General features: G+C 40.6%; 61 protein-coding genes, 1 other RNA gene and 1 other annotated feature (1 of these 63 only partly in view). Of the genes, 5 read left to right on the top strand and 57 right to left on the bottom strand.

Features of this window, described 5'->3' with window-relative positions:
* The 23 genes from era to gpr all read right to left on the bottom strand — a co-directional run.
* Positions 1–451, bottom strand: partial view of a GTPase Era gene (gene era, locus M9R32_RS02520; RefSeq protein ID WP_269925177.1) — the 5' portion only. It extends 464 nt beyond the left edge of the window; only the first 451 of its 915 coding nucleotides appear in the window; the start codon lies at positions 449–451; its stop codon lies beyond the left edge, outside the window.
* A complete protein-coding gene (locus M9R32_RS02525) occupies positions 435–845 on the bottom strand; it encodes a cytidine deaminase (protein ID WP_269925178.1) in 411 nt (136 codons plus the stop codon). Before M9R32_RS02525 ends, era begins: the two co-directional genes overlap by 17 nt.
* A gap of 12 nt (positions 846–857) precedes the next feature.
* Complete coding sequence (locus M9R32_RS02530; RefSeq protein WP_269925179.1) at positions 858–1,223, bottom strand: diacylglycerol kinase family protein; 366 nt, start codon at positions 1,221–1,223, stop codon at positions 858–860.
* On the bottom strand, positions 1,220–1,693 hold the full coding sequence (gene ybeY / locus M9R32_RS02535; RefSeq protein WP_269925180.1) for an rRNA maturation RNase YbeY: 474 nt from the start codon (positions 1,691–1,693) through the stop codon (positions 1,220–1,222). The genes M9R32_RS02530 and ybeY overlap by 4 nt, the downstream gene beginning before the upstream one ends.
* A 12-nt stretch (positions 1,694–1,705) precedes the next feature.
* The gene (locus M9R32_RS02540) at positions 1,706–3,790 is read right to left on the bottom strand and encodes an HD family phosphohydrolase (protein ID WP_272508264.1); all 2,085 of its coding nucleotides are present in this window, start codon (positions 3,788–3,790) and stop codon (positions 1,706–1,708) included.
* Positions 3,791–4,222: 432 nt separating this feature from the next.
* A complete protein-coding gene (locus tag M9R32_RS02545; protein ID WP_269925182.1) occupies positions 4,223–5,185 on the bottom strand; it encodes a PhoH family protein in 963 nt (320 codons plus the stop codon).
* Between the two features lie 2 nt (positions 5,186–5,187).
* The gene (locus tag M9R32_RS02550) at positions 5,188–6,312 is read right to left on the bottom strand and encodes a sporulation protein YqfD (RefSeq protein WP_269925183.1); all 1,125 of its coding nucleotides are present in this window, start codon (positions 6,310–6,312) and stop codon (positions 5,188–5,190) included.
* The gene (locus tag M9R32_RS02555) at positions 6,312–6,554 is read right to left on the bottom strand and encodes a hypothetical protein (RefSeq protein WP_269925184.1); all 243 of its coding nucleotides are present in this window, start codon (positions 6,552–6,554) and stop codon (positions 6,312–6,314) included. The genes M9R32_RS02550 and M9R32_RS02555 overlap by 1 nt, the downstream gene beginning before the upstream one ends.
* 50 nt (positions 6,555–6,604) lie before the next feature.
* Positions 6,605–7,051 (bottom strand): hypothetical protein, encoded by a 447-nt coding sequence (locus M9R32_RS02560; RefSeq protein ID WP_269925185.1) that lies wholly within the window; start codon positions 7,049–7,051, stop codon positions 6,605–6,607.
* Positions 7,052–7,086: 35 nt separating this feature from the next.
* Positions 7,087–8,097 carry a flotillin-like protein FloA gene (gene floA, locus M9R32_RS02565; protein ID WP_269925186.1) on the bottom strand — a complete coding sequence of 337 codons (1,011 nt, stop codon included), beginning with the start codon at positions 8,095–8,097 and terminating at the stop codon, positions 7,087–7,089.
* The gene (locus tag M9R32_RS02570) at positions 8,094–9,422 is read right to left on the bottom strand and encodes an NfeD family protein (RefSeq protein WP_269925187.1); all 1,329 of its coding nucleotides are present in this window, start codon (positions 9,420–9,422) and stop codon (positions 8,094–8,096) included. The genes floA and M9R32_RS02570 overlap by 4 nt, the downstream gene beginning before the upstream one ends.
* Positions 9,423–9,914: 492 nt before the next feature.
* Positions 9,915–10,088 carry a 30S ribosomal protein S21 gene (gene rpsU / locus M9R32_RS02575; RefSeq protein ID WP_016426884.1) on the bottom strand — a complete coding sequence of 58 codons (174 nt, stop codon included), beginning with the start codon at positions 10,086–10,088 and terminating at the stop codon, positions 9,915–9,917.
* A 102-nt stretch (positions 10,089–10,190) separates the two neighbouring features.
* Positions 10,191–10,862 (bottom strand): deoxyribose-phosphate aldolase, encoded by a 672-nt coding sequence (gene deoC / locus M9R32_RS02580; RefSeq protein ID WP_269925188.1) that lies wholly within the window; start codon positions 10,860–10,862, stop codon positions 10,191–10,193.
* Positions 10,863–11,116: 254 nt separating this feature from the next.
* The gene (locus M9R32_RS02585) at positions 11,117–11,854 is read right to left on the bottom strand and encodes a 16S rRNA (uracil(1498)-N(3))-methyltransferase (protein WP_269925189.1); all 738 of its coding nucleotides are present in this window, start codon (positions 11,852–11,854) and stop codon (positions 11,117–11,119) included.
* Positions 11,855–11,861: 7 nt separating this feature from the next.
* Complete coding sequence (gene prmA, locus M9R32_RS02590) at positions 11,862–12,809, bottom strand: 50S ribosomal protein L11 methyltransferase (protein ID WP_269925190.1); 948 nt, start codon at positions 12,807–12,809, stop codon at positions 11,862–11,864.
* 13 nt (positions 12,810–12,822) lie between these two features.
* Positions 12,823–13,935 carry a molecular chaperone DnaJ gene (dnaJ, locus tag M9R32_RS02595; RefSeq protein WP_269925191.1) on the bottom strand — a complete coding sequence of 371 codons (1,113 nt, stop codon included), beginning with the start codon at positions 13,933–13,935 and terminating at the stop codon, positions 12,823–12,825.
* Positions 13,936–14,153: 218 nt separating this feature from the next.
* On the bottom strand, positions 14,154–15,983 hold the full coding sequence (gene dnaK / locus M9R32_RS02600; protein ID WP_269925192.1) for a molecular chaperone DnaK: 1,830 nt from the start codon (positions 15,981–15,983) through the stop codon (positions 14,154–14,156).
* Between the two features lie 33 nt (positions 15,984–16,016).
* Positions 16,017–16,586 carry a nucleotide exchange factor GrpE gene (grpE, locus tag M9R32_RS02605; protein WP_269925193.1) on the bottom strand — a complete coding sequence of 190 codons (570 nt, stop codon included), beginning with the start codon at positions 16,584–16,586 and terminating at the stop codon, positions 16,017–16,019.
* 17 nt (positions 16,587–16,603) lie between these two features.
* Entirely contained in the window at positions 16,604–17,638 is a 1,035-nt protein-coding gene (gene hrcA / locus M9R32_RS02610; protein WP_269925194.1) for a heat-inducible transcriptional repressor HrcA, read from the bottom strand.
* Between the two features lie 94 nt (positions 17,639–17,732).
* Positions 17,733–18,872, bottom strand: coding sequence for a radical SAM family heme chaperone HemW (hemW, locus tag M9R32_RS02615; RefSeq protein ID WP_269925195.1), 1,140 nt, complete (start codon positions 18,870–18,872; stop codon positions 17,733–17,735).
* A 67-nt stretch (positions 18,873–18,939) separates the two neighbouring features.
* Positions 18,940–20,763, bottom strand: a complete 1,824-nt coding sequence (lepA, locus tag M9R32_RS02620; protein ID WP_269925196.1) for a translation elongation factor 4 — start codon at positions 20,761–20,763, stop codon at positions 18,940–18,942.
* A gap of 62 nt (positions 20,764–20,825) precedes the next feature.
* On the bottom strand, positions 20,826–21,653 hold the full coding sequence (gene spoIIP, locus M9R32_RS02625; RefSeq protein WP_269925197.1) for a stage II sporulation protein P: 828 nt from the start codon (positions 21,651–21,653) through the stop codon (positions 20,826–20,828).
* Positions 21,654–21,685: 32 nt separating this feature from the next.
* Positions 21,686–22,735, bottom strand: a complete 1,050-nt coding sequence (gpr, locus tag M9R32_RS02630; protein WP_269925198.1) for a GPR endopeptidase — start codon at positions 22,733–22,735, stop codon at positions 21,686–21,688.
* Positions 22,736–22,946: 211 nt separating this feature from the next.
* Here gpr and rpsT point away from each other — a divergent pair, with 211 nt between their 5' ends.
* Positions 22,947–23,195, top strand: coding sequence for a 30S ribosomal protein S20 (gene rpsT / locus M9R32_RS02635; protein ID WP_269925199.1), 249 nt, complete (start codon positions 22,947–22,949; stop codon positions 23,193–23,195).
* Between the two features lie 397 nt (positions 23,196–23,592).
* Here rpsT and holA read toward each other — a convergent pair whose 3' ends face one another.
* The gene (holA, locus tag M9R32_RS02640; RefSeq protein WP_269925200.1) at positions 23,593–24,603 is read right to left on the bottom strand and encodes a DNA polymerase III subunit delta; all 1,011 of its coding nucleotides are present in this window, start codon (positions 24,601–24,603) and stop codon (positions 23,593–23,595) included.
* A 166-nt stretch (positions 24,604–24,769) separates the two neighbouring features.
* Between holA and M9R32_RS02645 the strand changes: the two genes are divergently transcribed.
* Positions 24,770–24,904 (top strand): YqzM family protein, encoded by a 135-nt coding sequence (locus M9R32_RS02645; RefSeq protein ID WP_016426870.1) that lies wholly within the window; start codon positions 24,770–24,772, stop codon positions 24,902–24,904.
* 17 nt (positions 24,905–24,921) lie between these two features.
* Here the strand turns inward: M9R32_RS02645 and M9R32_RS02650 are convergent, their stop codons facing one another.
* From M9R32_RS02650 to M9R32_RS02705, 12 genes are all read right to left on the bottom strand, one after another.
* Positions 24,922–27,066 carry a DNA internalization-related competence protein ComEC/Rec2 gene (locus M9R32_RS02650; protein ID WP_269925201.1) on the bottom strand — a complete coding sequence of 715 codons (2,145 nt, stop codon included), beginning with the start codon at positions 27,064–27,066 and terminating at the stop codon, positions 24,922–24,924.
* 155 nt (positions 27,067–27,221) lie between these two features.
* Positions 27,222–27,803 carry a ComE operon protein 2 gene (locus tag M9R32_RS02655; protein WP_269925202.1) on the bottom strand — a complete coding sequence of 194 codons (582 nt, stop codon included), beginning with the start codon at positions 27,801–27,803 and terminating at the stop codon, positions 27,222–27,224.
* 73 nt (positions 27,804–27,876) lie between these two features.
* Positions 27,877–28,506: a helix-hairpin-helix domain-containing protein gene (locus M9R32_RS02660; RefSeq protein WP_269925203.1), complete on the bottom strand. Its 630-nt coding sequence runs from the start codon at positions 28,504–28,506 to the stop codon at positions 27,877–27,879.
* A 119-nt stretch (positions 28,507–28,625) separates the two neighbouring features.
* Positions 28,626–29,363: a class I SAM-dependent DNA methyltransferase gene (locus tag M9R32_RS02665; RefSeq protein ID WP_269925204.1), complete on the bottom strand. Its 738-nt coding sequence runs from the start codon at positions 29,361–29,363 to the stop codon at positions 28,626–28,628.
* Positions 29,363–29,713 carry a ribosome silencing factor gene (rsfS, locus tag M9R32_RS02670; RefSeq protein ID WP_269925205.1) on the bottom strand — a complete coding sequence of 117 codons (351 nt, stop codon included), beginning with the start codon at positions 29,711–29,713 and terminating at the stop codon, positions 29,363–29,365. The genes M9R32_RS02665 and rsfS overlap by 1 nt, the downstream gene beginning before the upstream one ends.
* A complete protein-coding gene (yqeK, locus tag M9R32_RS02675) occupies positions 29,714–30,283 on the bottom strand; it encodes a bis(5'-nucleosyl)-tetraphosphatase (symmetrical) YqeK (protein ID WP_269925206.1) in 570 nt (189 codons plus the stop codon). It lies immediately after the preceding gene.
* Entirely contained in the window at positions 30,276–30,842 is a 567-nt protein-coding gene (locus M9R32_RS02680) for a nicotinate-nucleotide adenylyltransferase (RefSeq protein ID WP_269925207.1), read from the bottom strand. Before M9R32_RS02680 ends, yqeK begins: the two co-directional genes overlap by 8 nt.
* A gap of 2 nt (positions 30,843–30,844) precedes the next feature.
* Positions 30,845–31,144 (bottom strand): ribosome assembly RNA-binding protein YhbY, encoded by a 300-nt coding sequence (yhbY, locus tag M9R32_RS02685; protein WP_269925208.1) that lies wholly within the window; start codon positions 31,142–31,144, stop codon positions 30,845–30,847.
* On the bottom strand, positions 31,131–31,973 hold the full coding sequence (gene aroE / locus M9R32_RS02690; RefSeq protein WP_269925209.1) for a shikimate dehydrogenase: 843 nt from the start codon (positions 31,971–31,973) through the stop codon (positions 31,131–31,133). Before aroE ends, yhbY begins: the two co-directional genes overlap by 14 nt.
* 12 nt (positions 31,974–31,985) lie before the next feature.
* Entirely contained in the window at positions 31,986–33,089 is a 1,104-nt protein-coding gene (yqeH, locus tag M9R32_RS02695; RefSeq protein ID WP_269925210.1) for a ribosome biogenesis GTPase YqeH, read from the bottom strand.
* Positions 33,086–33,607: a YqeG family HAD IIIA-type phosphatase gene (locus M9R32_RS02700; protein WP_269925211.1), complete on the bottom strand. Its 522-nt coding sequence runs from the start codon at positions 33,605–33,607 to the stop codon at positions 33,086–33,088. The genes yqeH and M9R32_RS02700 overlap by 4 nt, the downstream gene beginning before the upstream one ends.
* A 37-nt stretch (positions 33,608–33,644) precedes the next feature.
* The gene (locus M9R32_RS02705) at positions 33,645–34,427 is read right to left on the bottom strand and encodes a phosphatidylserine decarboxylase (protein WP_269925212.1); all 783 of its coding nucleotides are present in this window, start codon (positions 34,425–34,427) and stop codon (positions 33,645–33,647) included.
* Positions 34,428–34,518: 91 nt separating this feature from the next.
* Here M9R32_RS02705 and pssA point away from each other — a divergent pair, with 91 nt between their 5' ends.
* Together pssA and sigK are read left to right on the top strand one after the other, a co-directional pair.
* Positions 34,519–35,058, top strand: a complete 540-nt coding sequence (pssA, locus tag M9R32_RS02710) for a CDP-diacylglycerol--serine O-phosphatidyltransferase (RefSeq protein WP_269925213.1) — start codon at positions 34,519–34,521, stop codon at positions 35,056–35,058.
* Positions 35,059–35,143: 85 nt separating this feature from the next.
* Entirely contained in the window at positions 35,144–35,893 is a 750-nt protein-coding gene (gene sigK / locus M9R32_RS02715) for an RNA polymerase sporulation sigma factor SigK (protein ID WP_016426856.1), read from the top strand.
* Between the two features lie 13 nt (positions 35,894–35,906).
* Here the strand turns inward: sigK and mtnN are convergent, their stop codons facing one another.
* From mtnN to cymR, 19 genes are all read right to left on the bottom strand, one after another.
* A complete protein-coding gene (mtnN, locus tag M9R32_RS02720; protein ID WP_269925214.1) occupies positions 35,907–36,599 on the bottom strand; it encodes a 5'-methylthioadenosine/S-adenosylhomocysteine nucleosidase in 693 nt (230 codons plus the stop codon).
* 106 nt (positions 36,600–36,705) lie between these two features.
* Positions 36,706–37,446 carry a YrrS family protein gene (locus M9R32_RS02725; protein ID WP_269925215.1) on the bottom strand — a complete coding sequence of 247 codons (741 nt, stop codon included), beginning with the start codon at positions 37,444–37,446 and terminating at the stop codon, positions 36,706–36,708.
* Positions 37,447–37,738: 292 nt separating this feature from the next.
* On the bottom strand, positions 37,739–38,212 hold the full coding sequence (gene greA / locus M9R32_RS02730) for a transcription elongation factor GreA (RefSeq protein WP_269925216.1): 474 nt from the start codon (positions 38,210–38,212) through the stop codon (positions 37,739–37,741).
* Positions 38,213–38,275: 63 nt separating this feature from the next.
* The gene (gene greA, locus M9R32_RS02735) at positions 38,276–38,752 is read right to left on the bottom strand and encodes a transcription elongation factor GreA (RefSeq protein WP_269925217.1); all 477 of its coding nucleotides are present in this window, start codon (positions 38,750–38,752) and stop codon (positions 38,276–38,278) included.
* A 109-nt stretch (positions 38,753–38,861) separates the two neighbouring features.
* Positions 38,862–39,500 carry a uridine kinase gene (udk, locus tag M9R32_RS02740; protein ID WP_269925218.1) on the bottom strand — a complete coding sequence of 213 codons (639 nt, stop codon included), beginning with the start codon at positions 39,498–39,500 and terminating at the stop codon, positions 38,862–38,864.
* Entirely contained in the window at positions 39,497–40,774 is a 1,278-nt protein-coding gene (locus M9R32_RS02745) for a peptidase U32 family protein (RefSeq protein ID WP_269925219.1), read from the bottom strand. The genes udk and M9R32_RS02745 overlap by 4 nt, the downstream gene beginning before the upstream one ends.
* A gap of 17 nt (positions 40,775–40,791) precedes the next feature.
* Positions 40,792–41,721 carry a peptidase U32 family protein gene (locus tag M9R32_RS02750; protein ID WP_269925220.1) on the bottom strand — a complete coding sequence of 310 codons (930 nt, stop codon included), beginning with the start codon at positions 41,719–41,721 and terminating at the stop codon, positions 40,792–40,794.
* 5 nt (positions 41,722–41,726) lie between these two features.
* Positions 41,727–42,362: an O-methyltransferase gene (locus M9R32_RS02755; RefSeq protein ID WP_269925221.1), complete on the bottom strand. Its 636-nt coding sequence runs from the start codon at positions 42,360–42,362 to the stop codon at positions 41,727–41,729.
* Positions 42,363–42,475: 113 nt separating this feature from the next.
* Positions 42,476–43,594: an endolytic transglycosylase MltG gene (gene mltG, locus M9R32_RS02760; protein ID WP_269925222.1), complete on the bottom strand. Its 1,119-nt coding sequence runs from the start codon at positions 43,592–43,594 to the stop codon at positions 42,476–42,478.
* A 277-nt stretch (positions 43,595–43,871) separates the two neighbouring features.
* A complete protein-coding gene (locus M9R32_RS02765; protein ID WP_269925223.1) occupies positions 43,872–44,165 on the bottom strand; it encodes a DUF1292 domain-containing protein in 294 nt (97 codons plus the stop codon).
* Between the two features lie 6 nt (positions 44,166–44,171).
* Entirely contained in the window at positions 44,172–44,597 is a 426-nt protein-coding gene (ruvX, locus tag M9R32_RS02770) for a Holliday junction resolvase RuvX (RefSeq protein ID WP_269925224.1), read from the bottom strand.
* Positions 44,598–44,600: 3 nt separating this feature from the next.
* Positions 44,601–44,867, bottom strand: a complete 267-nt coding sequence (locus M9R32_RS02775) for an IreB family regulatory phosphoprotein (protein ID WP_016426845.1) — start codon at positions 44,865–44,867, stop codon at positions 44,601–44,603.
* A 90-nt stretch (positions 44,868–44,957) separates the two neighbouring features.
* Positions 44,958–47,585, bottom strand: coding sequence for an alanine--tRNA ligase (alaS, locus tag M9R32_RS02780; protein WP_269925225.1), 2,628 nt, complete (start codon positions 47,583–47,585; stop codon positions 44,958–44,960).
* Positions 47,586–47,838: 253 nt separating this feature from the next.
* Positions 47,839–48,047: a binding site (T-box leader), on the bottom strand.
* Between the two features lie 99 nt (positions 48,048–48,146).
* Positions 48,147–48,797, bottom strand: coding sequence for an HAD family hydrolase (locus tag M9R32_RS02785; protein ID WP_269925226.1), 651 nt, complete (start codon positions 48,795–48,797; stop codon positions 48,147–48,149).
* A 278-nt stretch (positions 48,798–49,075) separates the two neighbouring features.
* Positions 49,076–51,517: an SF1B family DNA helicase RecD2 gene (gene recD2, locus M9R32_RS02790; RefSeq protein WP_269925227.1), complete on the bottom strand. Its 2,442-nt coding sequence runs from the start codon at positions 51,515–51,517 to the stop codon at positions 49,076–49,078.
* Positions 51,518–51,538: 21 nt separating this feature from the next.
* Positions 51,539–52,195: a tetratricopeptide repeat protein gene (locus M9R32_RS02795; protein WP_269925228.1), complete on the bottom strand. Its 657-nt coding sequence runs from the start codon at positions 52,193–52,195 to the stop codon at positions 51,539–51,541.
* Between the two features lie 18 nt (positions 52,196–52,213).
* Entirely contained in the window at positions 52,214–53,335 is a 1,122-nt protein-coding gene (gene mnmA, locus M9R32_RS02800; protein WP_269925229.1) for a tRNA 2-thiouridine(34) synthase MnmA, read from the bottom strand.
* A gap of 21 nt (positions 53,336–53,356) precedes the next feature.
* Positions 53,357–54,499, bottom strand: a complete 1,143-nt coding sequence (locus M9R32_RS02805; RefSeq protein WP_269925230.1) for a cysteine desulfurase family protein — start codon at positions 54,497–54,499, stop codon at positions 53,357–53,359.
* A 62-nt stretch (positions 54,500–54,561) separates the two neighbouring features.
* The gene (gene cymR / locus M9R32_RS02810) at positions 54,562–54,981 is read right to left on the bottom strand and encodes a cysteine metabolism transcriptional regulator CymR (protein ID WP_269925231.1); all 420 of its coding nucleotides are present in this window, start codon (positions 54,979–54,981) and stop codon (positions 54,562–54,564) included.
* Positions 54,982–55,116: 135 nt separating this feature from the next.
* On the opposite strand from cymR, the gene M9R32_RS02815 reads away from it, so the two are divergent.
* Complete coding sequence (locus tag M9R32_RS02815) at positions 55,117–56,406, top strand: replication-associated recombination protein A (protein ID WP_269925232.1); 1,290 nt, start codon at positions 55,117–55,119, stop codon at positions 56,404–56,406.
* A gap of 211 nt (positions 56,407–56,617) precedes the next feature.
* Here the strand turns inward: M9R32_RS02815 and M9R32_RS02820 are convergent, their stop codons facing one another.
* Positions 56,618–57,379, bottom strand: a complete 762-nt coding sequence (locus M9R32_RS02820) for a tRNA threonylcarbamoyladenosine dehydratase (protein ID WP_269925233.1) — start codon at positions 57,377–57,379, stop codon at positions 56,618–56,620.
* A gap of 96 nt (positions 57,380–57,475) precedes the next feature.
* Positions 57,476–57,659: non-coding RNA, 6S RNA (gene ssrS, locus M9R32_RS02825), on the bottom strand.
* Positions 57,660–57,671: the final 12 nt, after the last annotated feature.

Here is a 57,671-nt window from a genome sequence, read left to right on the forward strand (position 1 = left end):
CAGCGAAATCAAATTCATTTCTGAACGATTCTGTAACACTCAACAACTTGTCAGGATGGATTAAATCAATCTTATTCATCACTAAAAAGACTGGTGTTTCATTTCCTTTAAGCATATCTAAAATGTAACGATCTTGTTTCCCGATACGGTCTGTTGAATCTACCATCAACAAAATCGCATCGACTTCACGTAATGTGTTTTTTGCAACTTTCAGCATAAAATCCCCTAGTTTATGTCTAGGTTCATTAATTCCAGGAGTATCAATGAAAATAAGTTGTTCAGTGTTCGTTGTTAATACACCTTGAACTTTATTTCTTGTCGTTTGTGGTTTGTCACTCATAATCGCAATTTTTTGCCCGATTACACGGTTCAAGAATGTTGATTTCCCTGCGTTCGGACGCCCAATAATTGAAATGAATCCTGATTTATACCCTTTATTTGTTTCCAGCATTCGCTAAATCCTCCGGAGAAAATGCACCAGGCAATAATTCAGCAACTGTTGTTTCCTGTACATCACCTTTTAAGTTAATCAGATAAACAGGCATGTTCGGCTCACAGAACTCGGCAATCACTTGACGGCAAGCTCCACATGGCGATACAGGGCCCTCTGTGTCAGCTACGACTGCAAGTGATGCAAAGTCGCGAACTCCCTCAGAAACCGCTTTAAAAATTGCTGTGCGCTCTGCACAGTTTGTCATGCTAAATGATGCATTTTCAATATTACAACCGTGGTATACTTTGCCTTCTTTCGTTAATAAAGCAGCGCCCACTTTAAATTTAGAATATGGTACGTACGCGTTTTCGCGTGCGATTTTCGATTCTTCCATCACTTGTAATTTATCCATTATTCGAACACCTCAATTAATAATTTCCATCCACTTAGGTAAAAAGATGAGTATTCCGATTATAGCACTTGCACAGGCAAATACAAGGACTGCACCGGCGCTCATGTCTTTCGCCAGCTTAGCTAAAACATGTATATCTGGAGAAGCCAGATCAACTACTCTCTCCAAAGCAGAATTGACTAATTCAAGACTCAACATACCTGAGATACACAAAATCAATATGATCCATTCAATCGTTGATAAATGACTAAAGATGCCCGTTAAAATTACGACAATTGCTGCGATTAAATGAAATCGGAAATTCCGCTCTCTTTTACTGGCACTAATGAGTCCAGCAAATGCGTATTTGAATGAAGAAATGAAATTATTGTTTTTCATTCACGTCGCAATCCAAAGGACTGTAAGATTGCCTCTTGCTTTTGTGTCATTTCTTTTTCTTCATCCGCTTCCATATGGTCATAACCGAGCAAATGAAGAAAACCATGGATTGCTAAAAATCCCAATTCCCTCTCTTCACTATGACCGTAATCGGCTGCCTGTTCCTTTGCACGTTCAACTGAAATGATGATGTCCCCTAGCATACGTGGTACACCTTCCACTTCGATTGCCATTTCCCCTTCGCCTAATTCTTCCATGGCAAATGAAATGACGTCTGTCGGTACATTTTTTCCTCGATACTCATGGTTGATTTGTTGAATTTCTTCATTGTTCACAAATGTTACAGATAACTCGCTGCCTGCTTCAATGCCTTCAGACTGAGCAGCGTGATGTAACATTTTTTCAATCATTTCCAGGTTCTCCGTGGATAAAGATTCTGTTTGGTCGATTAAGTCTAATGTTAAATGCATATGTGTGCTCCTTTATTGAGGGTATTCAATTCGAGAATGGAAGATCCCATTCAGCGTTTCGCACAAAACACGTTCGACGGTTTTGAGTTCTTTTAATGTTAAGTCACATTCATCGAATTGCCCATCATGTAATCGGTCTTTAATAATGGAATGGACGATTTCCTGTATTTTTTCTGCCGTTGGATGCTTCATGGAACGGACTGCCGCTTCCACACTATCTGCAATGGAAATAATGGCTGTCTCTTTTTTCTGAGGTTTAGGACCTGCATAACGATAATCTTCTTCATTAACAGATTGCCCTTCTTCTTTTGCCTTGTAGTAAAAATACTTCAATAAACTGGTGCCGTGATGTTGTTCCGCAATATCAATGATTTCTTTCGGCATTTTGTGTTTTTGCAGTAATTTCGCTCCATCACTTCCGTGGGATAATATGATATCCCGACTTGTTTCTGGGGGCAATGAGTCATGAGGGTTGGCATGACTCATTTGATTTTCAATGAAAAATCCAGGACGTTTGGTTTTTCCGATATCATGGTAGTAACACCCGACTCGTGCTAATAAGCCATCTGCCCCAATGGATTCACAGGCTGCATCAGCCAAGTTTGCGACCATCACACTATGATGATATGTCCCTGGAGTTTCCGTTAAGATTTTTTTCAACAAAGGATGATTCGGATTTGATAGTTCAATCAGTTTCATCGTGGAAATTAAACCAAAAGCGGATTCAAAGAATGGCAACATTCCGATGGTCAAAGCACCGGACAAAAGACCGGATGTAATAGCGGCAATCCCGTAAAATAGCAATTCGCTGACTCCATAGTCTGATTGGGTCATTAATAAATAGAACGCCATAAAAACGAAATTGACAACCGCTACGCTTAAACTCGTTTGCAGTAAGTGTGACCGTTTTTCCGCTCCTTGAATCACGTATAGACCCGCAAGTCCTCCAAACAAAAGATAAAGGGCGATTTCCATTTGTAGAACAACGGAATAACCTTCTTGGAATACGATTCCGGCAATTGCGGCAGTTAAAAAAGCCATCAAAACTGCAAAGCGTTCATTAATCAATGAACGGACAAGCATTGGAGCTAATGCGGTCGGGAAAAGAAAAGCAATCGAAACGTCGAAGTTATTCGAAACTAAACTAATCAGCTTCATCCCGATTACCGACATAATTAAGATCAGCATGACCACAAGAAGGGTACGTTGCCTTTCTTCTTTACTGGCACGCCATTTTGTCATCTGCATATGTAGTAGCCACATACAAAGCGAAATAAAAAGAATAAGTCCGAGAATTGGCTTCATTGAAGACTGATTGGTCAGCATTCCAAGAAGTTTTAGTTGTCGATATACTTCCCGATCGATAATCTGACCTTCCTGGACAATAACTTGTCCTTGGAGAATCCGTGTCGGTTCAATACTTGCTCTAGCCTGCTCGATTCGCGCTTGGGTTAGTTCTTCATTTAATGTTTCATTTTCATTAATGCTGTAACGTCCAATCAATACCGCAGTTGGCAACACACTCTCCGGTATTTCCAAATTCCCGCGAATGCGTCTTTCGATTTCATTTTTAGTATTGGCCACTTGCTCCGACCGTATCGGTTTACTCATAATATCGCGTATGGAAGCCGTAAGAGAATCTCTTAAATTAATTAAAGATTCATTTTCCAATAAGAGTAATGAAACCAAAGCGCCATCTGTAAAACGAATTCCTTCGCCATCTGTTTCCAGTACATTGAGGTTTTCCTTCAAGTCACTTACTTGCTCTTCCATCGGAGCTAATGATTCAACTGACTCCGCTTTTTCTTCCAAAACATAATCAATTACCGACGTAACAATCGCTGCACGATTTTCGCCAATTTCTTCGGAAAATTGGTAAACACTTGATACTTCTGAAGCGGCTCTTTGGCGTTCTTCTTCCGTTTTCACAGGATCTTCAACCGTTTTGATAGAGCGGATCGTTTCGGTTGATAAATGAAATTCTTGAATATCATATTTCTCGGGTCTAACTCCATTTATGAGCAGTAAAAAAAGGAGTAAACCTGTTATCACAATCGTTAAAACGGTAAATGTTCGGTAGCCTACTAGCGACTGCATTTTCTTCACCCAGCTGTCCACTGCATCACCCCATCTTCTTCCTACTATCATATCAAGAATTTTCTATCATTACACCGACTAATGTAAAAGATTCAAGAAATACAAACATCGCAACTAATCATTCTATGTAAGATTGCTTGTTTAATATCGCTTTTCTATGATTCTATTTTTTTGATTTGTGGGAAATATTGGTTAGTTGCTCCAAAAACAGTGAAAGTTGCTCCTATTTTGGAAAAGTTGCTCCAAAAACAACGAAAGTTGCTCCTATTTAGGAAAAGTTGCTCCAAAACTTGAAAGTGCGTGAAGCGGGAGATCCACAGGTTGGGGTTTTCATTCTAAATGACAGGCTCATACGAGATTTGAGACTACTGCAAATGTGAATTAAACAACAGATAATATTATCAGGAGCAATTAGCAAAAAAAACAGCAGCCTTATTCCGGCTGCTGTTCTTCGTATGCGTGGATAATTTTTGCGACGAGAGGATGACGTACAACGTCCCCTTGCTCGAGCATTTGGAAGTGGATGCCACTGACATTGTGCAAAATCTTCTCCGCTACTTTCAGGCCGGATTCTGCACCACGCGGTAAATCGATTTGCGTTTTGTCGCCTGTGATTACCATCTTCGAGCCGAAGCCCAGTCGTGTTAAAAACATCTTCATTTGAGCTTTTGTCGTATTTTGAGCTTCATCCAAAATGACAAAGGCATCATCTAGTGTTCGTCCACGCATATATGCAAGAGGTGCAATTTCTATCGTTCCTCTTTCCAAGAAGCGCGTCGTTTGTTCCGTTCCGAGCACATCATGAAGAGCATCGTATAAAGGACGTAAATAAGGATCTACTTTTTCTTTCAAATCCCCTGGTAAGAATCCTAAGCTCTCACCCGCTTCAACAGCAGGTCGGGTCAAGATAATGCGTTTTACATGACCATTCTTTAATGCTTGTGTTGCAAGCACGACTGCAAGATATGTTTTCCCGGTACCAGCAGGTCCAATACAAAATACCAGATCTTTATGGCGAATGGCATGAATGTATTCACGTTGGCCGATTGTTTTAGCACGAATCGCTTTCCCTTTTACATTACGCGCAATTTCTTCATCGTACAATTCCGCGAAATACTCTAAAGTCCCAGCTGTACTCATTTCAATAGCCGTACTAACGTCACGTTGGTTAATATTTATCCCTTTTTTAATAACTTTTAAAAGTTGTTCAATCAGTTGTTTAGCAACTGCACGCTTTTCGACATCCCCTACTAGACGAATCGCTTCGCCTCTGGTGATCACTTGAACGCCCAGCTCTTGTTCAATTAATTTCATATTGCCATCAGAAATTCCTAGCAGTAAGATGGCTTCATTTGGGTCTTGAACGTGTAATTCCGTATAATGTTCTTCCTGCATTCTCAGTCTCCTTGATGTATAGGTCTTTTACCTGCAATATTATCATTCATATAATACAGTACTTTCCCTTTTACTGTATCATTTGACCATGTCATGTGTAAAACTTTTTCATCCTTAATCTTTCCATTTGATGACAAACTGGATGCTGTTCTCATTCTTAGCATGGGCAAAAATGCTTCTTCAATCCACTTTTCATTTACAGTCACAGAAGATTTTTCAAAAATTGTATTGCGCTCTACCCGAAAGACACTTTTGAACATTTCAATCAGATGTTCCAAGCTTTGCTCTTTTTTGAATGCTTTCCATGGTTTAGACACTTGTAGAATATTCACTTCTTCGGCTACAAACTTATCATAGATAATTTTTGTTGGTAACTGAAAAGACATTTCAAGCCAATAGTCCGCAAACACTTGCCCTTCTGCCCCAACAACTAAATTTTTATTTCCTTGTTTCAGTATCCCCGTTACTAACGTATCTCCTTTTTTGACCGTTTCGTGTAACGGTACCAAACGTTCTCCTGAGCGGAGATCATAATGGGTAATGACACCTTTACGCAAAGCCACCAAATCCGAAGGTGCTGTTTCATCCACTTGATCACGGATAATGACAGGAGCAGGTACAGAAGTAATATGCATTTTTGCCCCACTTCGTTTGATATGAATCCAGGAAAGATCGTGATTGTTTGCTAAAATAACTTGTCGTATTTCAGAATCCGGGATCAGTGATTTCAAACTCTTTCTTTCGATAACATTTAATTTATGCAGTTCCTGTTCGAGTTTTACTTGCCGTTCATCTGATTCATCTTCAATTGATATTTGCCATAAAAATAAAGAACAGATATATGGAACTAAAATGAATCCAAGTAATCCTGCGAGCACTGACCAGTGAAATTGAAGTACGCTTGAATTATCTGGTCGAGAGAAATGGATCGGTATTCTGTACTTCTTTCTGATTTTACGGACCTTCGGAATATCTTTTTCATAAATCATAAAAGTCGTTCCTGATTTATTTGTAGATAATTTTATTATGTAAACTTTATTTAACTTTAATGCTTGAAGAAAAGAGTATGTTTGTTCATGGGGCTTTAATTGACAAGTGATTTTTCGACTACTTTCTAAAGATGCCATTAGACCATATCCAATTTTCGTAGTTCCAGTTTGGTTAAATCTCGAACACTGATTGTGACTTCATCTACATTCATGGTGGAAATAATCGTTTCGCCTGATTCGATGGTCAAAGCAAATCCTTGTCCCTTTAACTGACATGAGTTAGGACTGAGTGACAATAATTCAAAGGGTCCATTCACACGAATAGATTGAAAGTCATCAATATGGATAAATGGGGTCAATTGCAGATGATTGTTTAACAAAAAAAGACCTCCTTTCCATCAGCATATGCTGACAGATTGGAGGTCATGAGTTAACGTTTCGATTTTGGCGGTGCTAGAATTTCCGAGAAAATAATCGCCTGAAGAAGTTCTTTTTCTGATGACGGAACGAATGATGAAGAATCTGTATTTTGAATACGATTCTTCTCTTTCGTCTGGTGCAGGGAAAGTCTTCCTTGCCGAGCCGAAGTTCTTGGTGCTTCTTTCATTTGTTCCTTAGCAGGTAAAACTTTTTCTTTCACTTGTTTCATTTGATACATAACTTCAGGTTTTGATGGTGTTTTTGTTTGTCTTTCAGAGATTTGCTTTTGCACATCTCCATATATTTCTTTCGCATAATCTTCAAGTTTTTTCATGGATTGTTGATTTGGCGACTGCGGCAGAAATGGTTTCGTTTGTCCACCATCATCACTTGCATTTTTCCGCTTAAAAATTGCACTGATGACAAATGCAATGATCGCAAAAATGATTGGTTCCACTGTCAAATCCCTCCTTAAAGGGCTGCTGATCTGGATTAATCTTGAGTCAGGTCAGTTTTAGATTTATCGCCGCCAATTTTACTGATTGAATCGCGCATGCTCGTATCAGCTTGCAGATTTTTGTAATTCATATAGTCCATTACACCGATGTTTCCTTCGCGCAATGCTTCTGCCATAGCTAAAGGAATTTCAGCCTCAGCTCCAACAACTTTCGCACGCATTTCCTGTACTTTTGCAATCATTTCTTGTTCAGTTGCAACAGCCATGGCACGGCGTTCTTCGGCTTTAGCTTGAGCAATTTTCTTGTCAGCTTCCGCTTGCTCCGTTTGAAGTTCTGCACCGATATTTTTACCGATATCAACGTCCGCGATATCGATGGATAAGATTTCAAAAGCCGTTCCTGAATCAAGACCTTTTGATAAAACAGTTTGAGAAATCATATCCGGATTTTCCAATACTTTTTTATGGTTAGTGCTTGAACCAATCGTAGAGACAATCCCTTCACCTACTCGGGCAACGATGGTTTCTTCACCAGCACCACCGACTAAACGATCGATATTGGCACGAACTGTGATACGCGCTTTTGCTTTCACTTCAATACCATCCATTGCTACACCAGCGATAAAAGGTGTTTCAATTACTTTAGGATTTACAGACATTTGCACCGCTTCAAGAACATCACGGCCTGCAAGGTCAATCGCAGCTGCACGTTCAAACGGCAAATCAATATTTGCTCGATGCGCGGCAATCAATGCATTCACAACGCGGTCAACATTACCGCCTGCTAAGTAGTGACTTTCGAGTTGATTAATCGTTACAGATAAACCAGCTTTATGTGCTTTAATTAACGGATTGACAATGCGTGATGGAATAACGCGTCGTAATCTCATCCCCACTAATGTAAATATGCTGATGCGTACTCCAGCTGCCAATGCCGAGATCCATAACGCAATCGGTACAAACGTCATGAAGATAGCCAGCAGTATGAATGCGGCTATAATGGCAATGATAATGCCGATTGTGCTTCCAGTAATTCCTTCAATCATGCTTCATTCTCCCCTTCTTTGACTTCCCGTACAACCGTGCGAGAGCCTTCAACTTTAATAATTTTTACAATTTTATTCGCATCAACGTAGCCACCTTCAGTGACTGCATCGATTCGTTCACCATCCAACATAATCGTTCCAGATGGACGAAGTGGTGTCATACTTACAGCCATTCTACCAATTAATTCATAGCGGTTGACGTTCGATACATAGCCATGCTCTGTATCCGTTGCATCCTTCAAAATAATTTTATTGAACAGCTTGAGGTTCTTTCCAAAAAATTTCATGAGTATCACCATTCCTACAATTGCGACCATCAATGCGATCAACACGGCAATTCCCATGTGGAACACATTTCCCCCCGCAAGAAGTATACTTCCGATAATTAATGCTGCCCCTATTATACCCGCTATGGCACCTGGAAGGAAAAATTCAGCAATAATAAAACCCACTCCAAGGACAAACAGAAGAATAGATTCATATCCTGCCAATCCTGCAACCATATGACCGAAAAAGAATAACCCTATCGCAGTCAAGCCCATTGTTCCGGCAACGCCGAACCCAGGTGAATATAATTCAACAACCAATCCCAGACTTGCGATCGATAAAAGAATAGGAACAATTATTGGATCAGTCACAAAGCGCGCTACTTTCTCAGCAAACGTTTCATTTACTGAAGTAACATTCGCTTTATTCAGCTCCAATTCCTTCAATAAGGCCTCGAATGAAGCAACAGTGCCCTCAGAATAGCCAACTTCTTCAGCTTCAGTAGCTGACAACGTTAGAAGTTTCCCTTCCCCCGCGCGGTACTCTGGTAAGTCTATTGATTCATCTGCCATCGCCAGAGCATACAGGGGATCACGGTCAGATGATTCCGCAGCTGTTTTCATCGATGTCAACCAAGCACTATTGGCTTTCTCTTCCGCAGCGTTCCCTGCACCATCTATTACTTTCGCAGCTCCGATACGTCCGCTTGGCACCATATAAATTTCATCTGCGTGCAATGCAATAAAAGCACCTGCTGATAACGCATTTTGATTGATAAATGCGACCGTTTTCAATGGTGTTTCATCCATTAACTTCGCGATGTTTTCAGCAGAATCCACAAATCCACCAGGCGTATTGATGTCTAAAATTACAACATCAGCACCCGCTTCTTCCGCTTCTTCAAAAGCACGTTGCAAAAAGGCATATAAACCTTTTTCCACTTCATCCTTTATAGGGATCCGATAAATTTCCGATGCGTTGACGGGCAAGCTAGGCAAGATTAATAGAATGGAAATGAAGAGCAGTAAATACCCACTTACAACCCGCGTCCACCTCATAACGCCCCTCCTTATCTATGTAACAATTAGGCTTTCTATAGTATGTACGGATGAACAGGAAAAAAGATTCATAAAGAAGAAAAAAATGTGGGAAATAGCATGTGAATGAATAATAGGAAGAAATTTTTTATTTTGTGTGAAATGGCAAAGGATTAATACTTTCACGGAGAATGATGTAGAAGTGTTTATAATTTCCGTTGAATACGAGGGAAGCTTCCGTCCAGTCGAAAACAATTTTCATCCACTCGCTTCAACCAATATGATAGGTGTAAAACTCAAATCTCCTCAAAATAGAGGAAAATAAAATAAGCCGAGAAATCAGTAGATTTCTCGGCTTACATATGGAATTTCTTTAGTCATCAAGTAGTACGTGTTATGAACGTAGGGATTAAAGGAATTGATCACTAACGTTTACGCGCATCTTCTGATTTCTTATTACGCTTTACGCTTGGTTACCTGAAAATCGCGATTCAAGATTCCGTAAAGGTTAAATTAGAATTTACGCTTACGCGCAGCTTCTGATTTCTTTTTACGCTTTACACTTGGTTTTTCATAAAACTCGCGTTTTCTTACCTCTTGTATTGTTCCACTTTTAGAAACAGTACGTTTGAAGCGGCGAAGAGCATCTTCAAGCGATTCGTTTTTGCGAACGACAGTTTTTGACATCTCTCTTTCCCTCCCTCCGAACACACGTCAATACATAACCTAGTGTTATGTACTCCAAAATTATATCGTATCATATCATTTTGGTCAATACGTTCTCGATAATTAATAGTCTGAGTTAGAAGTTAATCCTTGCATGATCTGAACACCAGAACTTGCACCAATACGAGTAGCCCCTGCTTCGATCATTTTTTGAACATCCTCCAAGCTACGAACGCCGCCAGATGCTTTCACACCAAGGTCTGGTCCAACTACTTCGCGCATCAATGCAACGTCTTCAAATGTTGCTCCACCTGTAGAAAAACCAGTAGATGTTTTAACGAAGTCTGCTCCAGCGTCTTTAGACAATTGGCTTGCAACTTTAATTTCTTCTTTAGTCAGCAAACAAGTTTCTAAAATTACTTTCACAATTGCTTTCCCTTTAGCAGCATTTACTACTGCTTCTACGTCGCGTTTTACTAAATCAAGGTCTTGAGATTTCAAAGCGCCCACATTTAATACCATATCAATTTCACCAGCACCATTATTAATTGCATCCGTTGTTTCGAATGCTTTCGTTTCAGGTGTAGATGCACCAAGTGGGAAACCGATTACTGTACAAACTTTTACAGGAGTTCCTGTTAAAAGTTCAGCAGATGTTTTTACCCAAGTTGGATTTACGCAAACAGATGCAAATGTGTATTCTTTAGCTTCTGCACAAAGTTTTTCCACTTGCTCTTTAGTAGCTTCAGGTTTCAATAATGTATGATCGATCATTGACGCAATATTTGTAGTCAAAATGGTTTCACCCTTTCGGAAGTTGTCCGTACCTCTTCATTTTACCATGATAGTCCTTGCTTTTCACTAAAAATCACATAAAGTTGACACAAAGCCAATTGTGAAATTATCTTTTCGCGGTTTGAACAGTTCTTTTCGGGAATCCTCTTTAGGAGAATTCCAATCGCATAAAAATCCAGTACACCGAAATGTACTGGATTTTTTTGATCAATCACGCTAATCCACGGATTTAGCATAACCACGATTTAAACTTATCATTCAAATTCATAGGAAATGGCAGATAATACATACAAAGGAGCTGTTTCGGCTCTTAATATACGCGGTCCTAATGAAATAGATTGGAATCCCCGATCCATTAAAGCTTGTATTTCTGTTCGGGACAACCCACCTTCTGGTCCAAAGACGACACAGATTGATTGCTGACCATTCTTTCTTGATAACGTTTCAGCAAAACGCGTTCTTTTTTCCAGCTTCGCGTCTTCTTCATCAGCAACGAAACATACATCGTATTTCTCGGTCATTTGAAGTAATTGCTTAAATGTCACAATATCCTGGATGGTCGGAACTACATTTCGGTGAGATTGTTCTGCAGCTTCTTTTGCGATTTTTTGCAGACGTTGTTGTTTTTTACTGCCTTTTTGAGCGTCCCATTTCACAATGGAGCGTTCCGCTTCAAACAGAACGAGTTCATGCATCCCAAGTTCCGTTGCTTTTTGCGTAATCAAATCTAATTTTTCACCTTTTGGCAATCCACAACAGATGGTTACTTGGATAGGCAGTTCATTTGAGCGCAACGCATCCGATGATTTTCTCACCCGCACGTCCTGGCCTTCGAAACGTTCTATTGTTGCTTCGTAAGCCTTGCCTTCAGAAACAATAATGATGGATTGACCTTCTTGCATACGCATCACTTTTTGAATATGTTTGGCATCATCGCCAGATATGACAGCCATTTCATCCACTAATGGTTCTTGAATAAAGTATCTTTGCATCTATTATTTATTCCTTCACTGGTTTCTTAGAAATGATTGTTACCCAGTCTTCCATCATCATGACCTCTTCAATTATAAAGCCAGCCGCTTCAAGAGACTGCTTTACATCGTCTTTTTTCGCTCCGATGATTCCAGAAGTAATGTACAATCCGCCTTCTTTAACGACCTTGAATGCATCTTGAGTAAAGGACATGATGATTTCAGCTAAAATATTCGCCACAACAACATCAGATGGCTCGTTGACAGTATCCAGCAAGTTGCCATGGACAACTTCTGTCGTGTTTTGAACTTTGTTCAGTTTGACATTGATTTTTGCAGAACGCACAGCTACTTCATCCAAATCTAGTGCATGCACATGTTTTGCTCCAAGCAAAGCTGCACCGATTGCCAAAACACCTGAACCGGTGCCGATATCTGTAACATAATCACCAGGTTTTACAGTCTTCTCAAGTGCTTGAAGACACATGACGGTTGTCGGATGAGTTCCGGTACCGAATGCCATTCCAGGATCCAGTTCGATAATCAATTCATCTGTTGAAACCGGCTCGTATGTTTCCCAAGTAGGGACAATCGTAAAGCGTTCCGAAATTTTCACTGGATGATAGTATTTCTTCCATGCAGTTGCCCATTCTTCTTCATTGACTTCACTGATTTTCACAACGTTTTCGCCAATGTTGATATCATAATTGATGAGGTTATTGATCGCGAGCTTCACTTCTTCGACTGTTTCACCTAAAAAACTTGTAACGGGTAAATAAGCTTTCAGAATAACTCCTTCTGTCGGGAAATCATTTGGATTCAACGCATAAATTTCACCGAATTGATCCTCGCGTTCTCGTGCGAACTCCTCTGAATCCTCAATGACAACACCGCTTGCTCCTGCTTCGTGCAAAATATTCGAAACTGCTTCTACCGCTTCATGCGTCGTATGAATGGAAAGCTCTGACCACTTCACCTGCGTCAACTCCTTAGTCACCTTTTATCGTGCGTTTGATTTTATCAAATAATGAACTGCTTTGTTCTTCAGGGATGTCGCCACTGATTTCAGCAAAATCTCTTAACAGTTGTTTTTGTTTCTCAGTTAATTTAGATGGCGTCATCACTTTCACTACTACGTGTTGATCACCGATTCCGTAACCATGAACATTTTTCACGCCTTTGCCTTTTAAGCGGAATGTCGTTCCGGATTGTGTTCCGGCTGGAATTTTCAGTTTCACTTTGCCGTTTACTGTTGGCACTTCAATTTCATCGCCTAAAGATGCTTGAGGGAAGGTTAATTTCAATTCGAAATAAATATCATCTCCGTCACGTTCAAAGCGATCATGAGGTCTAACGCGGAACACTACATATAAATCGCCGGCTGGTCCGCCATTTTTACCTGGCTCCCCTTGTCCGGAAACTCGCAATTGTTGACCATCATCAACACCAGCAGGAATTGTTACTTTAATTTTCTTGCGTTTTTTCACAGTGCCTTGACCATGACAAGTTGAACATTTATCTTTGATTAACTTACCTGTTCCTTGACAGTGATGACACGCACGACGATTCACCATACGTCCGAATGGTGTATCCTGGGTCACATTTAACTGGCCTGTTCCTTGACAGTGATGACAAGTCTCAGGTGATGTACCAGGTTTAGCACCATTTCCGTGGCAAGTATCACACGTTTCTTCTTTCGGAATTTCAATTTCAGTCTCTTTGCCGAAAACAGCTTCTTCAAAATCGATGGTCATGGAATACTGTAGGTCTTCACCTTTACGTGGGGCATTCGGGTCACGACGACGTGATCCTCCTCCACCAAAGAATGAACTGAAAATGTCATCGAATCCGAATCCATCTCCACCGCCACCGAATCCTTGATTAGGGCCGGCATGACCGAATTGATCATATTGAGCTTTTTTCTGATCATCGCTCAACACTTCATATGCTTCTGTTATTTCCTTGAATTTATCGACAGCATCCGCCTCTTTGTTAATATCCGGATGGAATTGTTTCGACAGTTTTCTATACGCTTTTTTTATCTCGTCTTTTGAAGCACTTTTTGTTAATCCTAGTACCTCATAGTAATCTCGTTTATTCATTTGTCACACTCCTGATTAAACTTTCATAAAAAACTGTATTTTCAGTGTATTAATCGTTACCATACGAGCTAATAGTTGTCGTTTTTTTCAAAAAAAAATATGACAACTTACTGCGGCATAGCATCTATTGTAACACGCGATTATCTGCAATGCCAAAGACATTGAAAAAGCCAAAGTCGGTATTCCAGACTTTGACTTTTTCGGTTGTCTATCATGTCTTACTTGTTGTTATCGTCGTTTACTTCTTCGAATTCAGCGTCTACGACACCATCATCTTTTTTAGAGCCTTCAGCACCTTCTGCTCCTTGAGCTTCAGCAGCAGCTTGTTCGTACATTTTCATTGTTAGTGCTTGAACGATTTCATTCAGCTTGTCTTTTTTCGTGCGAATGTCTTCTAAGTTGCCCGCTTCTAGAGCAGCTTTTAACTCGTCCTTCGCATCTTCAGCTTGTTTCTTCTCTTCTTCAGAAACTTTGCCTTCTAAATCTTTTAATGTTTTTTCAGTCATGAAGACCATTTGATCCGCTTCATTTTTCAATTCAGCTTCTTCTTTACGAGCTTTATCCGCTTCAGCATTTGCTTCCGCTTCTTTCACCATACGATCGATTTCTTCGTCAGTTAAAGCTGTATTTGATTGAATCGTGATATTTTGTTCTTTTTGAGTTCCCAAATCTTTCGCTTTAACTGTTACGATACCATTTTTATCGATATCGAAAGTAACTTCGATTTGAGGTACGCCACGTGGTGCTGGTGGAATATCTGCCAATTGGAAACGACCTAAAGTTTTGTTATCAGTTGCCATTGGACGCTCACCTTGTAAAACATGAATGTCTACAGCTGGTTGGTTATCTGCTGCTGTCGAGAATGTTTGTGATTTAGATGTTGGAATCGTTGTGTTACGTTCGATTAACTTCGTGAACACGCTACCCATTGTTTCGATACCAAGTGATAAAGGAGTTACGTCAAGAAGTACTACATCTTTAACGTCTCCAGTCAATACGCCACCTTGAACTGCAGCACCCATTGCTACTACTTCATCCGGGTTAACTCCACGGTGTGGTTCTTTGCCTGTTTCTTTTTTGATTGCTTCTTGTACCGCTGGGATACGAGTAGATCCACCAACTAAAATAACTTTGTCGATTTGTGAAGGTGAAAGGTCAGCATCTTTTAATGCTTGACGAGTCGGTACCATTGTACGTTCTACTAAAGAAGCAGTTAATTCGTCAAATTTCGTGCGGCTTAAAGTCATTTCTAAGTGAAGAGGACCTGCTTCGCCAGCTGTGATGAATGGTAATGAAACTTGAGTAGAAGTTACACCAGAAAGATCTTTTTTCGCTTTTTCAGCTGCATCTTTCAAACGTTGTGTAGCCATTTTATCTTTTGATAAATCAATGCCGTTTTCTTTTTTGAACTCAGCAACGAAATAATCCATTAATAATTGGTCAAAGTCATCTCCACCAAGACGGTTGTCACCGGCAGTTGAACGTACTTCGAATACGCCATCGCCTAATTCAAGGATAGATACGTCAAACGTACCACCACCAAGGTCATATACTAAAATTGTTTGGTCTTGATCCATTTTATCTAAACCGTAAGCAAGTGCTGCTGCAGTTGGTTCGTTAATAATACGTTCTACTTCTAAACCTGCGATACGGCCAGCATCTTTAGTTGCTTGACGCTCTGCGTCATTGAAGTAAGCAGGAACTGTAATAACAGCTTTCGTTACTTTTTCACCTAAGTAATCTTCTGCATAACCTTTTAGGTATTGAAGAATCATTGCAGAAACTTCTTGAGGTGTATATTCTTTGTCTTCAGCTTTCACTTTATGGTCTGTACCCATATGACGTTTAACTGATTGAATTGTGTTTGGGTTTGTAATAGATTGACGTTTCGCTACTTCCCCAACTTGGCGTTCGCCATTTTTGAATGCTACAACCGATGGAGTTGTACGGTTACCTTCTGGATTTGGGATTACTTTTGGTTCTCCACCCTCAAGAACTGCCACACATGAATTTGTTGTACCTAAGTCAATACCGATAATTTTACTCATTCTATAATTCCTCCTAGATGTTTGAAAGTTAGGTTATTCGTTTACTTTTACCATTGTAGGTCGAAGCACGCGATCTTTGTACTTGTACCCTTTTTGCAACTCTTGTAACACGATGCCTGATTCTTTTGAGTCGTCCGCTTCCGTCATAACGGCTTGGTGTAAATTCGGATCAAACTCAACGCCTTCTGCTTCAATTACTTGCAATCCTTCTTTTTCAGTCGCTTCAACCAATGTCTTGTAGACCATTTCTAATCCCTTACGCAATGATTGAGATTCTTCCGAAGCTGATTCAACTTGCATCGCGCGCTCGAAGTTATCTAGTACTGGCAATAAGTTTGAAAGCAAGTTCTGTGCTTTATATTTATCCGCAGCTTCACGGTCTAAATGTGCTCGACGCTTAAAGTTTTCATAGTCTGCACGCAAACGCAAATGACGGTTTGTTTCTTCATCCAATTGTTTTTGTAACAATTCGAGCTCAGTTGGCTCTTCACTGTTTGTTTCCTGATTTGCTAGTTCTTCTTCCGAACCAGTTGCTTGCTCGGAAGGTTCCACGGTTTCTTGTTCCGTGTTTGAAACAACTTCTTTTTCTTCAGATTGCGACACGTTTATTTCCTCCTTCTTTATCGTGAGCCACGCAAAATGCGTGTGAGTTCACGAGACAAATCCCCACTCATAACATCCAATAAAGTGACGACTCGTCGATAGTCCATTCTTGTCGGGCCAATAATAGCAATGGAGCCCATTTGTTCTTCCCCGATGGTGTAAGATGCTGTGATCACACTGCAGTCTTCCATTTCCATCAGGTTATTTTCAGAACCAATCCGAATATGAATACCCGCTTGGTTCGGCGAAAACAGCGATGAAATTTGATTTGCCTGATCCATCATCGTAATTAAACCCCGTGCCTTTTGAAGGTCACTGAATTCTGGATGATGAAGCAGTTTCGATTTGCCGCCATAGAATACTTTTTCTTCATGTGGGCTAGAGATAGCTGCACCAAATGAAGCCATGAGTTCACCGTAACGACCAATATGCTGTTTTAATAAAGCGGCCGTTTCTTTTTCAAGAACACGTTGAAGTTCATGTAAGTGAACACCGGTCAGCTGTTCATTTAAAATGTTTACCATCTTCTCAATATCAGATGCTGTCAGCCCTTGAGGCAATTGGAACAATCGATTTTCTACATGACCTGAGTCAGTAATGATGATCGCGACTGCCGAATCATTTGTTAAAGGAACGATTGAGAATCGTTTAACTCGGTGTTTGCGTACATCAGGTCCCAGCAAAATCGACGTATAGCTCGTCAATTCGGACAAAATCATGGCCGTTTTCTGAATGACTTGTTCCGTCTCTGTAATTCTTTCGTGGAAGACAGATTGAATTTGTTGCATGTCATCTGAAGATGCAAGTTGAGGCGTAAGCAAATGATCAACATAAAATCGATACCCTTTTTCAGAAGGTATACGACCAGACGACGTATGCGTTTTTTCCAAATAACCTAAATCTTCTAAATCAGCCATGTCATTTCGAATCGTTGCAGGACTGAACGGCACTTCTTCTTTTTTAGATAGTTGCCTTGATCCCACAGGTTGAGCAGTCTGAATGAAGTCATCAACTGTTACTTGCAGTATAAGCAATTGTCGGTTCGTTAACATGATTATCACCTCTGTTAGCACTCATCACTTGCGAGTGCTAATACTCATACATAAATTATCAAATCCGTTGACTAAAGTCAACGGATACGATTATTTATTCCATTAAAAAAGATTGGAAAATTTCATTTCCGATAAATCTTCCTTTTCGAGTTAACGCGACACGGTCATGAGTATCAATTATTGAACCAGTATCTATATGTTTGGATAGTACTTGTCCATACATTTCTTCTAATGTCTTACCGAATTTATCTTTAAACTGTTTTTTATCAATTCCTGACACTTTTCGCAAGCCCAAAAACATTTCTTCTTCCATTCGTTCTACAGCTGTTACTTCGTGTGTTGAATTTATCGGCAACTCACCAGATAATAGTGCGTCCATATATTTTTTAATAGGTCCGATATTTGCGTATCGATTTCCTAAAGCATAGCCATGTGCACCTGCCCCAAACCCTGCGTATTCTACATTGTCCCAATATAAGTTGTTATGTTTTGAATGGAACCCCGGCTTTGCAAAATTACTGATTTCATATTGTTGAATACCTTTTGATGCCATAGCGTCCATTAATAAGGAATACATATCCGCTTCCAGATCTTCACCTGGTAAAATCAGCTTGCCTTTGGTCATTAAATTATAAAAAACGGTCTTAGGTTCAACAATCAATGAATATGCGGAGTAATGCGGCAGATCCAGTTCTAGCGCTTTTTGAAGCGTGAAATTCCACTGATCCATCGTTTGGCCAGGTAAACCGTACATTAAGTCAATGCTGATATTTGTAAAGCCAATGTCTTTCGCCATCTGAATTGTTTTATATACATGTTCGTTCGAATGCGTCCTGCCCAATCGGCTTAATATATCCGCATCAAAACTTTGAACACCCAAACTAAGTCGATTGATTCCATTGTTTTTCATGACAACTAATTTATCGTAGGTCAATTCATCCGGATTTGCTTCAGAAGTAAATTCCTGTACATGCTGCATCGGTAAATACTGTTTAATCAGCTCGAACAATCTTTCCAATTGGTCCGCACTTAATGCGGTCGGCGTTCCACCACCCAGAAAGATCGTTTCAATATGTAAATGTTCTTTATATTTTTCAGCAAACATCTTCATTTCCATCCCGAGCGTCTCTATATACTCGTCGACGGGTTGATTTTTAAAGAATACTTTATTGAAATCACAGTAGTGACATATTTGATGACAAAAAGGAATATGAATATAAGCTCCTTTAATCATGGCATTTCCTTCTTTCTTATAGAAAAAGGAGGCCAACTAGTAGCCTCCATTAACAACCATATTTTAATCAATCTTCATCCATTTTCAGTACAGCCATGAACGCTTCTTGAGGCACTTCTACTGAACCTACTTGTTTCATACGTTTCTTACCTTCTTTTTGTTTATCAAGAAGTTTACGTTTACGTGAAATATCTCCACCGTAACATTTGGCAAGAACGTTTTTACGAATGGCACTGATTGTCGAACGTGCGACAATTTTTTGTCCGATTGCTGCTTGGATCGGCACTTCAAATTGCTGTCTAGGAATTAATTTCTTCAATTTCTCAACAATAATTTTTCCGCGTTCGTAAGCAAAATCATTATGCACGATAAAGCTTAGAGCATCCACTTGTTCTGCATTCAATAGGATATCCATCTTCACAAGTTTCGAAGGTTTGTATCCGATCAATTCATAATCAAATGACGCATAGCCTTTCGTTCCTGATTTCAATTGGTCAAAGAAATCGTAAACAACTTCAGATAATGGAACTTCATAAATGATACTTACACGCGTTTTGTCGATGTAATCCATCGTCATGAAATTACCACGTTTCTTTTGACAAAGTTCCATAACCACGCCAACAAAATCGTTCGGCACCATGATGGTAGCTTTTACGTAAGGCTCTTCAATACGGTCGATTTTTTGTGGATCCGGCATCATTGACGGGTTGTCCACTTTTTTAATCTGACCATCTGTCATATGAACATCATAAATTACGCTTGGAGCAGTCGTAATCAAATCAATATTGAATTCGCGCTCCAAACGTTCCTGAATGATTTCCATATGAAGAAGTCCAAGGAATCCACAACGATAGCCAAATCCAAGCGCTTGAGAAGACTCGGGCTCAAATTGAAGAGCCGCATCATTCAGTTCAAGCTTTTCAAGTGCGTCGCGTAAATCATTGTATTTAGACGTGTCAATCGGGTACAAACCACAATATACCATCGGATTTAAACGACGGTAACCTGGTAATGATTCAGTTGCAGGTTTAGCAACATGGGTAATCGTATCCCCGACACGTGTATCTCCAACATTTTTGATTGCAGCAGTTAAGAAACCTACATCCCCTACAGTCAGTTCATCACGAAGCGTAGCTTTAGGAGTAAACACTCCAGCTTCTATTACTTCGAATTCTTTCCCGGTAGCCATCATGCGGATTTTGTCCCCAGGACGTACCGTTCCTTCCATAACGCGTATATAAGCTACTACACCACGGTAAGGATCATAAAGGGAATCAAAAATAAGTGCTTTTAAAGGTGCCTCAGGGTCTCCAGTCGGAGCGGGCACTTTTTCAACGATTTGTTCCAGAATTTCTACAATACCGATACCAGCTTTTGCGGAAGCAAGAACGGCTTCAGAAGCATCGAGACCGATGACTTCTTCAATTTCTCCGCGAACGCGTTCTGGATCAGCTGCCGGTAAATCAATTTTATTGATGACCGGTAAAATTTCAAGTTCATTGTCCAACGCTAAATAAACGTTAGCCAACGTCTGCGCTTCGATTCCTTGCGCAGCGTCCACAACGAGAATTGCCCCTTCACAGGCAGCCAAGCTTCGAGATACTTCATATGTGAAATCGACGTGTCCCGGTGTATCAATTAAATGGAACGTGTAATCTTCGCCGTCTTTTGCGCGGTAGTTCAGTTGTACGGCATTCAACTTGATCGTAATACCACGTTCACGTTCTAAATCCATTGAATCGAGAAGTTGAGCTTTCATTTCTCTTGAAGTCAATGCTTTTGTTTGTTCTAAAATTCGATCGGCTAATGTTGATTTACCGTGATCGATATGGGCGATAATTGAAAAATTTCGGATATTCTGTTGACGTTTGTTACGTTCTTCTCGATTCATGCAATGTCCACTCCTAATTAAACTATCTAGAATTATAGCAGTGAACAGTTCTTTCTTCAATGTTAGGTTTCAGACGTCTCCTCAAAGAAGTTGGAAATTGCCTTTGTGAGGATGGCAATGGTCCGATTGATTTCTTCTTCCGTATTCTCAATTCCACCCAGTTCAACCAGAAGTGAGCGGCTTGAAAGATCCTGATTATAAACCCCATTCCCAGTATCTCTGGTTTTTTGCAATACACCTTTGGAGATTTCTGGAACCATTCCATTCACTTCATTGGAAATAGCTTTGGCAAAAGCTTCATTTAATTTATAGTTTGCATGTTCAGCCCCTACAACAAATGATAATTTCGCATATGTCGTTCCGTTAAACTGCGTTGTTGTCTTTTCGCGTTTGATGGAATCACGATGAATATCTAGAAGAACATCATAGTGATTGTCTGCTAACTGCTTTAGCAAATGTGGACGGATTTTTGTATAGGCGCCGGTTATTTGCATACGATTCATATTGTCGAATTTCAGCACATCAACCGTATCGCCATTCAAACTGAAATGCTGGACAACAAGGTCACTAACATTTGATATGTTGGCGGTAGGGTGATAATTAACTGCTTTCAGTCCTAATTTCTTTTCAACGATCGGCTGATACGATTCCTGAATATGTGTGAAATAAACCAAAACATTAATGGGATTGGTTGTTGGATTCACTGTAATTTCTTTTGTGGGTTCATTTGTGATTTCTTTCGTTACATTTGCTGCGTACGCTACTGGTTGAGTTTCAACCTTTTCTGTTGCATTGCTTCCAAAGGCGAGCATGGGGAGTTTAATTAATAATATTGGCATTAAAAATAAAAATAGATAGAAACTCATGACTTTCTGCAATGTTTTGCGCATTGTTCACCCCTCCTCCTACAACTTACGTAGGACTAGAGTCGGTTAGAACTAAAAATATCCTCTTGAAGCCACTTCATAACACCAGCCTGTATCATATCCGCGTGCCTTACCACCCAAGTATCCGTTTCTTTTGGGGTTACGAATAATTGCTGATGATGAGGAGGCAATACTTCTTGTAATAGCGCTCGGATTTCATCGCTTGACCAGCCTGCCCATTCACCGAAAATCGGTTTAATGGCTTCAACGTTTACAGGTTCGTCTGTGCTTCTCAACCATGATCCCACAGATAGTGCAGAAGAAGGTTTGGTCGTTTCCCCAATTTGGGCAGAAATCACTTTGAATACCGTCTCAATTGCGTCCACAACCAGCACGGGCGCATCCACAACCATTGGCACACCGATCGCAGTGACAGGAACCCCCAACGATTCATGTGAAATTTCATTACGTGCATTCCCGACACCTGAACCAGGGTGAATACCGGTATTAGTCAACTGAATGGTTTTACAGAGACGGTCTTGATTTCGAGCTGCCAGTGCATCAATAATCAAAATTAGATCCGGTTTGACATGTTCTGCTATCGCTTTCACAAACTCGCCTGTCTCGAGACCGGTTTGACCTGTTACTCCCGGTGCATAAAAAACGACTTGACCTGTTTCGAATGGAAAATGAAACATTTCTTCATGGAAACGGTCAATGGCTAAAGGACCAATTGCATCCGGTGTAATTGTCCGATTTCCCAATCCAATAACAAGAACTTTGGATTGTGCAGTAAAATTTAGTTGTTTATGAATATCTTCGAGTGATTGAATAAATTGTTGTTCCAGTTCCTTGAAACCTTCGTCGTCTTCGGCTGTCAAAGTGGGAACGGATAAAGTAATATAGGTCCCTGCTTTTTTGCCAATCGACTCTGCCCCTTCTTCATTCGTTTCAATATGGGTTATATGAACACGGCCTTTTCGTTCTTCATTCATTTGAATCCCAGGCGTTTCATACAATGTATCTTTCTCTTTTTCTGTTCGATGCTGAACCACTTCTGTGGCTTCATCAATTAAATCCGTCCGCATTAAATTACGTAATTCCATCTAAAATCACCTCATAAAAAAGTTTGCCCAAGGTGTCAAGTAAATATTCTTTGCGTGAATCTATTGCAATTTAATTTTTGGTTTGTTAAAATAATGCTTGTTGTATTGATATTACTGATCTAATACTTAAAGCAAATAGCGCCTTAAATGCGCAAAAACGCTTAAACTCGAGAATCTCTTGATCTCGGACCTTTTATAGGAGGTGAAAGATATGCCAAACATTAAATCTGCAATCAAACGTGTAAAAACGAATGCTTCTGCTAACGCACAAAACTCTCACACGAAGTCTACAATGCGTACAGCAGTTAAGAAAGCTGAAAATGCTTCTCTTAACAACGAAGAAAACGTAAAAGAACTTTTACAATCTGCTATCAAGCAAGTAGATAAAGCAGCTTCTAAAGGATTAATTCATAAAAACACAGCGGCTCGTAAAAAAGCTCAGTTAATGAAAAAAGCGTAATTATATGAAAGACCAGATTCGATTGCCGAATCTGGTCTTTTTTTGACTTTTACTGGATGCAGAATTTATTTCAGACGTGAACGACTATTTTTCAGACGTCGGGCCAACAGGATGTTGGTCACAAAGGCGTTGCCACACGAGGTGGCGTTCTTAGCCTTTGTTCAACTAAGATGCTCCTGCGGTTACTCGTCGCAAAGATATTGGCCATTCGACCAATATCTTCCTGCGGGAACAGCGAAGTGCTGAAATCCACTCGGACATTTAGTCCGAGTTAGTTCGGCGCAAGCCCGCGGAAAGCGTAGCTGTTTTGAGGAATATCAACAGCAACATTTAACATAGCCTTCAATAAAAAAACGGACTTGATCCGCTTTAAATAATGCGATTCAAGTCCATTTATTTATAATCGATTCATTAAAAACAATTCCAGGATTCGTTCACGTCGGCCGCTGCTGGTTTTTAATTGATAGTCAGCACTTGCAAGTCGATGCAACACTTCGAGTAATCGTTCTTCGCCCACCTGCTGTCTGCTTTCGACAATCAGTTTGACCCGGTACGGATTGACTTTTAGTTGCTTCGCGATTGCCTGTGCATGATAGCCTTTCTTTTGCAGATAGCGTACATTCGACATGAGACGAATTTGTGAAGCGAGCAAGGCAGTCAACATAATTGGTTCTTCTTTTTGACGTAACAAATCATGGTAGACCGACAACGCCGTTGATGTATCTCCACGCAGATAAGCATTGAGTAACTGGAAAGCGTCCTGTTCCAATGTACGCGTCATCAACAATTCCACGACATCTTTCGTGATTTCGGGTTCTTCCCCGATATAGGTTGCCATCTTATGTAATTCAGACTGTAGTTGCACTAAGTCCTGTCCTACCGTTTCAATTAATCGGGCTATGGCATCTGCCGTCATGCTTTTGTGTTCCTTCGAGACGATTGATTGCACCCATACTGTAAGATCATTACCTTCCAATGGTTTCGCTTCCAGTAACAGAGCTTTATCCTTCATCAGTTTCGTCACTTTTTTACGCTCGTCCAATTTTTCATAAGGAGCGATAAAAACGGTGATTGCTGTTTCAGATGGATGCTGAACCCAATTTTCAAATGCTTTCAAATCATGATCTATTTTTTCTTTTCCTTTTTCTGTCGCTTTTAAAAAGGAGGCATTTTTGGCGATAATTAATTTACGATCTGTAAAAAACGGAATGGTGTCCGCTTCTTCTATTACATGCTGAACGGGAACTTCATCTAAATCGAAGACCAGTACATCCGTTTCACCGGCTTGATTTAGTGATTCTTTCAGACGACGGATCGTTTCGTCGAAAAAGTAATGCTCAGTGCCGACAAGCAAATAAATCGGGCTGAATTCACCGTTTTGAATCTTTTTCCAAATACTTGAGAACATGAAGAACCTCCTCTGACACACTTTCCCTTACATTATACATGAAATTAAAAACCACAGGTGTTTGAACAAAATGTGTCATTCACTTGAAATCACTGAAAAAAACTTGTTGTTTATGGATTTTTCCGAAGCAATCACTTATAATTAATTTGAATTAGGAGGGGTAGCAATGAACGAATTTGAAAAGAATGTCCAAACCAGACGTAACGATGTGGTTGACTCGGGTATTGGTTTCGTTGTATCTTTTGTTTTCTTTGCAGCGATTTTCACCATTGCGACTGTAATTGACTTCATTACAAAATAAGCAAGAAAAGAGACTTCTCATTTTGAAAGGTCTCTTTTTTTTATGCTTTTTTCGTATGACGTTTGTACAGTCATTACTTGTTGATTATACCGGACATGTATGGAGCCTACATCAGCAGTCGTTAGCGTGGGCAAGTGAAGGTCCTTGAATCTCTCAATCACGTCAGGGCTTGGATGCCCATAACGGTTGTTTTGACCTGCTGAAAATATGGTGAGCCTTGGTTGAAGCCGCTTTAAAAATGCCTCGGAACTTGACGTGTTACTCCCATGGTGTCCAGCTTTTAGTAACATGAGATTTTGTATACCAGCATAACTCTTCAGTAAATTCTCTTCTCCATCTTGTTCTAAATCTCCCGTAAACAATGCTGTAAACAACTCATGCTTTAAATAGAGAACGAGAGAATCATTATTGCCTTCGTACGTCGTATCTTGTGGCGATAAATAGGTGAAATTAGAATCACCGATGCGAAAACCATCCCCCGCCATTTTTTCTTTAACTGGAATATTTTTAGTCAATGCTGTTTGTAAAGCTTGTTGCAATGTATCTTCGGTAATTGCTCCAGGCGTTACATGAATTTCTTTTACATTCATTTCCTCCAGTATTTCTTCTGCCCCTTCCACGTGGTCACTATCCGCATGTGTCCATACAAACGTATCAATCGTATGAATGCCCCGTCCTTTTAGGAAAGGCACAATTACTTCCCTTCCAATTTCAAAAGGGCTGCCAGATTGTTTCCAAGCAGATTGATCAAACCGCAATAAACCTCCTGAATCAATCAAAATGGTTCCTTGACGGTGCGGGAGCTCAATAAGTGTTGCATCTCCTTGCCCAACATTCAAGAACGTAACTTCGATTGCAGAGTCGAAGTACAATGAACCCTGAATGATGATAATCGGTAAACCTAATGTCAAGGCGAGACGTTTAAAAGAGTATTGAAGCTCAAGAACAAAAAATGTACCTACTACACCTGTAAAAGCAACAATCATCTGCCAGTTAGATAGTTTGCCGGGATTCCATAACTGATGCGGCAAGGAAGCCAGTTTCAGGATGAACATGGTTAGAGCCATTCTTAAAGGTTCATAGAGGATAAATAGGATATCAGCTAACGACGGGAGGATGAATGTAAATAGAAATAACATTAAATTAATCGGTAAAATAATGACGGAAAAGAGCGGTACGAACAGAAGATTTACCACAAAAGAGGAAAGAGAAATTTCGTAAAAGTGATAAAGAAGAATCGGTGCAACCCCAATCTGACAAAGAAATGTAATCCAGAAAGATTGCTTGAACACTGTGGATTGGGCTTGTAGAAAAGGTGAAGAAAATAGCAATACAGCGGCTGCCACATACGACAATTGAAAGCCAACTTGAAGCAACACACCTGGCTGCAAATAAATATATAGAAGTAAACTGATGGCAAAGGCGTCCTGTATTGCGACTCGCATATGGAACTGTCTTGAGAGTAACAGTATTTCTACTACTCCCACCGCCCGCCACACAGATGGAGCGCCACCTACTAAACTAGCATAGACTGGCAAACAAATCAGCAAACACCACACAGCGACTTCTTTTCGGATCGACAGCCTGAGGAGCGATTGATAAAAAATAAAGGTCAGAAACGCCACATGCAGTCCTGAAATAGCAAATAAATGAGTGATGCCAAGTATTTGATAGGCACGACTTTCCTGTGGGTCCACATCATCTCTCGAACCAAGTAAAAGCGCCTTGGTTTCTGGTTGAAGTGAAAGTGGAAAATGAAGTTCAATATGCTTCTCCATCTGAAACCGCTGCTTGGCAATCCAGCCGGTTACGCCTTCAGGCTGCAAGACTTGTTTCATCGAAATGACCGTTAACATTCCTTGAGCCCCATGGCTTTTTAAATACGTGTGCATATCGAAACCATATTCATGTGCAGGCAGCGGCAATTCGGTTTCTTGTCCCTTCATCAAAAAAGCGGCACCTGTCAAAGACTGATTCAGAAAAGAGACCTTCTCTTTTTCAGATTCAAAAGCGTAGGTCAGATACCACTTTTGTTCATGCTGATTGACAGCAAAGCCCCTGATCTTCGAGCCACTAATCGAATGGGTTGAAGTCCAGGTAAAAACATCTTCGTGAGCAGCAATATCATCTACTTTGATCGACATCTTGTCTTGTGCATGCATAAAGAAAAAAATGGCTACTGCTACATAGCTTAATAAAAAAAATATCGGTAATCGATTACGGACAAATAGTAGAATAAGTGGTGCATGTATCACGAGAAATTGGTTGTAGCCAATTGCCGCGCTCGTTGAAACAATGGCTGCGATAGCTAAATAGATTAAACGTTGTCTCCAATGGTATTGCCAAATAACTCATTCACCTGCGCTTCGTATGAAGCCAGTTCTTCTGCAGAAACACCATTCTCCCTTAATTTTTGAAGCATGTCCAAATACAATGTGATTTTCTGGTCGCTTAAGAAATCGATTTTTCGCTCATCAAATGGCACATGCACAACTTCCACATTTGCCTGGGCAAGTAATTGAATCGCATATTCATTGTTTTTATAATCTTTCGCGTAATATAAACGTCGGATACCCGATTGAATAATTGATTTTGTACATGGAAGGCATGGAAAATGCGTCACATATAAATCAGCTTCATTCGTCGAAATGCCGTATTTTGAACATTGAAGCAAGGCGTTCATTTCCGCATGAATCGTACGGACACAATGGTGATCCACGACATAACAACCCTGATCGATACAATGATCGCCTCCAGAGATGGAACCATTATAACCGCCTGCCATGATTCGTTTATCCCGAACGATGGTCGCACCTACCGCCAGTCTTGTACATGTGCTTCTAAGTGCTAGTAAATGGCTTTGTGCCATAAAGAATTGGTCCCATGTTATTCGCTCCATAATAACGCCCCCTGATTGTAAACTCATATCTAGTTTAGTAGGAACATGTTTCAAACGTCAATTGTAGATGATTTTATTTAATCGAAATGAAATCTTTCAAGCTATCGAATGTCGAATCACCGATTCCGGAAACTTCCTTCAATTCCTCAATCGTTTGAAAAAGCCCTTTTTCTTCCCTGTAGGCTAATATGGCTTTTGCCTTTGAAGGACCAATCCCGGGAAGTGTCATTAAAGTAGTTTCATCTGCAGAATTGATGTTGATTATTGTTGATTTTGTTGAAGAACCATCTGGCGTGGAAGGAATCGAAATTGGGCCTTCTGTTTCTCCAATCAATGGGACATAAATGACCATTTCATCAATTAATTTCGCAGCGAGATTCAAAGCTTTTTCTTCAGCGGATGGCAAAATACCGCCAGCAAGCTGAATGGCATCCAGTACACGACTACCTTGAGGCAATGTATAAACGCCTGGAACAAGGACTTGTCCTTTGATATCAACCACAACGACTTCAGTCATTTCTTTGTCAGGTTCATCCGTTTCATTGTGTTCTTCAGTTGGAATTGGTTTTACGATGGGGGTTTGAATGGTATCGAGCGTATTGGCAAGTGGGGGTGCCGGCTCGTTTGCAAATGGTTTAAACAATAGGACAAATAAAATGGTTCCTGCAACAGCTAACGCAACTTTATTTGTATGTTTTTTCATCCATGCGGGAATCAGATCGGGTCATCCTTTCCTACAGGGAGCAATTCTTATGGAGTTATCCATACTATAAACGAATTGCTCATTATTGGAAAGTTTTATGTGAATCTGGGTCGGAACTATTATTTGATTGCATGGAAGAAGATTCGTTCACTGTTTTCTTCAGGCGACTCATTCGTCCAGTCTGCGGAAACTTCAATCTTTGAGAATCCTGTTTGTTGTAAAAATGACAGATAATCTTCAATTGCAAACGAACGTTGATAATGACTTTCTTCGAACCGGTCATATGACCCACTTTTATTTCTCATAAAGAATGTTAAATCATGATAAACGGAGTGAGGTTGCTCACCTGGCTCAGTGTTCCATATATAGGCAACGTTTTCATCTTCGTATGTAAATGGGCCGTCCAAAAATAATTCATCCATTTTGTAAACAGAATGAACATCAAAGAAAAGTTGTCCACCATCCGCAAGTGATTCATAAATGCCTTTAAACGTCTGCAGGACCTGCTCTTCATCCTCTAGATAATTCAACGAATCAATCGATAGAACAGCTACATCGATTTCCTCGAATCCATCCAGATCCGTCATGGAGACATGGAACAGTGGAATAGCAAGACCTTGTTTTTGAAAACGGTCAGCTGCAATCGCAAGCATTTCCTCGGACAAATCGACTGCTTGAACAAGAAAACCCTGTTCTGCAAATTTCGCAGACAGGACTCCGGTTCCACAACCAATATCTAATAAAGATTTCCCATTCACATTTTCAACACTTGAAACAACCTTATCAACATAGTTGTCATACGGAATATCGGTCATTAAGGCATCATAAATGTGTGCAAACTCTTTATAACTAGACATTACGCTTCTGAGTCTACAGAGATGATTGGTGCATCTCCCCATAAACGTTCCAAGTTATAAAATGCGCGTTCATCTTTATGGAATACATGTGCAACCACGTCGCCCATGTCCACTAATACCCAACGAGCTGAGTCAAATCCTTCTAATCGTTTCACATCAAAACCTGATTTGCCAGCTTGATCTGCCATTTCTTTTGCAATTGCTTGCACTTGACGGTCAGAATTTGCGTGACAAATAATAAAGTAATCGGCAAGCAAAGATACACCTTTCATATTCAATACGACGATATCTTCTGCGCGTTTGTCATCTGCTGCTTTATAAGCAACCTCTAATAATGTTGGAACTGTCATTCAGTCATTTTCCTTTCGTGTAACCAAATCATTATAACAATGAATGGAATCCGGATATACCGGTTGATTTTTTTGCATTAAAAATTGTATTGAACGTTGTACACAAGCTTTCATTAGCTCATTTAATCCTTGTTCATCCTGTTGTCTTAAGTCATCGACTCCAGGAAACTTTCGGTTCGGTTCTATCATATCGGCACAATAAAGTATTTTTTCAAGTTTTGTCATGTTGGCTCTGCCAGTTGTATGGTAGCAAATCGCGTTTAATACATCTTGATTTGACACACCAAATTCCTGTTGAGCTACATATGCGCCGACTGGGGCATGCCACAGTTCATGATGAAAATTTAAAAGGATTGGGTCCATCTGTTGTTCGACAATGGTTTGTTTCATCCATTCCCTATCTGCAAATTTCACGACATCATGTAAAATGGCCGCAAGTTCAGCATCTTGTTCAGATACGCCATATACTTTCGCCAATCGAATAGCGGTTTCCATTACTCCTAAAGTATGCACGACTCGTTTCTCAGGCATCCGCGTACGTATAGCATTTATCAAATCATCTCTATTCATACAATTTCTCCTGACGAATATAAGTTTGTACATTTTCTGGTAGTAACAAGGATACATCTTTTCCTTCTTTGAACCGATTGCGTAGCGTGGTAGACGACAAATCAATTAACGGTGCATCAATTAATGTCACAGGATAATCAGAACGTTCTTCAAATCCTGGACGTCGAACACCGATCAAATTGACTTCTTCGACCAGTTCATCAATCTTATACCATTTGTCCAAAGAAGAAATCATATCGGCACCAATCAAAAAACTGAATTGTGTTTGTGACTCGCGAGATTTCAGTTCATTCATCGTATCAAACGTATATGATAAGCCGCCTCTTTCAATCTCAAGCGGTTCCACTTGAAAATATGAAAATGGCTCGGTAGCAAGTTGCAACATGTGCAGTCTTTGCTCACCGCTAACCAGATTCGATGCTTCTTTATGAGGTGGCTTAGCATTCGGCATGAATCGAAGTTCATCGAAATCCAGAGCATGATACACTTCATTTGCCATGATTAAATGTCCAATATGTGGAGGATTGAAAGTCCCGCCAAAAATGCACACTTTTTTCATCGTTAGCCTCTTGTCGGCAATTCGATTTTTTTGTTGTTTTTAGAAGCCTTGTATAATACGACCGTCAAGCCGATTAATTGGACAAGTTCCGCCTTTGTTCCTTTTGCCAATTGCTCAGCCACTTCTTGCTTATCGTCTTCACAATTTTGCAAAATGCTGATTTTAATCAGTTCACGAACTTCTAAAGCCTCTTGAATTTGTTTCAGCATATGTTCATTTACTCCGCCTTTTCCTACTTGGAAAATAGGTGATAAATGATGTGCTTGACTACGTAAAAAACGTTTTTGTTTACCTGTTAACATGTGGACCTCCTAGTGTTTGTTCGACTTGCTCTATCGTTTGTTTCGTATCAGGTTTGCGATTTGTCCACTTTTGAAATGAGAATGCTCCTTGATGTACAAACATCCCAACGCCATTTAAACAACGTGCTCCTCGATCTTTTGCTTCCGCCAAAAAAGGCGTCAATAATGGATTATACACAATATCCGCAACAATTGCTGAAGATGTTACATTTTCAAGCGACATTGGCATGTCCACTTCAGATGTTTTCATCCCAGCAGGCGTTGTTTGGATAATGATTAGAAACTGTGCAAGTTCTGATTCAGCCTGTGAAAGTGACAGCGCACGATCACCTTCTATATCATTGATTAATCGTTTGGAAGATTCGATTGTCCGGTTGGCACAAGAAATGCTTTTATATCCTTGAGTTTTCAGAGCAAATGCAATCCCTCTTGCTGCGCCACCGGCACCAATGATTAAAATTGGCAACTCTTTAAGGTTTGTCCCCATCGCCTCTTCCAGCGAATTGACAAACCCGATGCCATCGGTGTTATAACCTGTCAGGGAACCATCCTCTTCCACTACGACCGTATTAACAGCCCCCATCATGGCAGCTGTCGAATCTAAACGATCCAGCAAAGGGATGATGGTTTCTTTATGTGGAATGGTTACATTCCAACCGCTCGCCCCTAAACATTTAAGTGACTGGACAGCATTCACGAGCCTATCTCTTTTTATATGCAACGGAATATACGTGGCATCGATTGATAAATCAGCAAACCACTTACTGTGCATGCTTGGTGACATCGAATGGGAAATTGGATCCCCAATGACTGCATACCATTTTTTCATTTCAGCCGCCCCCTAAATCAATGATGGACGAACTTGGATTTCTACTCCTTTAGGTGCGTACGCTGCAATCACGACGTTTGGTTGATTGACAGTAATCCAGCCCAGACCGGAAAACACAATATCCGTCTTCCCTGCTTTAACAGAAAACTCGTGACGAACAAGTGGCGGGAAATCATCTTTGAATTCTGCTGAAGGTGGTGCCAGCATTCCGCCAAGATGTTCAGCATACAAAGCATCCGCATTTTCAAGTTTCGTACGGTGAATATTTAAGTCATTCGATATATGAACCGTAAATGACGCTCGTTCACCTTGTATGAAATCAAATCGTGCAAGGCCACCAAGGAATAAGGTTTGCCCAGAATTCAATTGGAATATTTTCGGTTTGATTTCTTTTTTAGGTGTAATCCATTTCAACTCAGATGAGTCCAGGAAATGCGCCATCTGATGGTGATTGATAATCCCTGGCGTATCATAAAGTGACTGATCGTCATCCAATGGAATTTCAATTAAATCCAGTGTTGTACCAGGGAAATGTGATGTTGTGATTACTTCTTTTTCACCTGTCACTTGTTTGATGATACGGTTGATGAATGTCGATTTTCCGACATTCGTACATCCAACTACATATGCATTCTTACCATCACGAAGACGATCGATCGCTTCCATTGCCTCTACCATGCCTGTCCCTTTATGGGCACTGACTAACATGACATCTACTGGTTTTAATCCTAACTTCTTCGCTTCCTGTTGTAACCACTGGATAACGCGATGTTTCTTCACTGATTTTGGTAGTAAATCCACTTTGTTCGCTACAAGTAAGATGGGATTATTCCCTACAAAACGGTGCAAACCTGGTAACCAGCTCCCATTGAAATCGAAAATGTCAACGATTTTCACAATCAGACCTTGCTCATTGCCCAGACTGTTCAGGATACGAAGGAAATCGTCATCTGTTAAAGAAACAGGTTGCAATTCGTTATAATTTTTCAGACGGAAACAACGTTGGCAAATGATTACTTCTTTTTCCAACGAAGATTGTGGTGCATATCCAGGTTCTTTTGGATTTAGTGTTTGTATTTGAGTACCGCATCCGATACATGTTGGTATATTTGTCAAACTTCTTCCTCCCAAGTTACATAGCCTCTTCTTTTTAATGCTTTAAATATACGACGTTCAACCAATCGATTGAAACGAGTGAAAAAACCGTCCGATTTAGCGACAGGCAATACTAAAATCGTATGTAATTTAATGCGATTGCCTCCGACAACATCCGTCAGCAGCTGATCGCCAATGACTACTACTTCTTCACGTTTCACGTCCATTAATTGAAGCGCTTTACGAAATGCTTTCCCCATCGGTTTACGTGCTTTATAAATAAAAGGAATACCAAGTGGATCTGCGAATGATTTCACGCGCATCTCGCTATTGTTCGAAACAATCGTTACTTGAATTCCTGCGTCTTTCATACTTTTCAGCCAGTTCACAAGTTTTGGCGTCGCATCTGGACGGTCCCATTCAACTAACGTGTTATCCAGATCCGTAATGATTCCCCGGATTCCTTTATCAAGCAATCGTTCTGGCGAAATGTCGAAAACACTTTTCACAAATTCGCTCGGTAAAAATTTTTTATACACCGTGACACACTCCGTTCAACCTATTTTTCTGTATTGATTATAACATACTCCCTATTTTCTCACCCACTCGTACCCGACTGCCAGGAGTAATTGACGAATCCAGTTGAAATGCGTCTTTTTCAAAAAGTAAAACGACAGTAGAACCAAACGTGAAATAACCGATTTCCTCGCCTTTAATCCAGTCCCTAGATGTATTCGTCATTTCAATTGAGTTTACAAACATGGCACCCACACTAATGACTGCACAATTTTTTTGATTTGGACAAACTAAATGGGTAACTTGTCGATAGTTTCCGCTGATTGGCGTTTTTCCATAAGTCAATCCCGCCTGATTAACAGGATAGGATTTTTTCCCGAGCGTCATTTGTTTTTTCACATGGCCGTCTACCGGACTATGAATACGATGATAATCAGCAGGACTTAAATAAAAAACCATATAGGTTCCACCAAGATATTGCGATGCCAGATCCATATTTCCAACCAGATCTGTCACGGTATAAGACTTTTCCTTCACTAAAAAAGTGCCGGTGGATGAAATCGAACCAATCGATTCAACTTTTGCATCTACAGGACTCCCTGCTTCCATTTCACCTTGTGCAATCGGTCGATGCTGCGCATCAATTTTGCGGATAAAAAAATCATGCAAAGTAGGAAATGTTTCGATAGATTGTGAAACTTCCTGCATTTGTATTCCGTATGTACGTATATAAGATGGAATCACTTTGCGACTCCATGACGATTTCGCGAATTTCTGGATTGCCATCGATGACCACTTGCCATTCGTCAGTTCAATAAGTGTTTGGTATATTTTCTGTTTCACGTTATCCCACCTGTTCTAAATATGCTCTACCTTTTTTTAGTTGAAAGAAGTATAATGAACTAATACTTTACACAAGAAGGAGTGTCGTCCATTGTTTTTAATGCATCGAGTGGATCACACAATCAAAAAAATGAAAGCCCATGCAGCAAATATGATCACCATCGGGAATTTATCCTTTGGTGGTGCTTCCATAATGACCACATTAAACGAATCTTATAGCTATAGTGTTCTGTTTATATTTATCGCAGCGTTACTGGATCGTTTCGACGGGATGGTCGCTCGTAAATTAGGTCAAGAATCGGAACTTGGAAAACAACTCGATTCCATGAGCGATATTATCTCATTCGGCGTTGCCCCTGCGATTCTCATATACATGGTTGATTTATTTGAATTTGGAACAGCTGGAATGGTCATCACCATCATTTATATTGCTAGCGGCGCATTTCGATTGGCCCGTTTCAATATCATGGATTCGAATGGCTACTTTACTGGTCTCCCGATTACTGCTGCCGGTACGATATTGACGCTTTCTTATTTTGGATTGTCCCTATTTGCACCAGTCTTTTATATGTTCCTCGTGCTCATTTTGGCTATATTGATGATTAGTACATTTACATTACGAAAAGTGTAACGACCGCAAATTGTGGTCGTTTTTTTCATGCTTTTTATGTCGTTAACATATAGTGACAAAAGACGACATGGAGGTGCACATCATCATGAGTGGTTTATTGTCTGCTGTCCTGCAATTATGGATTGAAATTCCGGCAGTCTTAGGTTACCTGAAAGGTCAGGCATTTAGAAAGCCCCTATCCCAAGAAGAAGAAGCCATATATGTTGAACGTTGCTTAGCCGGTGATGAGGAGGCAAAACACGAATTAATTGAACGGAATATGCGTCTCGTTGCGCACATCGTCAAAAAATTCCATCCAAAACATGAACAACTCGATGACTACATTTCGATCGGTACAATCGGTTTAATGAAAGCCGTCGCAAGCTATACTCCTGATAAAAAGACTCGCCTCGCCACATACGCCGCCCGCTGCATCGAAAATGAAATTCTCATGCATTTGAGATCCCAGAAAAAAGTACAGAAAGATGTCTCACTCTACGAACCGATTGGCACAGATAAAGATGGCCATTCACTCCAAATTACTGATCTCCTGCAAACTGACGAAGATACTGCTCAACAAACACTGGAACAAAAAGAACAAATGGCAAGACTTTATCGACATTTGGACAAATTGGAGAAACGCGAAATTGAAATTATTGAGCGGCGATATGGGTTGCATCAATTTGAACCGATGACTCAAAAACAGATCGCCAAGCAATTAAATATTTCAAGAAGTTACGTTTCCCGCATTGAAAAACGAGCGCTCGTCAAGCTGTATCAATTGTTTAAACATGAAAAAAACTCTCTCGATTCACTGGATATCGAAAGAGCCTCCAACAATCAATCTCTATTTTAACATGGAAACGTGCTTATAATTTACTGATAACGTGTAAAACGATTTGTGTCGAATGTTTTGCAGCTGTCGGTAGGAATTCATCAAAACTAATTGAGGATTCTTTTCCAGCAATGTCCGACAACGCACGAATTACGACAAATGGTACGTCGAATTGGTGGCACACTTGCGCAACAGCGGCCGCTTCCATTTCCGCAGCCTTCATGTGAGGGAAATGTGTACGCACGCTCTCAACGCGTACAGGATCGTTCATAAACGAGTCTCCTGTCGCAATGAGTCCAGTTGCAAACTGATGCTGACCTAATTCTTCCACAGCCTCTTCAGCTAGCTTGCGAAGTTTTGCGTCCGTTGTGAATGCTGCAGGTAACTGAGGAACTTGTCCCATTTCATAGCCGAATGCTGTTACATCTACATCATGGTGACGAACTTCATCCGAAATGACAACCGCTCCCACTTCCAGTTCAGCGTCAAATCCGCCAGCAGAACCTGTATTGATTACTGCATCCGGTTTAAAGTGTTGAAGTAAAATGGTCGTCGACATTGCTGCATTTACTTTACCGATTCCACTTTTCAGCAAGACTACTTCATGTCCAGCATATGTACCTTCAGTGAATTCACTGTTTGCGATGACTGTTGTCTGTGGACTTTCAATTGCCAAACGTAACGCTTCAACTTCTTGTTCCATTGCGCCGATTACTGCTATTTTCATATTGTTTCCGCCTCTTCTCTGTTTTTAAATACACTTGATGCTAGACTGTTTTTTATCGTATCGTTCAAAAACACTTCCCTAAAAATAATAAAAGCGGCGCCGAAAGTCAATAGGCGCCGTCCAATGTTTTCAAAGTCTCCATTTTTACAGGTTTCCAGCCTTCACCGTCTACCCACTCTAAATATACACGATATTTTTCTTCTTTATCTTTAGATGAAACAACACCAATGGATTTCTGAGGACTTCCACCGTTTGATATACGCCATACAATCATATTATCAGCGGATAAGCCAGTTGTATAAGCAATAGCTTTCAGTTTTTCATCCCAGTCCACATGGCCTTCGGAATACACCGACGTATGTTCACCTGTTTGTGATGTTCCAATCGGCTTCCAAGCTGTATTAACGATTCGTTCAGATACAAGCGGGTCATCAGAAGGTGTTGAAGTGACTGTGCCACCTGTCGTTGAATCTTCAGTAGTGGTAGATTCCTCTTCAGTTGTTGTTTCTTCTTCAGAAGCTGTTTCTTCTTCAGAAGCTGTTTCTTCTTCAGTCGATTCACTGTCTTCCGTTTCTTCTGCAATTTCTTCAGAACCGATTTGGTCTTCAGGATCTACCTCTTCTTCAGTTTCTTCTTGCGAGCCATCTGCCGTTTCTGCAGACTCCGTATCTTTCGTACTGTCTTCGTCCCCAGCTTTTTCTGGTTCATCGTTCCCTAGGAATATAAATCCGGCAGTAATGATTATAAGGACGACTACTAGACCTATAAGTGCATTTAATATGGTGTTCGTGCTTGGTTTATTTGGTCGATTACTTCTTGAGGTATATCGACGCTGTGTATTTGCCATATGCGTACTCCCCCTTATATACAGCATGATACCATAAATGTTGATGACAATTTAGACGAAAGTGTTAAGGAAATGTTTCATTTGGTTTAGAAATCGGGTGATTTTTTGGTGTGGAGAAGTTTTTGGAGCAACTTTTGGTTTTTTGGAGCAACTTTCGTGATTTGGGAGCAACTTTTACAGTTTTTGGAGCAACTTCTCCTGTTTCGGAGCAACTAACCAATTACCTCCTAATTACTATTCCCCACAATAAACAAAAAATCCACTCTTTAATCGCAGGAGTGGATTTAGAAAATTATTTGATTGATACAATCTTGACGTAGATTTCCCCATCAGGAGTTTTCACTTTAACTTGCTCTCCGACTGTGCAACCGATTAAGTTCCTTGCAATCGGCGAATCGGCTGAAATAAGACCCTCAATCGGATCGGCTTCCGCTGAACCCACAATTGTGTAACTCTCTTCTTCACCATCCGGCATTTCAATAAAGGAAATGGTTTTGCCAAGCGATACAGTGTCATTATTTTGTACATCCTCTTCAATAATCACTGCATTGCGGATTAACGATTCCAATGTTAAGATGCGTCCTTCAATAAACGCTTGATCCTCACGAGCCGTTTCGTAATCGGAGTTTTCAATCAGTCCAAAACAACGGGAAGCTTTAACACGCTCGATTACTTCTTTGCGTTTCACTGTCTTTAATACCGTCAATTCTTCTTGTAACTTCTCCAGTCCACTTGCAGTCATGGATTGTTGTTTTTCGGCTGGCATCCTACTCGATCCCCCTCATACAATCAAAAAATCCACTCCCAGAAAACAGGAGCGGATTTAACATTATTTAATCGAGACAATCTTGACGTCCATTTCGCCGCCAGGAGTTAGTACCTTGACTTGGTCTCCAACAGAACGGCCAATTAGGCTTTTCGCGATTGGTGAGTCATTTGAAATGAGACCTTCCATCGGATCTGCTTCCGCTGAACCAACGATTGTGTAAGTTTCTTCATCACCGTCTGGAATTTCAATAAACGAAACTGTTTTTCCAAGAGATACGATGTCGTTGTTTTGCTCGTCTTCTTCAATAATGACCGCATTGCGGATCATAGATTCTAAAGTTGAGATACGTCCTTCAACGAATGCTTGGTCTTCTTTTGCAGAATCGTACTCTGAGTTCTCGGACAAGTCACCGAAGCTACGTGCAATCTTAATGCGTTCTACCACTTCTTTACGTTTAACCGTTTTTAAGAATTCTAGTTCGTCCGCTAATTTCTGCTTTCCAGCAGCAGTCATAGGGTATTGTTTTTCTGTTGACAATGTATTTCACTCCTTCAACTACTTGCTAACTCATAAAAATACTATGTCTCGCAGCTTATGAATATGCGGCTAAGTATTTAGATAATTTTGTCAGTCTTTCACAATCATATTACACAATGATATCAGATTCAAGAATTGTTTTAATTTTTGTAACCATTAAATCGATGGCAACTTGATTTTGGCCGCCTTCAGGAATAATGATATCTGCATATCTTTTTGTCGGTTCAATAAATTGGTTATGCATTGGACGTACTACAGAAATGTACTGTTCGACAACTGAGTCAATTGAACGTCCACGCTCATTAATGTCGCGTAGGATCCGACGAATGATGCGTAAATCCGAGTCCGTATCGACAAACAATTTAATGTCCATCAAATCGCGCAAGCGCTCGTCTTCCAGAACCAAAATACCTTCCAATATAATAACATCTTGTGGTTCAATGGCAATCGTTTCGCTTGAACGTGTATGAATTGCATAATCATACACCGGTTTTTCGATTGCTTTACGATTTAAAAGTTGATGTATATGTTCAATTAATAGATCTGTATCGAAAGCCAAAGGATGGTCATAGTTTGTCGCAAGACGCTCCTCAAATTCCAAATGGCTTTGGTCTTTATAATAGTAGTCTTGTTCGATTACTACAACGGCTTTTTCTTTGTAAACGTCATAAATTGCCTTGGTAACACTTGTTTTCCCTGAACCAGAGCCACCAGCAATACCAATAACAAGCGGGCGCTTAAATGTCATCGTACAAGCTCCTTTCTCATCATGTTATTTGGTCGTACGGGGATTTCCGATTTGAAACGAACGATTTGTAACGGATGGCGTGCAACATCCAGTTCATTCCCTTTTTCATCCCATAATTCTGTAATGATCATGCGGAAATTTTCAATATCCGGGCCGAAGAATTCCACTTCTTGCCCTTTTACAAAGTAATTTCGTTGCTGCAAAGTAACCATTTTTGTTTCTTCATCATAGTCCAGCACAAGACCGATAAAGTCCGTTGTCGTTTTTCTCCCATGGACACCATACATCTGTTCTTCGAATGTTGGTTCGCCTTCAAAAAATGCAGTTGCAGTATCACGGTTCGCGCATTTTTCAAGTTCTTCAAGCCATTCGCGTTTTATCACAAAGTTTTCTGGATCTGCACAGTATGCATCGATTACTTTTCGATATACGCTGACAACAGTTGCAACATAATGAATGGATTTCATGCGACCCTCTATTTTCAGTGAGTCAATTCCAAGCTCGATCATGCGAGGAATGGATTCGACCAATTTCAAGTCTTTAGGACTCATGGCAAATGGTGCATCGCCTTCACTAAATAAAGGTTCCTGCTTGCCATCGTTCAATTGATACAGATCATAATCCCATCGACAAGACTGGCAACAGCCACCACGGTTTGAGTCGCGGGCTGTCATGTGATTCGACAACGTGCATCGTCCACTGTACGCGATACACATGGCTCCATGAATGAACGCTTCGATTTCGATATCGACTTTTTCTTTCATTTCCTCAATTTCGTCCCCACTCGTTTCTCGGGCAAGAACGACACGGTGCAAACCTTCATCTTTCCAGTATTGAACAGCTTTCCAGTTGGATAAGGATTGTTGTGTACTTAAATGAATTTCAAGTTTCGGTGCTTCCAGTCGACATGTTTCAATAATTAAAGGATCCGCCACAATAATGCCTGTCACGCCTGCTGATTCGATATCTTTTAAATATTGTGCCAAACCGTACATATTTTCGTTATGTGCAAAAATATTTGTCGTAACGTAAATTTTCGCACCATAGCCATTTGCAAACTCAACCGCTTGTCGCATTTCGTCTATTGAAAAGTTCCCAGCATTTGAACGTAATCCAAATTCACGACCACCAATAAACACCGCGTCCGCGCCATAATGTACAGCAATTTTCAGTTTTTCAAGATCTCCTGCAGGAGCGAGAAGTTCTGGCTTTTTAACTATGACACGTTTGCCATCAATAATTTCACTAATTCGGTCATGTCGAAGCAATGCCATTGGTATTCTCTCCTTCCTTAATACACGGTTTCTTTGAAGAAAAAGCCGGTATCGAGTGGTCGAAGTGACGGTTGCATTTCTTCAATTTCCGTTAATAAATCATTTTTAATTTTGTCGTACTTATCTGGTGAATCCATATACGCATCAATTGCCTGACGATAAAGACCAGTCACTTTTGTCACATAGTCTGCTTCTTGCAAAATGCCATCGATTTTAAAAGAATCAATTCCAGCATCAATTAGCTCATTCAATTCATCAATGAGGCACATATCGTTTGGACTGAAAATATGTGTACCATTCCCATCCTCAAAGATAGGATATTTATTATGACGTTCTTTATCATGCAAAAACATGTTCTTGTTGTTTGAGCGATTTTCGATTTCCATTGCTTTGTCCTGATATAAAAAGTAATTTCCGAGTAAAGAACGCTTCGACTGGAACATACAGGTCATACCATGAACTTGCACTTCCACAGCCACTTCTGCGTTTTCTTTAATTTCAATCACTTCTTCCATGCTTAACTCCCGAGCCAGCACAGCACGATTGGCGCCGCGTCTTCCCCAGTAGTTGGCAGTAAACCAGTTTGTTGCAGTCGTTTCAGTATTCCAGTGAAGCGGGATTTCAATTTCTCCCTCACGTTTTGCCATGACAACGGCCGGGTCACCGAAAGTTATCCCATCCACTCCGATAGCTGCTAGTTTTTCCATATATGGACGTAAATCATTAACACGGTCATTATGGTAAAGCGCATTCATGGCAACATATACTTTTTTGTTGGCAGCGTGTGCAAGAGTTACTGATTGTTCAACTTCATCAATCGTAAACTCACCTGCTAATCGCAGACCAAATTGTTGTTCCCCGATTAAAAATGCGTCTGCTCCAGCTTCAATCAATTGTGCCAGATGCATCACAGATTGCGGAGTCACAAGTAATTCTGGTTTTTTCATGCGAGTCACCTCTTTATACTGATCGTAATTCCATCACCAATCGGCAGGAATGTTGTTTCATATTCTTCATGATTCATTAACCATGACGTAAACTGTTGCAAGTTACGAACCATGGTGCGTTTTCTTCTAGGTACTTCTTTAATGTCAATTTCCGTAAAACCATGCATGAGCATGTTATCACAATAAATAACACCACCGCTAGGAACGAGTGGTGAATATTTGTCAAAGAAACGTTGATATTGACCTTTTGCGGCATCAATAAATAACGCATCATACTGATCAAGTTTAAATTTGTTCGTATCTATTTCCAGTGCATCGCCCTGTAAAAGTTGAATTCTTTCCGTCAATTCAGCTTTTGTCACATAGCTTGAAGCCAATTGAAAACGGCCTTCGTCTTTTTCTATAGTCGTCATGACTGCCTCTGGTAAAGCCAGTGCCATTCGGATAGCTGAGTAGCCAATGGCTGAACCGATTTCCAAAACGGATTTCGGTTGCTGCAGACGTAGAAATTGAAGAAGTGATTCAATCGCTACAATTTCCATGATCGGAATATGCTGTTCTTTGGCGAATTGTTCCATATTCGACAGGAAAGTAGGGCGTTGCTTAATATGTGAAGTAATGTAGGATTGTGAAGTTTCCATGTCCAGTCTGACTCCTTTAACGCACAAAAATTACACCCAATCTTATCATAAAAAAAGAAGGAAAGCGATAGCCTTCCTTTCTTTCTGCGCTAATGGTGACAATCTTGTCACGATTAGCGTAAATATTGTTCAATTTTCGCTAAATGTTCGTCATAAGTTTTCGAGAAATGATTGACGCCTTCTTTATCAGCAAGGAAATAAAAATTCTCAGATTCAGGTGCATTCAGAACCGCTTCGATAGATTGTGTTCCTGGATTGGAAATTGGGCCAGGTGGCAATCCTTGAATTTTATACGTATTGTATGGATGATCGATTTCTAAATCATCATACAACACACGGTCTTTATGTTCCCCAAGGGCATATAGGACTGTCGGATCTGTCTGCAAAGGCATTTTCTTTTCCATGCGGTTATTGAAAACACTTGCAATCATCTCCCTGTCAGTATCTGCTGTTGCTTCTTCTTCAAGCAGTGAGGCAAATGTTAACAACCAATGAACAGATTTTTGCTCTTCAGCAAGCTGGTCTGTGTATTGTGCCATTGTATTTGCAGTCTTACTCAACATTTGATCAACAATAGATTCTAATGAAGGATTCTCTTCATAATAAGCATAGGTTGCCGGGAATAAATACCCTTCCAATGCATGACGAAGGTCCGGTCCTTTAATATCTTCCGTCAAAATATTTGGGTATTTGGCAATCATCTGATCGATGAAATCCGGATTTGTGACAAGGTCTAAGAATTCTTTGGACGTATACGATGTTTTTTCTTCTACACGCGCTGCAATTTCTTCTAGTGTACGGCCTTCAGGAATCGTCATTGAGAAGATGGGTTCACGGTAAACTTTACCAGACTTCAAACTTTCAATTAATTCATCAAAAGTCATTGATTTGGTTAAGCCATAATCACCTGCTTGGAAATCTGATTCATTATTGAACTTCGCATAATACTTGAAGATACGCGCATCTTTAATGATTTCATTCTTTTCAAGTAGCGCTGCAATCGAATCGAGGTTCGAACCAATTTCGACTTTGACTGGAATGATTTCTTCCGATTTTTCATCGACTGGCTGCAATGCGCTTTTTACATACTTGTAACCACTGTAAGCTGTAATTCCTCCACCAATCAATACAATCAAAACGATTGCAAGCACGATCCGTCTGACAATTTTCACTTCTTTTTTCTTTTCTTTCATACGTTTAAACATAATATCTTTTTTTGTTTCATTTTCCACGGGTTAACCCCCTCTATCTGACATTTATTATACAAGATTATTATAAAAAAGAAAAAGGCAGAATGTATATTTCATCATTCTGCCTCATAGGATCGCTTCCTCTACTAAATGTTTCTTGGACAAGGATAAAAAATACAAACTTGAGTGTTCTTGCTTACAACATACTTTATCTGCGATAACTAGTCGCAAATGCACCTCTACTATGTAACTGTTTTTAATAGAACAAAAAAACACAGCCTGTCCCATGCGGGGGCAGACTGTGTTTTAAAAATTAATTCTACTCTTCGTCTTCTTCCTCTTCTTCTAAGAAAGTGTTTAACATTTCTTCGATCATAGCCCACTCTTCGTCAGATTCGATTGGCATTAATTCGCCATCTTTTCCGTCTTCAGATGGTGTGAAAGCAGAAGCGTGAATTTCGATTTCTTCGTTCTCATCTTCTTCCGCACCTAGTGGATAGTAAAGTACGTAAGATTTGCTGAACTCATCTGATTCAAATGTGAATAGTACTTCACATAGTTGTTCGTTACCGTTATCGTCTACTACTGTAATGTTTTGTTGACCGTGGTCCATGTGTAATCACCTCTTAATAGATTGACTATCGAGATAGCCTTGTAAAATCATAACTGCGGCCATTTTATCAATGACCTCTTTGCGTTTTTTCCGACTGACGTCTGCACTGATCAGCATCTTTTCCGCAGCGGATGTCGTTAACCGTTCGTCCCATAGAAAAACGGGTTTTTCAAACGTTTGATGCAATAATTCCGCATAGCGTTCAGAAGCTTCGGCGCGTGGTCCAATCGAATTATTCATGTTTTTCGGATATCCGACCACAAACGATGATACTTCATGCAACTTCACCAACTCGGCAATACGTTCCATGCCAAATTTTTCATTTGCTTCATCAATTTTGATAGTTTCAATCCCTTGGGCGGTCCAACCGAAGGCGTCACTGATTGCGACACCCACTGTTTTCGTCCCAACGTCCAAGCCCATTACTCTCATAACTTATGCCTCGTTATTCTTCTTGATGTAGAACTTTACAAGCTCTTCTAAGATTTCATCACGCTCAAGCTTACGGATTAAATTTCGTGCATCCTGGTGGCGAGGAATATATGCCGGATCACCCGAAAGTAAGTAGCCGACAATTTGATTGATTGGGTTATACCCTTTCTCTTCAAGCGCCGAATGGACATGAAGCATAACTTGCTTCACTTCTTGTTCCATGGACTCTTCCGGAAAATTAAACTTCATTGTCTTGTCAAATGAACTCATGATCAGCACCTCGCTTTCGGAGTAAAATCTGATTGTCTTGTACAAGCATATTTTCGTTACTTGTTCAGTATAACCGATTTCAACTTTTTATTAAACGGATTTGACATAATCATACACAGATTGTAACGCTCCATCAAGTTTCGACGAATCTTTCGCACCAGCCATTGCCATATCGGGACGACCGCCACCTTTGCCGTCGCACTGTTCAGCAACATGTTTAACAATATTCCCTGCGTGATACTTTCCACCAGTTAAGTCATTTGTAACACCGGCAATCAACATTACTTTGTCACCTTCAGATGCTCCAAGGACAATAACCGCTTTAGTCATTTTCGTTTTAAGATCATCTATCATTTGACGAAGTTGGTTGTTGTCTTTTGATTGAACGCGAGCAGACAATACTGTCACGCCATCAATTTGCTGTGCTTTTTCCAAAATGGAAGATGCTTGGCTATTCGCGATTTTAGCTGATAATGATTCATTTTCACGTTGAACTTGGCGAAGTTCCTGTTGCAAGCCTTGTACGCGAGCTACGACATCTTTTGTATTTGCTTTCAAAGCTGAAGCCGCTTCTTCTAAGATGCTCTCTTCTTCTTTTACAAGCTGGTATGCTGCTTTACCTGTTACCGCTTCAATTCGGCGTGTACCTGCACCAATCCCACTCTCACTAACAAGTTTGAAGAAACCGATTTGTGAAGTGTTGCTTACGTGACATCCACCACAAAGCTCCAGTGAATATTGATCAATGGAAACGACACGTACGATATCACCATATTTTTCACCGAACAATGCCATTGCACCCATTTGCTTCGCTTCATCAATTCCATGATAGCCGGTAACCACTTGAATGTCTTCCCAGATTTTCTCGTTCACTTGTTGTTCGATCGTCAGCAATTCTTCTTTCGTTACTTGGCCGAAATGAGAGAAGTCAAATCTTAAACGATCTGGACCAACATAAGAACCAGCTTGGTTTACATGTGTACCCAGCACGTCTTTTAACGCTTGGTGTAGTAAATGTGTTGCTGTATGGTTTTTCACTGTTGATTTGCGCAACGTTTGGTCTACGGATGCAGTTACGTCAGCATCAACTGAAAGTTCTCCTGATTCAATCACCACGGTATGAAGGTTTTGTCCGTTCGGTGCTTTTTGAACATCTTTTACAAACCCTTTGAACAAATCATTCTCGATTGTTCCGTGATCGGCAATTTGTCCACCACTTTCTGCGTAGAACGGCGTTTGATCAAGAATGACTTTTACTTCGTCGCCTTCTTGCGCAAGGTTGACACGCTCTCCATCTTTTACGATGACTAGGACTTTTGAAGAAACGACCGTCGTATCGTAGCCAATGAATTGACTTTCTTCTTTAATATTCCCTAAAACTTCCGACTGCACCTGCATGGAATCAACATCTTTACGAGCTGAACGAGCACGTGTACGCTGAGCTTCAAGTGATGCTTTAAAGCCTTCATGGTCAACTGTCATGCCAACTTCTTCAGCATATTCTTCCGTTAACTCAACAGGGAAACCGTATGTGTCGTAAAGACGGAATGCGTCACTGCCTGGAATGATTGAAAGACCAGCAGCTTGCTGAGTTGAAATGACATTAGACAAAATGCCAAGACCGTCTTGTAATGTCTCATGGAAACGTTCTTCTTCATTTTTAATAACACGCATGATGAACTCTTGTTTTGCATCGACTTCCGGATAGAAATCCTTCATGATCTCGCCGATAATCGGTACTAAGTTGAACATGAATGGACGGTTAATTCCTAAGTTTTTACCAAAACGCACTGCACGGCGCAACAATCTACGTAATACATAGCCGCGACCTTCATTTGAAGGAAGTGCTCCGTCACCAATTGCAAAAGCAACTGTACGTGTATGGTCAGCAATTACTTTAAACGCTAAATCATCTGCTCCGCCATTGCCGTAGGTTTTACCGGATACTTCTTCGGTTTTGCGAATGATTGGCATGAATAAATCTGTATCAAAGTTCGTAGGAACATTTTGTACGACACAAGCCATACGTTCAAGACCCATTCCTGTATCAATGTTTTGTTTTGGAAGCGGCGTGTAGGTATGATCTGGATTATGGTTGAATTCTGAGAACACCAAGTTCCAAATTTCTAAGTAACGATCATTTTCCCCACCTGGATACATTTCTGGATCCGTCATGTCGTTGCCATAACTCTCGCCACGGTCGTAGAAAATTTCCGAGTTTGGACCACTTGGACCTTCCCCGATGTCCCAGAAGTTCCCTTCTAAGCGAATGATACGAGCTTCTGGAATACCGATTTGGTCTCTCCAGATTGCGTATGCTTCTTCATCTTCTGGGTGAACAGTGATGGATAGCAATTCAGGGTCAAATCCGATCCATTTTTTATCGGTCAAAAATTCCCATGCCCAATGAATTGCTTCTTTTTTGAAGTATTCACCGATTGAGAAGTTCCCTAACATTTCAAAGAACGTATGATGACGTGCTGTTTTACCGACATTCTCAATGTCATTTGTACGAATTGATTTTTGTGCATTCGTAATGCGTGGATTGTCAGGAATTACGCGTCCATCAAAATATTTTTTCAACGTAGCTACACCACTGTTGATCCAAAGTAGTGAGTTATCGTTAATTGGTACTAGTGGTGCACTTGGTTCTAAAGCATGACCTTTTTCAATAAAAAAGTCTAAATACATACGACGGATTTCTGCTGCAGTTTTCATTAAGTATTCCTCCTTAAATTATAAAGCTTAAAGCGCATGTTCAGCTCGACACCTTGAAAGATTGACAGACTGATTTAATCCGATTCTGATGCCGAATCATCTGATTCCGAAGAAGAAGATGTGAAGCTTAAGAGCGGTATGGCCTGTAAAACTAGACACTGACCTTTGGAGTCGTGGGTCGAGAAGCCTGCTGGCGCTTGCGGGAAGAGCTGGTCCTGGAAGTCTAGACAATAGAAAAAGCCCTCATCCCTAAAAAAGGGACGAAGGCTTCAATTCGCGGTACCACCCTAGTTACAGCAAACGAATTTGCTGTCTCTCGATTATGCCTTAACGCGGCTTACGGCAGTGATTAGCTGCACTCAGGAGTAGCTTTCCATAACATCCACTTGAAGGTTCTTTCAGCCAAGGAACCTCTTTCTTTTACAAGCTTCACATATGTACTTTCTCCATCAACGTTTTCATTCATTTGTTTGAATTATAAAAAACAATTACGGATGTGTCAAATGACTTTTGAAAAGTACATGGAAAATACTGAGGTTAATCCTGTACCATGGACAATATTTAAATTATCTCTTTAAGAATTAGCGGCAAAGGTCGTTCCGCCATCGAAGAAAACCTCAGACTGTAATCTTCAAAAGCAAGATTGGTTGTTACTGGATTCGGGAAGATTACACACTTCAAGCCGGCTGCTCGAGCCGCCTTCAATCCATTCAAGGAATCTTCAAATGCTACCGCTTCTTCTGGTTTCACACCTAATGCTTTGATGGCTTGCAGGTAAAGTTCTGGATCTGGTTTAACGGAGGTTACATCATCACTTGTTTTAATCACTTCAAAATAAGGAAGAATGTCAAGTTGCTTCAAGTACTTTTCTACCCAACTTCTTTTCGAACTCGAAGCCAATCCGATTTTAAGGCCCGCTTCTTTGGACGCAATTAAATAATCTTCTACTCCCTCTCTTAAAGAAGGTTGACCAATTTTTTCGTGAAATAGACTAGATGCTAATTCTCGGACTTCAGTAATCGTTGCCGATTCTTTTAAATTGTCCAACATATATTGATTCAGTACTGTATCATCCGTGCCAATGACCAACGCAAACTGATCAATGCTCAAGTCAACCTCAAACTGACTAAGAGCTTCTTTAAATGCTTCATACCAAATAGTCTCCGTATCAATAATCAGCCCATCAAAATCAAAAACAACTGCTTTTATCATCGTACACCCCTATCCCTCCCTATTCCACAAGGAGTTATGTATGAATTGAAAAACATGTAAAAATACATTCAATGTAATTTACGTGTGCAGATTCCTTCAAAAGTATTAATAATTTTATTGATGAAGAGACAATGGCAGGGACCGCCACGAAGACTCCTGTGGGAATAGCTTGTGCTGAAGACCCCCACTGGAGGCTGAAGCCAAGCCCACGGAAAGCGAAGTGGCGGTACCTGCCTGATTTCCATATAACTTCTACATTTATAGTTAACTTAAATTCGTCATTCAGCTTTATCTAAAAAGTCATAAGGAGTGGTGCCATTCATGCCGACTAAAGGATGAATCGTCAAATGGTTTGAAGCTGTTAAAGAAATTTCCTTTTCGTTCTCATCAGCAACTTCATTCACAACTTCACTGCCTTCATCCTCCACAATCGGTTCAGTCACAGGCACTGCTTCTTCACTTAAGCGTTCTTTCAGTGATGTCAGACGCGCAAGATCATCATTGCGCTCGATACCAAATTTAAAAACTTCGGCGTCCCCACAAAGAATGAGAAAGTTTTTAGCGCGAGTGATTCCTGTGTATAGTAAATTCCGTCGTAGCATTTTCATATAACTGCGGACGACCGGCATGATGACGATTGGAAACTCACTGCCCTGCGATTTATGAATAGAACAGCAATAAGCGAGCGTCAACTGTCCTAAATCATTCCGTTGATAAGTTACCTCTATCCCTTCGAATGACACAACCAACATGTCCTGTTTCTCGACATTTTCGCTGGCTTTCGAAATACTGATCACTTCGCCCATATCCCCGTTATACACTTGGCTTTCCGGCTGATTGACAAGTTGCAGAACTTTATCTCCAATTCGATACGTCGTTTCACCGAAAACGATTTCCTTACGCTTTTTCGTATCATTTGGATTGACCATTTGTTGAATCATTTTATTGAGGGCATCAATTCCTGCAGGACCTTTATACATGGGCGCAAGAACTTGCAATTCTTTTATTGTATGGCCTTTAGCCAAAGCGCTCTTGATTACTTGTTCAACCACTTTAGGGATTTGTTCAGGACCTGCTTTTATGAACGACCGATCACTCGTTTTATCAATTAGGTTCGTCGGCAATTGCCCTTTTTTCATTTGATGTGCAAGCTCGATAATGGATGAACCGGCAGATTGTCTATAAATGTCCGTCAGTTCCACCGTTGGAATGCGTTTTGAAGCAAGTAAATCTTTCAATACTTGACCAGGTCCTACAGGAGGCAATTGATCCTGATCACCCACGAATATAACCTGTGCTCCTTCAGGAATTGCTTTTAGCAATTGATGGGCAAGCCAAGTATCTACCATCGACATTTCATCGATAATGATTAGATTTCCTTTAATATCACGTTCTGTTTCTTCTTCTTTTTCCTGACCAGTAAATCCGAGCAAACGATGGATGGTCATGGACGGAAGACCCGTGGATTCATTCAAACGTTTTGCAGCACGACCAGTCGGCGCAGCTAAAATAATCGGAAAGGGTTCCTGTTTTTTCGCGTACTCTTTTGGATCGAGCGTCAATCCGTGCAATTCAGCGTAAACTTCGACAAGTCCCCTGACGACGGTCGTCTTCCCTGTACCAGGTCCACCTGTCAGCAACATGACGGATGCGTTCATCCCAAGTTCAATGGCCGCTATTTGCGTCTCTGCATAGGAAACCCCAAGCCTCTCTTCCGCTTCGCCTAAAGCTTTGCGGATTTCAGACGTTGGAAAACCTGTTCTTTCCTGTTGTTCCTGAATCAACGTTTCCAGTTTGGAGGCGATCCCTACTTCAGAAAAATAGAGAGATGGCAAATAAAAACGAGACATTTCGCCAGCCAGTTTTCCTTCCTCGACCAGTTCCATACATGCTGTCGAAATTGCATCGTATGGAACTTCTTCAAATTGGCTAGACTCCAGCAATTGCTTGACGCTCGGCAAAATATGCTCTGCATGCAAGTAAACATGCCCTTCACTTAGAGAAGCCGCATTCAGCAAGTGGAAAACAGCCGCTTTAATTCTGTCGGGATGTTTACCGGTCATGCCCAGTTTGGAACCTAGCTCATCCGCACGATGAAAACCAATACCTTCCACATCCTCAATCAGACGAAACGGGTTTTTCATTAACACTTCAATCGTCTCTTCACGATACGTCTGGTAAATACGCATCGCTAGTTGAGGACCAAAACCCCATTCATTTAATTGAATCATGACTCGTTCCAAACCAAGGTTTTGCTCAAGCGTCATCCGGATCGTTTCTTTTTTCTCTTTCGCAAGACGCGGTACGGCATCAAGCGCTTCCGGGTCATCCAAAATGAGACGGATTGCGTCTTTTCCTAGCTTTTTAACAATGGTTTCGGCCGTTTTTCGGCCAATTCCATGAAATAAGTCACTCGACAAATAATGAATGATGCCTTGTTCGGTCTCCGGAACGTCTTTTGCGAACGTTTCCACTTGGAACTGTGTTCCGTATTTTGGATGCTGTTTGATTTGACCTGTAAAACGATACGTTTCTTCATTCATCAATGGAGGGAAATAGCCGGTTACAATGATTTCTTTATCTTCATATGTAGAGTTTGTTTCGTTGACTTTTAGTTTGACGATGGAGAATAAATTAGTGGAATTATGAAAAATGGTGACGACAGGTTTGCCTGTAATATACATCGGTTCTTGTTGAAATAAATCGATTTGATTTGGCAAAGCTGTCGCCTCCTAAAATGGTTAATTTCTTAATGCAATCATGTCATACACATAACGTGCCTGATCAAAATTCGGTTGTAGCGTATACGCCTGTTTTAAATGATACAACGCATCATCCGTACGTTCAGTGGAAACAGCGTATAATACGCCCAAATTATAGTGAGCATCTGCATTGTTTAAGTCTTCATGAATGACATACATAAATTCCGGTTCAGCTTCCTTGAACATTTCAAGAGCTGCTAACCCAATGCCGTAAGACAGACGAATTTGAACGTCTGTTGGCTCAAGTTCCGCTGCACGTTGTAAATAAGGCAATGCAAGTTTAGGATTTCCTAAACGTTCGAAACATTTTCCAAGCATAAAGTAAGCGTCGGCACCTTGAATACCAAACTGGATTGATTTCTCATAAAGCTTCGCCGCTTCTTCATAACGTTCCTGCTCGTAATATAAATTAGCTAATCCATAGAAGGCAGTCGCCGCTTCACCATCCAAAGTAATGGCTTTTTGGAAGAAGCGTTCAGCACGTTCTGTTTCATTCATGCGTGCCAATAAGTTTCCAAAGTTAATATAGCCAAGTGGATTATTCGGTTCCTCTTCAATTGCATTATTGAAATGCACCACTGCTTGTTCGTAATCTTTATTTTGAATGGCTGCAATGCCAAGTTCTAGTTCTTTCATCTTCTCACTCCTTGTTCATTAACCTACGTATGTCAATTTTTTGCCGTTCTTAATGACTTCATCAATTGTTCCGCCACCAAGACACAAATCCCCGTCATATAAAACAACAGCTTGACCAGGTGTAATCGCACGGACAGGCTCAGCGAAAGTAATAATTGCCCCGTTGTTTTCCGTTAATTCCACATCAACTTTTACGTCTTCCTGACGGTATCTGAATTTCGCAGTACATGAGAATATTTTGTCTTTTTGTGCATTCGTTGTAAAGCTCATATTAACGGCTGTTAATTGATCAGAAAATAGCGCTTCGTGATGGATGTTCTGACCCACCAGCAATTCGTTATTCTCAAGGTTTTTCCCAAGAACAAACCAAGGGTCTCCAGCTCCACCAATGCCCAATCCTTGACGTTGACCGATTGTGTAATACATTAGACCCTCATGACGTCCCATGACTTTCCCGTCCATTGTCACCATATTACCAGGCTGTGCCGGTAAGTATTGGCTCAAAAATTCCTTGAAGTTCCGTTCGCCGATAAAACAAATGCCTGTTGAATCTTTTTTCGTTGCAGTTGCTAATCCAGCTTCAGCAGCGATTTCACGCACTAATTTCTTTTCGAGATGACCGATTGGGAACATCACTTTCGATAATTGCTCCTGATTCAATTGATTCAAGAAATACGTTTGATCTTTATTGTTATCAAGTCCGCGAAGAAGTTGAGTTTCCCCATCCACTTCTTTGACTTGTGCGTAATGTCCGGTTGCCAAATAATCAGCACCTAAACTAATCGCATGCTCGAGGAATGCTTTGAATTTAATTTCTTTATTGCACATTACATCAGGATTTGGGGTTCTGCCTGCTTTGTATTCTTCCAAGAAGTAAGTGAACACTTTATCCCAGTATTGTTTTTCAAAATTCACTGCGTAGTACGGAATACCGATTTGATTGCAGACTTTGATTACATCATCATAATCTTCAGTCGCTGTACACACACCATTTTCGTCGGTGTCATCCCAGTTTTTCATAAAAATCCCGATGACGTCGTACCCTTGTTCTTTTAATAAATATGCTGCAACGGACGAATCAACGCCGCCCGACATGCCGACAACGACACGTGTTTCTGCAGGACTTTTTAGTTGTTGCATTTCTTTCACCTTTTTCTACATTTATTTCACAAGTCTATTTAATACGGTAGCTGTTTTCGTAGCAGCTTCCATAATATCGTCTTCTGTTACACCATAGCCAAAACTAAAGCGGATTGAATTACGAAGTTCATCCGCATTTTCGCCGAACATTGCAACAAGAACATGGGATGGGTCAATGGAACCTGCTGTACAAGCGGAGCCGCTCGATACAGAAAGTCCAGCCATGTCCAAATTGACCAACAGTGCTTCAACATCCGTTCCTTTGAAGCTGACGTTTAAAATATGCGGAAGAGTCGATTGTACATTGCCGTTAACTTGGAATGCAATCCCTTTGTCTTTCCATGTGGAGATCATGATTTCTTTGAAATTTTGGTACAATTTTTGTTTTTCATCCATGGTCTCTTGTGCAATCGATACTGCCTCAGCAAATGCCAGTACACTTGGAACGTTTTCCGTACCTGCTCGGCGTTTACGTTCCTGTTGTCCACCAAAAAGCTGTGGTGACAATTTTGTTGCTTTTCGCTGATAAAGGAATCCGATTCCTTTAGGCCCGTTGATTTTATGAGATGAAACAGACAATAAATCCACATGAAGGTCTTCAACTGAAATTGGCATCAATCCGTATGCTTGTACAGCATCTGTATGGAATGTTGCCTGGTGGTCTTTCAAAAAGAGACCGATTTCTTGAATCGGTTGTATGGCACCAACTTCGTTATTACCGAGCATGATCGTCACTAAAATGGTGTCGTCACGTAATGCTTGTTTAAAGTCTTCGATTGACACTTGTCCTTGTTCATTGACAGGCAAATAAGTCACATCAAAACCTTCTTTTTCAAGCTTTTCACACGCATGCAAAACGGCATGATGCTCAATTTGAGACGTGATAATATGTGACCCCAGATTTTTGCGCGCATAAGCCGTACCGAAAATCGCCAAATTATCTGCTTCCGTCCCGCCACTCGTCAAAATGATATCCTGATCTTTTGCCCCAATACTTTTTGCTAATATTAAACGGGCATTGTCCAACTCTTTTCGGGCTTCCCGACCAGTTGCATGGATGCTCGAAGGATTACCGTAAGCTTTCTCCATCGTTTCGACCAATTTATTTATCACTTGTGGATGCACAGGAGAAGTAGCTGCGTGGTCTAAGTAAATTCTATTCATGTCGAACTCCTTTATAAAGGTTATTCAAAGAACCTTTTGTGTTGAGGTTTTTGAACACGTACTTAAATGTAGTACATATAGCCATCATCAGATGACGTGTCACTATATTTAGCTAAATCTTCAATCGTAGTTGTATCTAAAACCGTTTTAACGGCATCACGAATTCGTAGCCATAATTCCCTTTGCGGAGGTGCTTCGTTTTCAATGCCTTCTACGGGTTGAATCGGTCCTTCTAGTACACGAATCACATCTCCTGCTGAAATTAAATGCGGAGGTTTTGAAAGCATGTAGCCACCGTGTGCTCCACGGACACTTTTAACAAGACCCGAATTACGGAGTGGAGAAACCAATTGTTCTAAGTAGGCTTCTGATAAATCATTGTCTGCTGCTATTTGACGGAGAGGTACTGGCCCTTCTCCAAATTGTTTCGCTAACTCTATCATAATCGTTAAGCCGTAACGACCTTTTGTCGAAATTCTCACGTTTTTCACCCCGTATAATCCTTAAAATTCATCTACATAGTATATCACATTTCCGACCAATCGCCTGTGAAATGACTTTTTATCCAGCAACACGTATACTAGAGAACAAATGTACGAATTTAGGAGGTACTCATGATGCAAAACGAACCCCTTGCTTATCGAATGAGACCGCAAAAATTGGATGAAATCGCAGGTCAGCAAGACATCATCGGAAAACATACACCTTTATATAAAATGATTACGAATGGCCATGTTCCCTCCATGTTGTTATACGGAGAACCGGGAATTGGGAAAACTTCTTTAGCTTATGCCATTGCTGGAACGTGCAACCTTCCATTTATTGCACTCAATGCAACACGCTCAGGCAAGAAAGATATCGAAGATGTGGTGGCAGAATCACGTGTTACCGGAAAAGTGCTGCTATTTTTAGATGAGATCCATCGATTCAATAAATTGCAGCAGGACGCACTTCTCCCCCATGTTGAAAGCGGTGCTATCGTATTAATTGGGGCAACAACGGAAAACCCATTTCATGATGTCAATCCCGCTATCCGTTCACGTTGCGGTGAAATTAAACAATTGAAACGTTTGACTGCTGAGGATTTAATGGTGCTGATTCAACGCGCCTTGCAGGATGACAAGCGAGGCCTCGGTCGACAGAAGATTGAGATGTCTGAACAACAGCAACTAAAAATTGCGGAAGCTGCTAACGGAGATGCACGAAAAGCACTCACAATTCTAGAGTCGGTCGTTTCAGCTTCCGATGAAGAAGATGGCGTCACTATTGTGGAAGATGCGATGGTGCAAAACCTCGTCGATCGCATCGGTGTTTTCGGGGATAAAAAAGGTTCGCACTTTTATAATTTATTGTCGGCATTGCAAAAATCAGTACGCGGCAGTGATGTCAATGCAGCCATGTATTATTTGGCGCACTTACTTGAAAATGGCGATTTGGTTGCCGTCTCAAGACGCCTCCTCGTCATGGCGTACGAAGATATCGGTGTTGCGAATCCTTCAGTTGGCGCACATGTCCTTGCAAGCATTCAAGCTGCCGAGCGATTGGGCTTACCTGAAGCACGCATTCCTTTAGCTAACGCTGTTGTGGAAATGTGTCTATCGGAGAAATCCAATTCAGCCTATAAAGCGATCGATGCCGCCATTGCTTCGATACATGCAGGAAAAGTTGGCGATATCCCAAGCCATTTGAGAGATACCCATTATGCTGGAGCGGCCGCACTTGGACACGAAGGCTATTTATATCCGCATAATACTCCAATTGGATCATTTGGTGGTTGGGTCAATCAAACATATTTGCCGGACAATTTAATCGGTACGAAGTTTTATGAACCAGTACTTGCGGGAGAAGAAAAGAAACTCGCGGGAATTTATCAGAAGCTGGAATCATTTAAAGGAAAGAAGACCTGAATCGCCGGTGAGCGATTTCAGGTCTTTTTTTTGAGGTGAGAAAGATTGAGGAATTAGGAGAAAATTGGTTAGTTGCCCCTATTCGTTCGAAAGTTGCCCCAATCCGCACAAAAGTTGCCCCTATCGAACAAATAGTTGCCCCTATCACCTAATTCATCACAAGAAAAAAGACAACCCCAGTTAAAATTGAGGGGTTGCCTTCACTCATCCATTATGAACGTACACGTTTTACCGGTATTTCTTTCGTAATATCATTAATGACCCAGCTTGCTGCCACTAATCCGGCTACTGACGGCACAAATGCATTCGATGATGGTGGCATTTTTGCTTTGCGAATCTTCGCATCAGGCTTACCGACCGTTTCGACGACATCTTCCCTCACCACAATAGGGCTTTCATCCGAAAAGACAACCGGAATGCCTTTATAAATTCCTTCTTTGCGCAGTTTCGTTCGAATTACTTTTGCCAAAGGATCTGTATGCGTTTTCGAAATGTCCGCAATTTTAAAACGTGTCGGATCTGTTTTGTTTGCTGCACCCATACTGGAAATAACTTTAACGCCGCGAGCTAAACATTCTTTCATCAAATGAATTTTGTAGATGATGGTGTCTGATGCATCAATGACGTAATCCAAGTTGTGGCTGAAAAATTCTTCATACGTTTCTTCTGTGTAGAACATGTGTAAATCATGAACTTCACAAGCAGGATTAATATCCAGAATTCGTTCTTTCATCACTTCGGACTTCGAGCGTCCAACAGTTGAAGTATAAGCGACTAATTGACGATTGATATTGGTAATATCCACATTATCTTTATCGACCAAAATAATCTTGCCGATACCGCTTCTTGCGCAGGCTTCAGCTGCAAACGAACCTACGCCTCCAACACCTAAAATGGCAACGGTAGTGTTCTTTAAAAGTTCAACGCCTTCTGTGCCGATTGCTAATTCGTTTCGTGAAAATTGGTGTAACATTTGATGTCCTCGCAATCTATATCGTTTTAGTAGGAATTAGACTCATTAAAAACCCTCTAGCCTAAAACAAGCTAGAGGGGTTATACGTAATGTATGACGAATCCCAATCGTGCCGTCATTATGAAGCGTATCGTTTTGAACCCGCACACAGCAGGTGGGTATCCACTTTATAACTTATAACGTCCCCTGGGGGCATGTTAGCCATTATAAAAGGAGGATTCCCGACGATATTATTGTTCGGTCAAAAGCGATTGGCAATTAACGAACACATCAGGATTCGTGTTACAAGTAT

Origin of the sequence: Paenisporosarcina quisquiliarum, assembly GCF_027563315.1 — a bacterium.
GTDB lineage: Bacteria > Bacillota > Bacilli > Bacillales_A > Planococcaceae > Paenisporosarcina > Paenisporosarcina quisquiliarum.

Excerpts from the sequence above, each read along its gene's own strand:
- M9R32_RS02665 (WP_269925204.1), bottom strand. The coding sequence starts at position 29,363 with ATGTCTAGTTATAAAGAGTTTGCACACATTTATGATGCCTTAATGACC.
- aroE (WP_269925209.1), bottom strand. The coding sequence starts at position 31,973 with ATGAAAAAATGGTATGCAGTCATTGGGGATCCAATTTCCCATTCGATG.
- alaS (WP_269925225.1), bottom strand. The coding sequence starts at position 47,585 with ATGAAAACTGCAGCAGAAATCCGTCGTATGTATTTAGACTTTTTTATT.
- udk (WP_269925218.1), bottom strand. The coding sequence starts at position 39,500 with ATGACATTTAAGCGCCCGCTTGTTATTGGTATTGCTGGTGGCTCTGGT.
- M9R32_RS02745 (WP_269925219.1), bottom strand. The coding sequence starts at position 40,774 with ATGGCATTGCTTCGACATGACCGAATTAGTGAAATTATTGATGGCAAA.
- M9R32_RS02755 (WP_269925221.1), bottom strand. The coding sequence starts at position 42,362 with ATGGAAACTTCACAATCCTACATTACTTCACATATTAAGCAACGCCCT.
- M9R32_RS02525 (WP_269925178.1), bottom strand. The coding sequence starts at position 845 with ATGGATAAATTACAAGTGATGGAAGAATCGAAAATCGCACGCGAAAAC.
- M9R32_RS02540 (WP_272508264.1), bottom strand. The coding sequence starts at position 3,790 with ATGCAGTCGCTAGTAGGCTACCGAACATTTACCGTTTTAACGATTGTG.
- M9R32_RS02650 (WP_269925201.1), bottom strand. The coding sequence starts at position 27,066 with ATGCATGCACAAGACAAGATGTCGATCAAAGTAGATGATATTGCTGCT.
- M9R32_RS02805 (WP_269925230.1), bottom strand. The coding sequence starts at position 54,499 with ATGAATAGAATTTACTTAGACCACGCAGCTACTTCTCCTGTGCATCCA.
- M9R32_RS02820 (WP_269925233.1), bottom strand. The coding sequence starts at position 57,379 with ATGTTACACCAATTTTCACGAAACGAATTAGCAATCGGCACAGAAGGC.
- M9R32_RS02680 (WP_269925207.1), bottom strand. The coding sequence starts at position 30,842 with ATGAAAAAAGTGTGCATTTTTGGCGGGACTTTCAATCCTCCACATATT.
- M9R32_RS02795 (WP_269925228.1), bottom strand. The coding sequence starts at position 52,195 with ATGAAAGAACTAGAACTTGGCATTGCAGCCATTCAAAATAAAGATTAC.
- spoIIP (WP_269925197.1), bottom strand. The coding sequence starts at position 21,653 with ATGCGCAAAACATTGCAGAAAGTCATGAGTTTCTATCTATTTTTATTT.
- dnaK (WP_269925192.1), bottom strand. The coding sequence starts at position 15,983 with ATGAGTAAAATTATCGGTATTGACTTAGGTACAACAAATTCATGTGTG.
- M9R32_RS02725 (WP_269925215.1), bottom strand. The coding sequence starts at position 37,446 with ATGGCAAATACACAGCGTCGATATACCTCAAGAAGTAATCGACCAAAT.
- M9R32_RS02660 (WP_269925203.1), bottom strand. The coding sequence starts at position 28,506 with ATGAAAAAACATACAAATAAAGTTGCGTTAGCTGTTGCAGGAACCATT.
- M9R32_RS02785 (WP_269925226.1), bottom strand. The coding sequence starts at position 48,797 with ATGATAAAAGCAGTTGTTTTTGATTTTGATGGGCTGATTATTGATACG.
- mnmA (WP_269925229.1), bottom strand. The coding sequence starts at position 53,335 with ATGCAACAACTAAAAAGTCCTGCAGAAACACGTGTCGTTGTCGGCATG.
- dnaJ (WP_269925191.1), bottom strand. The coding sequence starts at position 13,935 with ATGAATAAACGAGATTACTATGAGGTACTAGGATTAACAAAAAGTGCT.
- yhbY (WP_269925208.1), bottom strand. The coding sequence starts at position 31,144 with ATGTTAACAGGTAAACAAAAACGTTTTTTACGTAGTCAAGCACATCAT.
- M9R32_RS02815 (WP_269925232.1), top strand. The coding sequence starts at position 55,117 with ATGCAAAACGAACCCCTTGCTTATCGAATGAGACCGCAAAAATTGGAT.
- lepA (WP_269925196.1), bottom strand. The coding sequence starts at position 20,763 with ATGAATCGAGAAGAACGTAACAAACGTCAACAGAATATCCGAAATTTT.
- M9R32_RS02750 (WP_269925220.1), bottom strand. The coding sequence starts at position 41,721 with ATGAAAAAACCAGAATTACTTGTGACTCCGCAATCTGTGATGCATCTG.
- M9R32_RS02530 (WP_269925179.1), bottom strand. The coding sequence starts at position 1,223 with ATGAAAAACAATAATTTCATTTCTTCATTCAAATACGCATTTGCTGGA.
- M9R32_RS02550 (WP_269925183.1), bottom strand. The coding sequence starts at position 6,312 with ATGGCATCTTTAGAAAGTAGTCGAAAAATCACTTGTCAATTAAAGCCC.
- hemW (WP_269925195.1), bottom strand. The coding sequence starts at position 18,872 with ATGATTAAAGGAGCTTATATTCATATTCCTTTTTGTCATCAAATATGT.
- rpsT (WP_269925199.1), top strand. The coding sequence starts at position 22,947 with ATGCCAAACATTAAATCTGCAATCAAACGTGTAAAAACGAATGCTTCT.
- ruvX (WP_269925224.1), bottom strand. The coding sequence starts at position 44,597 with ATGAGAGTAATGGGCTTGGACGTTGGGACGAAAACAGTGGGTGTCGCA.
- rpsU (WP_016426884.1), bottom strand. The coding sequence starts at position 10,088 with ATGTCAAAAACTGTCGTTCGCAAAAACGAATCGCTTGAAGATGCTCTT.
- M9R32_RS02645 (WP_016426870.1), top strand. The coding sequence starts at position 24,770 with ATGAACGAATTTGAAAAGAATGTCCAAACCAGACGTAACGATGTGGTT.
- M9R32_RS02655 (WP_269925202.1), bottom strand. The coding sequence starts at position 27,803 with ATGGAGCGAATAACATGGGACCAATTCTTTATGGCACAAAGCCATTTA.
- M9R32_RS02765 (WP_269925223.1), bottom strand. The coding sequence starts at position 44,165 with ATGGACCACGGTCAACAAAACATTACAGTAGTAGACGATAACGGTAAC.
- hrcA (WP_269925194.1), bottom strand. The coding sequence starts at position 17,638 with ATGTTAACGAACCGACAATTGCTTATACTGCAAGTAACAGTTGATGAC.
- floA (WP_269925186.1), bottom strand. The coding sequence starts at position 8,097 with ATGATTGAAGGAATTACTGGAAGCACAATCGGCATTATCATTGCCATT.
- gpr (WP_269925198.1), bottom strand. The coding sequence starts at position 22,735 with ATGGAATTACGTAATTTAATGCGGACGGATTTAATTGATGAAGCCACA.
- holA (WP_269925200.1), bottom strand. The coding sequence starts at position 24,603 with ATGTTCTCAAGTATTTGGAAAAAGATTCAAAACGGTGAATTCAGCCCG.
- M9R32_RS02585 (WP_269925189.1), bottom strand. The coding sequence starts at position 11,854 with ATGCAAAGATACTTTATTCAAGAACCATTAGTGGATGAAATGGCTGTC.
- sigK (WP_016426856.1), top strand. The coding sequence starts at position 35,144 with ATGAGTGGTTTATTGTCTGCTGTCCTGCAATTATGGATTGAAATTCCG.
- M9R32_RS02775 (WP_016426845.1), bottom strand. The coding sequence starts at position 44,867 with ATGAGTTCATTTGACAAGACAATGAAGTTTAATTTTCCGGAAGAGTCC.
- greA (WP_269925216.1), bottom strand. The coding sequence starts at position 38,212 with ATGCCAGCCGAAAAACAACAATCCATGACTGCAAGTGGACTGGAGAAG.
- mtnN (WP_269925214.1), bottom strand. The coding sequence starts at position 36,599 with ATGAAAATAGCAGTAATCGGCGCAATGGAACAAGAAGTTGAAGCGTTA.
- M9R32_RS02570 (WP_269925187.1), bottom strand. The coding sequence starts at position 9,422 with ATGAGGTGGACGCGGGTTGTAAGTGGGTATTTACTGCTCTTCATTTCC.
- yqeK (WP_269925206.1), bottom strand. The coding sequence starts at position 30,283 with ATGAATAGAGATGATTTGATAAATGCTATACGTACGCGGATGCCTGAG.
- ybeY (WP_269925180.1), bottom strand. The coding sequence starts at position 1,693 with ATGCATTTAACATTAGACTTAATCGACCAAACAGAATCTTTATCCACG.
- rsfS (WP_269925205.1), bottom strand. The coding sequence starts at position 29,713 with ATGACAGTTCCAACATTATTAGAGGTTGCTTATAAAGCAGCAGATGAC.
- M9R32_RS02545 (WP_269925182.1), bottom strand. The coding sequence starts at position 5,185 with ATGCAGGAAGAACATTATACGGAATTACACGTTCAAGACCCAAATGAA.